The 57671-nt window shown below is 48.4% G+C and carries 51 protein-coding genes and 2 riboswitches (1 of these 53 only partly in view); of the genes, 11 read left to right on the top strand and 40 right to left on the bottom strand.

The window, feature by feature from the left end:
* The 7 genes from FGT79_RS26730 to FGT79_RS26700 form a co-directional block, all read right to left on the bottom strand.
* A protein-coding gene (locus FGT79_RS26730; protein ID WP_138755893.1) for a hypothetical protein crosses the window boundary here: on the bottom strand, positions 1 to 38 show its beginning. It extends 1261 nt beyond the left edge of the window; only the first 38 of its 1299 coding nucleotides appear in the window; the start codon lies at positions 36 to 38; its stop codon lies off the left edge, out of view.
* A gap of 279 nt (positions 39 to 317) precedes the next feature.
* Positions 318 to 986 (bottom strand): diacylglycerol/polyprenol kinase family protein, encoded by a 669-nt coding sequence (locus FGT79_RS26725; RefSeq protein WP_138755892.1) that lies wholly within the window; start codon positions 984 to 986, stop codon positions 318 to 320.
* Positions 983 to 1471 carry an adenylyltransferase/cytidyltransferase family protein gene (locus FGT79_RS26720; RefSeq protein WP_171056465.1) on the bottom strand — a complete coding sequence of 163 codons (489 nt, stop codon included), beginning with the start codon at positions 1469 to 1471 and terminating at the stop codon, positions 983 to 985. Before FGT79_RS26720 ends, FGT79_RS26725 begins: the two co-directional genes overlap by 4 nt.
* Positions 1472 to 2077: 606 nt before the next feature.
* Positions 2078 to 3583 (bottom strand): 23S rRNA (uracil(1939)-C(5))-methyltransferase RlmD, encoded by a 1506-nt coding sequence (gene rlmD, locus FGT79_RS26715; protein ID WP_138755890.1) that lies wholly within the window; start codon positions 3581 to 3583, stop codon positions 2078 to 2080.
* A gap of 83 nt (positions 3584 to 3666) precedes the next feature.
* Complete coding sequence (locus tag FGT79_RS26710; protein ID WP_171056468.1) at positions 3667 to 4575, bottom strand: diacylglycerol kinase; 909 nt, start codon at positions 4573 to 4575, stop codon at positions 3667 to 3669.
* 61 nt (positions 4576 to 4636) lie between these two features.
* Positions 4637 to 5419, bottom strand: a complete 783-nt coding sequence (locus FGT79_RS26705) for a sirohydrochlorin chelatase (protein WP_138755888.1) — start codon at positions 5417 to 5419, stop codon at positions 4637 to 4639.
* A gap of 11 nt (positions 5420 to 5430) precedes the next feature.
* Positions 5431 to 5721 carry a YerC/YecD family TrpR-related protein gene (locus FGT79_RS26700; protein WP_138755887.1) on the bottom strand — a complete coding sequence of 97 codons (291 nt, stop codon included), beginning with the start codon at positions 5719 to 5721 and terminating at the stop codon, positions 5431 to 5433.
* Between the two features lie 235 nt (positions 5722 to 5956).
* Between FGT79_RS26700 and FGT79_RS26695 the strand changes: the two genes are divergently transcribed.
* Positions 5957 to 6484, top strand: coding sequence for a hypothetical protein (locus FGT79_RS26695; protein ID WP_138755886.1), 528 nt, complete (start codon positions 5957 to 5959; stop codon positions 6482 to 6484).
* Between the two features lie 464 nt (positions 6485 to 6948).
* On the opposite strand, the gene FGT79_RS26690 is transcribed toward FGT79_RS26695, so the two are convergent.
* From FGT79_RS26690 to FGT79_RS26680, 3 genes are all read right to left on the bottom strand, one after another.
* Positions 6949 to 7944, bottom strand: coding sequence for an inorganic phosphate transporter (locus FGT79_RS26690; RefSeq protein ID WP_138755885.1), 996 nt, complete (start codon positions 7942 to 7944; stop codon positions 6949 to 6951).
* A 24-nt stretch (positions 7945 to 7968) separates the two neighbouring features.
* Positions 7969 to 8580 (bottom strand): DUF47 domain-containing protein, encoded by a 612-nt coding sequence (locus tag FGT79_RS26685; protein ID WP_138755884.1) that lies wholly within the window; start codon positions 8578 to 8580, stop codon positions 7969 to 7971.
* Positions 8581 to 8804: 224 nt separating this feature from the next.
* Positions 8805 to 9881, bottom strand: a complete 1077-nt coding sequence (locus tag FGT79_RS26680; RefSeq protein ID WP_138755883.1) for a DUF3048 domain-containing protein — start codon at positions 9879 to 9881, stop codon at positions 8805 to 8807.
* A gap of 168 nt (positions 9882 to 10049) precedes the next feature.
* On the opposite strand from FGT79_RS26680, the gene FGT79_RS26675 reads away from it, so the two are divergent.
* The 3 genes from FGT79_RS26675 to FGT79_RS26665 are packed head-to-tail and all read left to right on the top strand — an operon-like array spanning position 10050 to position 13799.
* Positions 10050 to 11159: an endospore germination permease gene (locus tag FGT79_RS26675; RefSeq protein WP_138755882.1), complete on the top strand. Its 1110-nt coding sequence runs from the start codon at positions 10050 to 10052 to the stop codon at positions 11157 to 11159.
* A complete protein-coding gene (locus FGT79_RS26670) occupies positions 11143 to 12642 on the top strand; it encodes a spore germination protein (RefSeq protein WP_246096647.1) in 1500 nt (499 codons plus the stop codon). The genes FGT79_RS26675 and FGT79_RS26670 overlap by 17 nt, the downstream gene beginning before the upstream one ends.
* A complete protein-coding gene (locus FGT79_RS26665; protein ID WP_171056464.1) occupies positions 12639 to 13799 on the top strand; it encodes a Ger(x)C family spore germination protein in 1161 nt (386 codons plus the stop codon). The genes FGT79_RS26670 and FGT79_RS26665 overlap by 4 nt, the downstream gene beginning before the upstream one ends.
* Before the next feature lie 45 nt (positions 13800 to 13844).
* Here the strand turns inward: FGT79_RS26665 and FGT79_RS26660 are convergent, their stop codons facing one another.
* The 13 genes from FGT79_RS26660 to purS all read right to left on the bottom strand — a co-directional run bounded on the left by FGT79_RS26660 (position 13845) and on the right by purS (position 29745).
* Entirely contained in the window at positions 13845 to 14666 is an 822-nt protein-coding gene (locus FGT79_RS26660; protein WP_138755880.1) for an alpha/beta hydrolase, read from the bottom strand.
* A 346-nt stretch (positions 14667 to 15012) separates the two neighbouring features.
* Entirely contained in the window at positions 15013 to 16407 is a 1395-nt protein-coding gene (locus tag FGT79_RS26655; RefSeq protein ID WP_171056463.1) for a sensor histidine kinase, read from the bottom strand.
* Positions 16404 to 17249: a response regulator transcription factor gene (locus tag FGT79_RS26650; RefSeq protein ID WP_138755878.1), complete on the bottom strand. Its 846-nt coding sequence runs from the start codon at positions 17247 to 17249 to the stop codon at positions 16404 to 16406. Before FGT79_RS26650 ends, FGT79_RS26655 begins: the two co-directional genes overlap by 4 nt.
* A 25-nt stretch (positions 17250 to 17274) precedes the next feature.
* Entirely contained in the window at positions 17275 to 18720 is a 1446-nt protein-coding gene (locus FGT79_RS26645; protein WP_138755877.1) for a VCBS repeat-containing protein, read from the bottom strand.
* Positions 18721 to 18749: 29 nt separating this feature from the next.
* Positions 18750 to 19952 (bottom strand): polysaccharide deacetylase family protein, encoded by a 1203-nt coding sequence (locus FGT79_RS26640; protein ID WP_246096646.1) that lies wholly within the window; start codon positions 19950 to 19952, stop codon positions 18750 to 18752.
* Between the two features lie 219 nt (positions 19953 to 20171).
* Entirely contained in the window at positions 20172 to 21437 is a 1266-nt protein-coding gene (gene purD, locus FGT79_RS26635) for a phosphoribosylamine--glycine ligase (RefSeq protein WP_138755876.1), read from the bottom strand.
* A 170-nt stretch (positions 21438 to 21607) separates the two neighbouring features.
* A complete protein-coding gene (purH, locus tag FGT79_RS26630; protein WP_138755875.1) occupies positions 21608 to 23155 on the bottom strand; it encodes a bifunctional phosphoribosylaminoimidazolecarboxamide formyltransferase/IMP cyclohydrolase in 1548 nt (515 codons plus the stop codon).
* 232 nt (positions 23156 to 23387) lie between these two features.
* Complete coding sequence (purN, locus tag FGT79_RS26625; protein ID WP_138755874.1) at positions 23388 to 24002, bottom strand: phosphoribosylglycinamide formyltransferase; 615 nt, start codon at positions 24000 to 24002, stop codon at positions 23388 to 23390.
* A complete protein-coding gene (purM, locus tag FGT79_RS26620; RefSeq protein WP_138755873.1) occupies positions 24002 to 25045 on the bottom strand; it encodes a phosphoribosylformylglycinamidine cyclo-ligase in 1044 nt (347 codons plus the stop codon). Before purM ends, purN begins: the two co-directional genes overlap by 1 nt.
* A 64-nt stretch (positions 25046 to 25109) precedes the next feature.
* Positions 25110 to 26594, bottom strand: coding sequence for an amidophosphoribosyltransferase (purF, locus tag FGT79_RS26615; RefSeq protein ID WP_138755872.1), 1485 nt, complete (start codon positions 26592 to 26594; stop codon positions 25110 to 25112).
* The gene (gene purL, locus FGT79_RS26610) at positions 26576 to 28822 is read right to left on the bottom strand and encodes a phosphoribosylformylglycinamidine synthase subunit PurL (RefSeq protein WP_138755871.1); all 2247 of its coding nucleotides are present in this window, start codon (positions 28820 to 28822) and stop codon (positions 26576 to 26578) included. Before purL ends, purF begins: the two co-directional genes overlap by 19 nt.
* Positions 28800 to 29495, bottom strand: a complete 696-nt coding sequence (gene purQ / locus FGT79_RS26605) for a phosphoribosylformylglycinamidine synthase subunit PurQ (RefSeq protein ID WP_138755870.1) — start codon at positions 29493 to 29495, stop codon at positions 28800 to 28802. Before purQ ends, purL begins: the two co-directional genes overlap by 23 nt.
* Before the next feature lie 4 nt (positions 29496 to 29499).
* Entirely contained in the window at positions 29500 to 29745 is a 246-nt protein-coding gene (gene purS, locus FGT79_RS26600) for a phosphoribosylformylglycinamidine synthase subunit PurS (RefSeq protein ID WP_171056467.1), read from the bottom strand.
* 75 nt (positions 29746 to 29820) lie between these two features.
* Here purS and FGT79_RS26595 point away from each other — a divergent pair, with 75 nt between their 5' ends.
* Complete coding sequence (locus tag FGT79_RS26595; protein WP_138755868.1) at positions 29821 to 30015, top strand: hypothetical protein; 195 nt, start codon at positions 29821 to 29823, stop codon at positions 30013 to 30015.
* A gap of 373 nt (positions 30016 to 30388) precedes the next feature.
* Here FGT79_RS26595 and FGT79_RS26590 read toward each other — a convergent pair whose 3' ends face one another.
* From FGT79_RS26590 to purE, 4 genes are read right to left on the bottom strand one after another with little or no spacing between them, the layout of a single operon-like run.
* Positions 30389 to 31285, bottom strand: coding sequence for a phosphoribosylaminoimidazolesuccinocarboxamide synthase (locus tag FGT79_RS26590; protein WP_138755867.1), 897 nt, complete (start codon positions 31283 to 31285; stop codon positions 30389 to 30391).
* A gap of 15 nt (positions 31286 to 31300) precedes the next feature.
* A complete protein-coding gene (gene purB, locus FGT79_RS26585) occupies positions 31301 to 32596 on the bottom strand; it encodes an adenylosuccinate lyase (protein WP_138755866.1) in 1296 nt (431 codons plus the stop codon).
* 7 nt (positions 32597 to 32603) lie between these two features.
* Complete coding sequence (gene purK, locus FGT79_RS26580; protein ID WP_138755865.1) at positions 32604 to 33779, bottom strand: 5-(carboxyamino)imidazole ribonucleotide synthase; 1176 nt, start codon at positions 33777 to 33779, stop codon at positions 32604 to 32606.
* Positions 33776 to 34261: a 5-(carboxyamino)imidazole ribonucleotide mutase gene (gene purE / locus FGT79_RS26575; protein WP_138755903.1), complete on the bottom strand. Its 486-nt coding sequence runs from the start codon at positions 34259 to 34261 to the stop codon at positions 33776 to 33778. Before purE ends, purK begins: the two co-directional genes overlap by 4 nt.
* Before the next feature lie 402 nt (positions 34262 to 34663).
* Positions 34664 to 34763: riboswitch (purine riboswitch) on the bottom strand.
* Between the two features lie 619 nt (positions 34764 to 35382).
* Between purE and FGT79_RS26570 the strand changes: the two genes are divergently transcribed.
* A complete protein-coding gene (locus tag FGT79_RS26570; protein WP_138755864.1) occupies positions 35383 to 36660 on the top strand; it encodes a glycoside hydrolase family 18 protein in 1278 nt (425 codons plus the stop codon).
* A gap of 90 nt (positions 36661 to 36750) precedes the next feature.
* Here the strand turns inward: FGT79_RS26570 and FGT79_RS26565 are convergent, their stop codons facing one another.
* The 3 genes from FGT79_RS26565 to FGT79_RS26555 all read right to left on the bottom strand — a co-directional run bounded on the left by FGT79_RS26565 (position 36751) and on the right by FGT79_RS26555 (position 40235).
* Positions 36751 to 37320, bottom strand: a complete 570-nt coding sequence (locus FGT79_RS26565; RefSeq protein WP_138755863.1) for a nitroreductase family protein — start codon at positions 37318 to 37320, stop codon at positions 36751 to 36753.
* Between the two features lie 46 nt (positions 37321 to 37366).
* Positions 37367 to 38350, bottom strand: coding sequence for a peptide-methionine (R)-S-oxide reductase MsrB (gene msrB, locus FGT79_RS26560; RefSeq protein WP_138755862.1), 984 nt, complete (start codon positions 38348 to 38350; stop codon positions 37367 to 37369).
* Positions 38351 to 38477: 127 nt separating this feature from the next.
* The gene (locus tag FGT79_RS26555) at positions 38478 to 40235 is read right to left on the bottom strand and encodes a stalk domain-containing protein (RefSeq protein WP_138755861.1); all 1758 of its coding nucleotides are present in this window, start codon (positions 40233 to 40235) and stop codon (positions 38478 to 38480) included.
* Positions 40236 to 40499: 264 nt separating this feature from the next.
* Here FGT79_RS26555 and FGT79_RS26550 point away from each other — a divergent pair, with 264 nt between their 5' ends.
* The 3 genes from FGT79_RS26550 (at position 40500) to FGT79_RS26540 (ending at position 43028) form a co-directional block, all read left to right on the top strand.
* Positions 40500 to 40931: a hypothetical protein gene (locus FGT79_RS26550; protein WP_138755860.1), complete on the top strand. Its 432-nt coding sequence runs from the start codon at positions 40500 to 40502 to the stop codon at positions 40929 to 40931.
* The gene (locus tag FGT79_RS26545) at positions 40928 to 42004 is read left to right on the top strand and encodes a phosphodiester glycosidase family protein (protein WP_138755859.1); all 1077 of its coding nucleotides are present in this window, start codon (positions 40928 to 40930) and stop codon (positions 42002 to 42004) included. Before FGT79_RS26550 ends, FGT79_RS26545 begins: the two co-directional genes overlap by 4 nt.
* Before the next feature lie 100 nt (positions 42005 to 42104).
* Complete coding sequence (locus FGT79_RS26540) at positions 42105 to 43028, top strand: proline dehydrogenase family protein (RefSeq protein WP_138755858.1); 924 nt, start codon at positions 42105 to 42107, stop codon at positions 43026 to 43028.
* 84 nt (positions 43029 to 43112) lie between these two features.
* Here the strand turns inward: FGT79_RS26540 and FGT79_RS26535 are convergent, their stop codons facing one another.
* The 8 genes from FGT79_RS26535 to FGT79_RS26500 form a co-directional block, all read right to left on the bottom strand.
* Entirely contained in the window at positions 43113 to 44075 is a 963-nt protein-coding gene (locus tag FGT79_RS26535; protein ID WP_138755857.1) for a metallophosphoesterase family protein, read from the bottom strand.
* Positions 44076 to 44118: 43 nt separating this feature from the next.
* A complete protein-coding gene (locus tag FGT79_RS26530) occupies positions 44119 to 44970 on the bottom strand; it encodes a DMT family transporter (RefSeq protein ID WP_138755856.1) in 852 nt (283 codons plus the stop codon).
* A gap of 204 nt (positions 44971 to 45174) precedes the next feature.
* Positions 45175 to 46218: a 5-oxoprolinase subunit C family protein gene (locus FGT79_RS26525; RefSeq protein ID WP_138755855.1), complete on the bottom strand. Its 1044-nt coding sequence runs from the start codon at positions 46216 to 46218 to the stop codon at positions 45175 to 45177.
* A complete protein-coding gene (gene pxpB / locus FGT79_RS26520; RefSeq protein ID WP_246096645.1) occupies positions 46215 to 46976 on the bottom strand; it encodes a 5-oxoprolinase subunit PxpB in 762 nt (253 codons plus the stop codon). Before pxpB ends, FGT79_RS26525 begins: the two co-directional genes overlap by 4 nt.
* Positions 46976 to 47734, bottom strand: coding sequence for a LamB/YcsF family protein (locus tag FGT79_RS26515; protein WP_138755854.1), 759 nt, complete (start codon positions 47732 to 47734; stop codon positions 46976 to 46978). Before FGT79_RS26515 ends, pxpB begins: the two co-directional genes overlap by 1 nt.
* Positions 47735 to 47901: 167 nt before the next feature.
* On the bottom strand, positions 47902 to 49287 hold the full coding sequence (locus FGT79_RS26510; protein WP_138755853.1) for an NCS2 family permease: 1386 nt from the start codon (positions 49285 to 49287) through the stop codon (positions 47902 to 47904).
* A gap of 121 nt (positions 49288 to 49408) precedes the next feature.
* Positions 49409 to 49509: riboswitch (purine riboswitch) on the bottom strand.
* A 103-nt stretch (positions 49510 to 49612) separates the two neighbouring features.
* Positions 49613 to 51673, bottom strand: coding sequence for an iron ABC transporter permease (locus tag FGT79_RS26505; protein ID WP_246096644.1), 2061 nt, complete (start codon positions 51671 to 51673; stop codon positions 49613 to 49615).
* 8 nt (positions 51674 to 51681) lie between these two features.
* Positions 51682 to 52716 carry an ABC transporter substrate-binding protein gene (locus FGT79_RS26500; protein ID WP_138755852.1) on the bottom strand — a complete coding sequence of 345 codons (1035 nt, stop codon included), beginning with the start codon at positions 52714 to 52716 and terminating at the stop codon, positions 51682 to 51684.
* A 428-nt stretch (positions 52717 to 53144) separates the two neighbouring features.
* Here FGT79_RS26500 and FGT79_RS26495 point away from each other — a divergent pair, with 428 nt between their 5' ends.
* Positions 53145 to 53804 (top strand): TetR/AcrR family transcriptional regulator, encoded by a 660-nt coding sequence (locus FGT79_RS26495; protein ID WP_138755851.1) that lies wholly within the window; start codon positions 53145 to 53147, stop codon positions 53802 to 53804.
* Positions 53805 to 53831: 27 nt separating this feature from the next.
* Positions 53832 to 54347 carry a DinB family protein gene (locus tag FGT79_RS26490; protein ID WP_138755850.1) on the top strand — a complete coding sequence of 172 codons (516 nt, stop codon included), beginning with the start codon at positions 53832 to 53834 and terminating at the stop codon, positions 54345 to 54347.
* A gap of 72 nt (positions 54348 to 54419) precedes the next feature.
* Here FGT79_RS26490 and FGT79_RS26485 read toward each other — a convergent pair whose 3' ends face one another.
* Entirely contained in the window at positions 54420 to 55127 is a 708-nt protein-coding gene (locus FGT79_RS26485) for a hypothetical protein (RefSeq protein ID WP_138755849.1), read from the bottom strand.
* Between the two features lie 815 nt (positions 55128 to 55942).
* Positions 55943 to 57481 (bottom strand): glutamine-hydrolyzing GMP synthase, encoded by a 1539-nt coding sequence (guaA, locus tag FGT79_RS26480; protein WP_138755848.1) that lies wholly within the window; start codon positions 57479 to 57481, stop codon positions 55943 to 55945.
* Positions 57482 to 57671 lie beyond the last annotated feature (190 nt).

The raw sequence follows: 57671 nt of genomic DNA, 5'->3' as shown, positions 1-57671 counted from the left end.
TCATTGGTTTCCATTATGTTAGATAGTTTAATTTCCATTTCAGTCATAATCCTAGGTAGTCTATATAAGTTTAAACACATAGACATTATCCAACCTATAACAGGTATTTTAATAATCTTGCTGAATATCATAACAATTTCCTCTCTAATTCTATAATTTTATTTAGAGCATATTGGTTTGTATCAGGAGTGTTTAATTCTAGTTCGGTATCAGCAATTTCAGACCACATTTTACAGTTTTATATTAGACACTTTTTTCAGTAAATTCTATCCATAGGTTATATAACCTATCTTCATTCTATAACTCTTGCACGTTTATTAGCACAATATCCAAGTAAATGCACAGCAAACCGTGGGAATTGTAATGTTATCAAGTCCTCTTACAGAAACTGCTTCAGTTACTGTGGCAATAATACTTATAATTATGCAAAAAACCATTATGTCCAAAGAAAACCCAATAATGTACGAATATAAAATACACAATAGAAATGTTGTAATGAACATAGATAAAGAACCAGCAAGAGTTTTTACATGTTTTCCGATACGATATTCGCCAAATTTAAACTTGCTCCCGACTAGTGCGGCAGCTGCATCACCGAAAGACAATGCCAAAACCGCAAATCCAGCTAAATATTCATTCTTGAATATAAAATACTGAAAAAAAATGACAACAACAATACTTAAAGGAGACGCAATGTATGAAAATTTGAACAACCCAACCTCGTTCCCTCTTTCAACATCAGAAAGAAAAGACGGCGGTTCTTTCATTAAGGCAAAAATAGTTCCGACAATTACATAAAATGCAGGAATAGCAACAGCGTACCAAAAATTATCAAATAGGATTAGTGACAGAAACCACCAAGAATGCACGAAAATATGTGTAAGTTTTCTTCCGAATTCACGATTTCTCTTCGTAACAGGGTTCAAAAGTATTGGGATGCCAATCCAGTACAGCATTGAAAATAATTCCTTCAAAATTATCATCATAAAGCCTCACTCATTAATTTTCCCTTTAATATCTCAAAGCCTAAAGGTGATAGGTTATCTCTTGCAAATTGTTCGTTGTTAAAGAAATTGCTAACAATATTTGTGGATGTAACATCTGCAAAGTCGTCTTGAATTTTCAAGAAGTCATTCTTATCGAACAGTTCTTCGCAATCGAACTGTTTATAATATTGACGTAATCTATCTATTTCAGATATTTCGTGATACCCTTGGATTATTATATCAGACTCCTTAATTAAGTTAATCATATCAGATACATCAATCAATACTAGGATTTTGTTTGTCTTAAAAATAGATTGAGCAATCAGGAATCGTTCCTCAACACTGAATCTTGAACTTTTCTTTAATGGACTGCGATTAATGCAAATAGTTATTTCTTGATTATACTTTTCTTTTGCAAGCAAATAAGTGTTTAAGTGACCTTTATGCGCAGGATCAAAGCTTCCGGCAAACACAATTTTTTTCATTAATTTCATCCTTTGTTTAGGTCTGTTCTATCAACAATTGACCTTAAGATTTACTCCCAGATTTGTTTAAGCAGAAGATGACTTTGGACAGCCAGCCTTCTGAGAGAATACTGATGCAAACACTAGAACATTAACATATTCATTACTATATTTCAATGTAATTATTGTAACATTTTAACAAATATAACGAGTTAATTCTCCTAATAAGATCATAGTGGAATTCAGCAGACATTAGCATAGAAAGAATTTTGATGTAAATTTAAGTCTGGTAGATTTTCTTATAAATTCTTATATCGAGAGGATTACATGAGCTGAGCAACCCATGAACTCATTAGTCATGTATCCTCAACCCTAATACGAAAAAATGCGATTGACCTATTTCCAAGAACAGTAAGTCAATCGCATTTTTAACAAGAAAAGTTATCGTTATTAAGTTTTTTAAGTTACTTTTGTTAAAAAAAACGTAAAAATCAAGCCTTTTCGCCCAATTCTAAATTTCTACTGTTTTCAATAAATGAACCTTGTTAATAAACGCCCCATCATGCACTTACCCATTGTATCAAGCTTATTCCGTTTTTTCAGGAGTTTATTAGTTATAGCATGGGATTATTCATTGGTTACATCTACACGTTGCATTAGTACCACCGCCTCCACATGAACCGTCCAAGGGAACATATCCACAGGCACAACCTCAACCGTCCTATACCCGCCGTCCTCCAGCACACGCAAATCCCTTGCCAGTGTAGAAGGGTTGCAGCTCACATAAACAACCCGCTCCGGCTTCATCGCCAGGATCGTCTCAAGCAATGCCGGATCGCAGCCTTTGCGAGGAGGATCGACGACGATAACATCCGCCGTTATCCCTTCCGTGCGCCAGCGCGGAATGACGACCTCTGCTGGACCTGCCTCGAACGAAGCATTTGTAATGCCATTCAATTCAGCATTCCGAGCCGCATCCTGAATCGCTTCCGGCACAATCTCCACGCCATAGACGCGTCCAGCCTGACGAGCGAGGAACAAAGAGATTGTTCCAATCCCGCAATACGCGTCAATAACGGTTTCTGTACCCGTGAGTCCAGCGTACTCCACCGCTTTCCGATAGAGCGCAACGGTCTGCATCGGGTTCACTTGGTAGAACGACCGAGCCGAGATCGCGAAGCGAATGCCATCAAGCTCATCATAGATAACCTCGCTGCCCCAGAGGACACGCGTCTCGTCACCGAATATCACGTTCGTATTCCGCTCATTCACATTCTGTACAATGCTTTTCACATTTGGCAGCTCCGTACGAATTCGTTTGACCCATTCATCCGCCGCAGGCAGCTTCTTGACGTTCGTGACCAGCACGACCATCATCTCACCAGTGATTACACCGGTCCGCGCCATCACATGCCGCAGCACACCCCGTCCCGACTCCTCATCATAAGGCGCTGCGCCAAGCTCACGGCCAATTCGTTTCACGACGCGAATAACCTCATCATTGTCCTCATGCTCAATTAAGCAATCATCCATATCGATGATTCGATGGCTGCCCCTAGCATAGAAGCCTGCGATCAACTGCCCATCTCGATTGCTTGTGCCAATCGGCACAGAAGCTTTGTTCCGATAGTGCCAAGGCTCGTCCATCCCTACTGTTGGATGCACAACAATTCCGCCCGACGTTTGCTCCCCATCCGCAATCACGCCTTCATCAGCAACATTAAGCTTCCCGATACGCACGAGGTTGTCCACCACATGCTGCCGTTTCCAAGCCAGCTGTGCAGGATAATCGAAATGCTGAAGCTGGCAGCCGCCGCACTCTTTATAAATATCGCATGGCGGCTCAATACGCGAAGGGCTTGCTTGCAACAGCTCTTCCAATCGTGCATAGCCATATTGCTTCTTGAGCTTCATCACCTTGGCGCGAACCCGTTCACCGGGAAGCGCTCCCTGAATAAAAAGGGTATAGCCGTCAGCACGGCCTACCCCTTCTCCGTCATGCGTCAGGCCGATAATATCGACGGTGACTTCTTCATTTTTTTGAAAAGGCGCATCTACTGGAACCGTTGCTGCAGCTGTACCTGATCCGCCACGCGTTCTGCCTTTGCCGCCTCTGCTTCTTCCTTTGTTCATAAACTCTCTCCGCTCTATCTTCAATGCTGTTGCATGCTAATTGCTACCCCGTATTCCCTAGCCCTGCCATTGTTCATCCCAGATTACTGGTATGTGGAGACTCCTGTCTCGTCGGCAAAAATCCGCAAATGCGACGGAAGTACCGAGAACGTACATGGCAGCACGCCGCCATACTCACCGTCAAGATTAATCTGCACATAATCTGGCGTCGTCACCTTGAGCTCATCCGTCCGGAAATGAATGACATGTGGATCATTCAGATGCTCCCCGCGCAGCGCAAGTGAAACCAGCTTAATAAACTCAGGCAAATTGCATTTGCGGATAAGAAGTACGTCGAGCAGACCATCATCAAGCTTGGAATCCGGTGCCAACCGCTCGAACCCGCCAACAGAATTGCTGTTGCAGATGAGAAACATCATGAATTCGTCATGGAACTCGCCAACGCCAGCCGCCTGAAACGTTAGCTCCGTTGGGCGCAGGCGTGTCATCTTCTCCATGCCCTTCATATAATAAGCGAGCTGACCGATCATCGTCTTCAGCTTGCTTGGCACATCATAAGTAAGCTCCGTTAAGGAGCCGCCACCAGCTATGTTGATAAAATAGCGCTCGTTCGCCTTCCCTACATCAATCGGTCGGCTGTATTGCTGAATGATCAGGTCGACGGCGTACTCCCAATGCTTTGGAATTCCCATCGCCCTTGCGAAATCATTCGTCGTACCGACTGGCAATATGCCGAGCGGCGGTCTGTTTTCCTTGCCAGTGAGGCCGTTAATCACTTCATACAGCGTGCCATCGCCGCCCGCAGCAATAATCATGTCATAGCCGCGTTCCGTCGCTTCCGCAGCGGCAAGCGTTGCATCTCCTTCACCAATCGTCGCGTGGCAGCTCGTTTCGATGCCGCCCTGCTCAAGCCGCTGAAGAATGTCCGGCAGTCGCTTCTTCATTTCTTCTCTTCCCGATGACGGGTTATAGATTAATCTCGCCCGCTTGATTGTCATCTCGGCCCCACTCCTAACGATCCAGTCATCCTACATGTATGATTAATATAATACTTTAGTGTTTATTCAGAAGCAGTAAAGCTTCCTGCATCTTACGTGTAAGCCAGCTCTCAATCGCGCGGCTCGGCAGCATGGCCTTGCCATTATAGCGATAAGATAATCCCGCAAGCCGTGATGGAATCACCTGCTTGGTGAAATACCCTTGACTTAGAAATAATGGAACGACGATGACCGCTTCCTCAGGATTTGCCGCCTGCATAGCAGCCAGCTTCACCGCCGCTTGATCGGGCAGCAGCATCGCATACTCTGCACGCTTATAGCTTCCAAGCACCCGCAAGCGTTCACTCAGCTTCAGCAGCCCTTCTTGCCAGCGTTCATGAAATACCGGCTCCTTGCTGCCGTGGCCGATAAGCAGCAGCGCTTCCTTCTCTGGTGCCGTCGACAGCTCCGCAATATTCGCCGCAAGCAGCTCCGCAATTTCTGGATCATCATCAATCGGAAATCCGTATGTAACATTCGCTGTGACGCGGAATTGGCCGAGGTCTCCCTCCAGCTCTGTAAGCCATGGGAAACCGAAAGCTTGTCCGATTTCATCTACATGTGTACTGCCCGAAGATAGAAATAGCGGCAAGACGAACAGCTCCGTTACACCCATAGCTTCAAGTGCATCCACGCCATCCTGAATAAGCCGTCCCTCAACAATTTCGAGAAACGACGATACGATAGGTATATGTGACAAGCTAGGCACAACCGCTGCACGCGTAATGGCATCATCGACCAGCTTCACCCATGCTTCTTCCCTAGATCCATGACTAATGACGAGAATGCCTAGCTTCATCGAAGGAATACCTACCTTCCAAGACGCTCTAAAGCCATTTTATACCCATCATTGCCATAGTTCAAACAACGCTTCACACGGGAGATCGTTGCTGTGCTTGCGCCCGTCTCTGCTTCAATTGCATTGTAGGTACTGCCCTTGCCGAGCATGCGCGCTACTTCAAGACGCTGCGACATCGATTGAATTTCATTGACCGTGCACAAATCATCAAAAAACACATAACATTCCTCGACGGACTTCAATGTAAGTACCGCTTCGAATAATTGATCTATTGCTTTATCGTTCAGCTTTTTAAGCTGCATGTGTATTCACTCCTAAGAAAACTAATGTTACTATTGTAACTTTTTTAACCGTTTTTTTCAAACATTACCGTACGCACCTATGAAAGAGGAACTGTTGCCCAAAGCCACTTTTAAGCCGAGTAGCACATACAAGCACAGGGCATTAATCTATAAAAAAATCCGAAAACAGGGCATTCGTCCAATCCGTATGTTCGCCTATCCCATAGACTATTATAAAAGAAGGGTTGTGATCCGTGTGAATTATCGCAATAACCCCGGCACCGACAACCAGCAGTACGACTGGCACAGCGGCCATAGGCAAGCGCAAGCACAGCCGAACAAGTCGTCTGGCGCGAAGTCGAGCGGCTTTAGCTTCGGCGGAGATTTGCCGACTATGCCGCCTGCAGCACCAGAACCGCCAGCGCTGGATATCCTGCCCGCTGTCATGCAGGAAGCCGCAGTCGAAACGACCGCCAGCTCTAAAGCAAGCGGCTTTTCCCTTGCCAGTCTTGGTGAAATTAAAGGCTTCGTCGATCGAATCGGCGGCATAGATGGCATTCTTACGACTGTTACCAAGGTTCAAAAGGTCATGTCGAGCGTATCCCAGATGGCTCCACTGGTGAAAGTACTAATGGGGTCCTTCAGCAAGAAGTCTGACAGCTCCTCTGAAGATGAAGGTGACGGCGAATGGAAACCAAAACGCCGCAAGCGCCGCAAGCCAAGCTCCGGCTCTGGCAGCAGCAATAACGGCATTCGCCGACGCAAGCCGAAACGTCGCAGATAATCGGACTACCGATTATCCTCTACTGATTGATGCTGGCTTTGGATTGCATTTGCATGCAGCATTACACATGAAGCACCTCGGTGACCAGCGACCTTCGCTGCTCACCGAGATGTTTTTCAATTTCGTATTTATTCACATTCTCACACAAACGATTGACAGTTATCCGGCTGTGGATAACAATTTTGGCGTTGTATCCACAGGATAAAAGCCAGACTTCATCATAACTTCTTCTTCTGTCTGTGCACAAATACAACCTTCGACAGCCTTCGTCACATTACTCATTGATTCCATACACAGCTGTTATTAATTATGTGTATACAACCTATCTTCCTGTTATTTCGATGCTAGTTGTCCACAGCCCAAAACTTAGCATGACAACACAAAAATAGTGAGGAAGAGCTCATTCCCCACGAGCTTCAGCTCATGGCGAGTGAGGTTTTCCTCACTATCCCAGTTCTTTCCTTCTATAAGAAGAAGAAATGAATAATCCAATAGAAGAACATAGCCATTAACACCGTAATCGGTATCGTGATGATCCAAGCGACAACGATACGTCCTGCTACTCCCCATTTGACGGCAGAGAAGCGTTTCGCGCTGCCTACGCCCAGAATGGACGAGGTAATAACATGCGTTGTACTAACCGGCAGGTGAATCATCGTTGCTGTCAAAATAACGACAGCGGAACCGATATCGGCTGCAAAGCCGTTAATCGGCTCGATTTTGAATATTTTGGTACCCATTGTCTTGATGATCTTCCATCCGCCTACGGAAGTACCGAGCGCCATAGCGGTCGCCGCGGATATTTTAACCCACAGCGGAACGTCCATCGTCGTCTGTACACCAGATGCCACAAGCGCGAATACGATAATACCCATCGCCTTCTGCGCGTCGTTCGTACCATGTGAGAACGATTGGAATGCTGCGGTAATAATTTGTCCGAAGCGGAAGCCTTTGTTTACCTGATGTGGACTTGACTTGGCAAATATTAATTTCAATATCCACATAATAATAAACCCGGCAGAGAACGCGATTAACGGCGAGAAGATAAGTGCCTGAACGATCTTGATCAATCCGCCGCCATTAATGGCGCTCATACCTGCGCCGCCGATAACCGCACCTGCAAGGGAGCCGATCAAAGCATGTGAGGATGAGGATGGAATGCCAAACCACCAGGTCAACAAGTTCCAGGCAATTGCGGACAAGAGCGCCGCAATTACGATTGGAACGCCCTGCTCAAGCTGAGCCGGATCAGCTACGCCTTTACCGATTGTTGCAGCAACACCTGTAAAGGTGATCGCACCGACGAAGTTCATGACGGCTGCCATCACAATAGCAACCCTTGGCTTGAGGGCCCGAGTCGATACGGCTGTGGCAATCGCGTTGGCCGTATCGTGGAAGCCATTTATAAAATCAAACGAAAGCGCTAGAAAGACGACGATCCATAGAACCATTAAATCCATTGTGAAAGACTCCTACTCTCCAGATTAGCTGTTACGCATAATGATCGATTCCAGCGTATTGGCAACATCTTCGCAGAAGTCGGTCGTTTGCTCCAGCATCTCATAAATCTCTTTGCGCTTCATCAATTCAATTGGATCCTTAATATTCGTGAACAAGCTCTTGATACAAACGCGCAGCAGGTCATCAGCTTGATTCTCCAGCTCATTTAGTGCAATGTTCGGCTCGCGAATCGCAAGCAACTTTCGCTCAGTCAGCAGGTAGATCGCTTTCTTGATTTGGTGAGAGGAACGAACAAGAATATCGCCGAATAGGGTTATGTACTCGTCCTTCTCCCTGAGGTCATACATTTCAAAGCGAGATGCGCATGCTTCAATGCCGTCAAGCACATCGTCAAGCGAAGTCGTAAGGGCCATAATATCTTCGCGCTCGATCGGAGTGATGAACGTTTTGTTCAGCTCTTTCAGAATCGTGTGTACGTGCTTGTCACACTTGCTTTCGTATTCCTTCATGGTTTTGGCGAAAGCCGATACATCCGATAGGTCAGACAAGCCTTTGGCGAAGTACTCCACGGCCTCGACAATTGCGTCAGCCATTTCTTCGAACGTCTTAAAGAAAATATCCTTTTTCTTGAACATCGTAATCCCCTTTACACGACTTGATGTTTAGGCGTACTGCTATGAGCCCACAATATCTTAACATAGTTTACATCTGAATTGTTAAGAGAATGTAAAGGATTTATGAAAAGTTTTAGATTTTCAAAATAAATATAAAAAAAGACGCAATCCCGTTTGCGAGATTGCGTCCCTTCTATACCCTGGAAGCCCACCCGTTAACGCCTGTTAACAGTGTTTCCAATATGCTACGTTTGTACCCACGATACATGGCTCTCGAAGGTCGGTTTGTTCGGCACGATATGAAAAAACGTTTTGCCCGGAACGAATGGCAATTCTGCACCGTTTTTGATGATGCGTATCATGCCGTCCGGCGCTCTCACCCACTCCGCCTCAACCGCTTTCCCTCTCTGGAATAGAATGGCTGAGCCTCCGCTCGTCAAATCTACTGCCAGCCGCCCTTCATTGTCGAGCGTCTTATGATCAGCACCGAGCACAACTAGATTGGTACCGGATAACTGTTCATTGTTATTCATATCAATATGAGGTTTGCCGCTGATCGAACGTTTGTACAATCCCGATGCTGCATCATACAAATAGCCTACATTATAATTTTTGAGCAAAAACGATATGGTGATGTCTGATGCAGCAACACCTGCTTCCGTAGAGCCTGCTTCTGCAAACGTGTACGGAGGAACCTGTTTATCCAAGCTGTACTTTTTCTTCTCCGCCCCTGTACGAAGCTGCTCTAGACTGGAATACAAATTATGCGGAGCTTTCCGATCTTTGCTTCTCCAGAAATAGCTGCCTGCATTCGATATTTCGTCCAAATATGGTTTTCCCTGCCGCTGTAGAATCGCATAGCCGTCATTGCTTGCACCTGCATGAGCAAGCACCGCCCCGTAGCTGTCTCCGATATCAATAAGATAAGGTCTGATGCTGCGAACAGGTCCAATCGTTTCCGTTAATGCAGATGTACTCTGGAATACCGCAATCAGACGCGTAATACCGCCTTCGGCAAGCACCTCCCATATCACATCAGCGTTCGTCAGCCCTGACTGCGGCCTTGCGGCGGCAAAGTTGTTGATCATAACGACGATTGGTCTTGCATCTGCTGTCTTCTCCAGCTTAATGCCGGTGAGGGGAGCCTCATACGGCAGCGCTGCCGGTTGCGCCGTCTCTCCCGTACTGCTTGGCGGTGTACTGCTCTCGGGCTGCTGCGGCGTATCTCCGTTCCCGCCATTTCCGCCGCTGCCTCCATTGCACGCGGATAGCATTAGCGATAATAGCAGCATTGCTGCCGATTTCCGGATCCGTTTGTCCATGCATTAACCTGCCTTTTTCCCGCTATAACTAGCTTATTTCGTTCTCATAATAGATTCATTTAAACATAATTTAGGATAGTTGTCTCGACAAAAATGTTGATTTTCCGATTAGAAAGCATATAAATTGCACATGGTAACCATATCTAATGCCAGAAAGAGGGTGCTGCTATGAACAGGAAAAGCGGACTAATTAGCATCTGGTTATCCTTCTCCATCTTATTGTTAAGCGTAGGCTTAGTCTCGCATGTCATGTCTATTCCGCTCATTCTCGGCGCAGCAAAGCGCGATTCCTGGCTAGCTGTCATTTCGGCTGCTCCGTTTTTTTTGCTATGGATCGTTATTTTATTCGGTATCTTGAAGCAGCTCCATGGTGAACGGCTTCATGATTGGCTCGAGCGGAAGTTCGGCATCTTACCTTCATGGTTATTTCGGATATCGGCAGTGATACTCTTATTTGTCTCCGCTGCCTATACACTGCATGATACGTCAGCATGGACCGTATCGACCTATATGCAGCAAACACCATTTCTCGTCGTTATCCTGACCGCAGCGATTGTATCTATGCTTGCTGCTTATGCAGGACTTCGCACGATCGCAATGACCTCAAGCATTCTGCTTCCGCTTGTCATTCTGCTAGGCTATTTCGTCTCACTCGCCAACACGAAGTACAAAGATTACAGTCTGCTGTTTCCTGTGCTTGAGCATGGGCCTGCACCTATCGTGAGCGGTATGTTTTATACGCTGGCCGGGCTCATGGAGCTATGGGTATTGCTGCTCTTCCAGCACCAGCTTCGGAGCAGGCTTCGCTGGTGGCATCTTATACTGCTTGCCCTGTTCATGCTGGGCATGGTCCTCGGGCCGACAATTGGCGCCATAACCGAGTTTGGTCCGCTCGAAGCAGCTAAGCAAAGACATACTGCTTTTGAGCAGTGGAGGATCGTCAATATCGGCAAGCTGCTGCAGCATGTCGACTTTCTGTCGATCTATCAGTGGCTTTGCGGCTCATTTGCAAGAATCGCCATCTCACTTTATTTGATTATAGACTTGCTTAATATTCGCAAGCCAAGACAACGGATGTTGTCCTTGCTCGCAACGACTCTCCTGATTACCTTGATTGCGTTCTATCCTTGGAGGGATCAAGATACGCTGAACTTTTTATCCCACATTTATTTTCCTATAACTGCGGCTTATGCCGCTGCGTTGACTCTCTTTCTTGCCATTGCCCTTCTATTCCGAAGCAACCGAAAGGAGACTGCTGCCCGTGACTCGCAACAATAATGAACCGATAGATAAACAGCTGTTTCTGGACGAGCACACCCTTCGGAGCTGGTTTGCTGCATCCAACGATGTGATCGTCAACACGCAAATATATGGAGAGCCCCCCGCTTCTGTACAAGGCATATTCATTTATTGCACAGGAATGACAGACACCAAATCCATAAACGACATTATCATGCCTGAGCTTAGCGAGCTCTACGAGCAAACCCGCTTCCTTAGGCGGGAGGAGATGCAGCGCAAGGCCAAGCTGCATTGGCACTCCCATGACTTTAATCACCAGCTGCTAGACCGCAAGACACTTGCCTCCTATGTATTTGAAGGACATCTAATATTCTGCGTCCCCTCCCTGCAATCATTATGGACGATTAATATTGAGAACTTTCCAAGCCGGGAGCCTAGTGAATCTACAGGAGAAATTTCCGTACGCGGCCCCAAGGATGGTTTTGTTGAGCACCTCGCGAGCAACGTAGCCCTTATCCGCAGACGGCTTAGAACGGATATGCTCGCCTGCCAATATTACGTGATTGGATCAAGAACCTTAACCAGAACAGCGCTGCTCTATATAGAAGACATCGCCGACGCCGAGATGATTGCGCATATCAACCACAAGCTCACCTCCATTCGCATGGATAATCTTGTAACTATTGGGCAGCTGGAGGAGATACTCGATCCTGCGCTGTTCACCTTGTTTCCAACCAATGACTACACCAGCCGGCCTGACTTTGCAGCCGAATGCCTATTGAACGGCCGCTTCATTATTCTAGTTGACGGCAATCCAACCTGCATCATCGCACCTGTTAATTTATTTCTGCTTATGAAATCACCAGAGGACGAGTACTTCCCCACTATATCTGCCAACATGGGGCGCATTCTCCGAATCATAGGTCTATTGACGACGATATTTCTTCCCGGGTTTTATATCTCGCTGTCAGCCTTTCATACCGATCAGCTTCCATTCCCGCTGCTCGCTACAATCTCCTCGGGCCGGCATGGCTTGCCCATGGAATCATCATTGGAAATGTTCCTTATTATGTGCCTGATGGAGCTGTTCCGGGAAGCAGGCGTACGTCTGCCAAGCTCCATTGGACAGACGCTTACCGTCGTTGGAGGATTAATTATCGGGGATGCAGCCATTCGTGCAGGGATGATATCCCCGCTTATGATCGTTGTCACCGCGACTACCGTCGTAGCCGGCTCAACGCTCGTTAATCAAGTGCTCTCGAGCACGACGATTCTGCTTCGTTTTGCATCTTTTTTTATGGCATCCATTCTTGGCATGCATGGGTTTATCTTATCCATCATCCTCTTTGTCATTTATTTAACGACGATACAATCCTACGGAGTTCCGTATTTGGCACCTGCTGCACCGCTGAACTTAAAGCAGCTAGCCGTGTCCCTTTTAAAGTTGCCATTAAGGTTTAATAAACGAAGACCGAGCTATTTGCATACACAGAAACCTCGAAAGGATGGCAATGAATCGTGATACGCAAATCCCAAATCCTAACTTTATTTTGCGCGATTGCTATCCTGTTAACTACGTCCGGCTGCTGGAGTGCTACCGAGATTCAAAGCGTAAGCTATGTGAAGGCAATGGGCATCGACTTTGTGGATAATCAATTCAACGTGTATGTTCAATTGCTCGACTTCTCAAATATCGCCAAGTCAGATGCAGGAGGCAAAGCGAATGAGCAAGCCGTCGTATGGATAGGCAAAGGCAAGGGAGAAACACTTGTCACCGCGATTTCGGATCTTTTCAAAACAGCTCAATTCAAGCTCTCTTGGGGGCATGTATCATCCATCATCCTCACGGAAAGAGCTCTTTATGCGAAAGGTGACCTTCTTGCCGAGATGATCAATCGATACCCGGAAATGCGCTATACTGCCTGGATATACGGTACAAAGGAACCGCTCGACAAGCTGCTCGCGGCCACCCCCTTCTTCAAGCTGTCGCCGCTGGCCTCTATTATGCATGATCCACAGAGCAATTATAAGCAAAACTCCACCTATCCGCCCATGCTTTTCTTCCAGTATATCGCTATATTCAACGAGCCTTCGGGAACAGCCTATTTGCCAAGTCTCAGCTTGAATGATACGCAGTGGGAGGAGAGCGACGTCGGCAAGCCGATGCTGATGATTAACGGTGCATACTTCGAATATGGCAACAAGATTAAAGGGTTTATCCCGCGTGCCAAGCTCGAAGGATACCACTGGCTCGTTCCCAGCATGGAGTCCGTACCGCTCACACTCAAAAAGCATGGCAAGATATACGCACAGCTTATCGTCCTAAGACCGAAGATCAAGATCACACCTATCGTTCAAGAAGAGGAGGTTCGGTTCCGGATTAAAGTGAGCTATGTTAGCGGTTTATATGAATATTTGGCGGATATATCCTATGCAGAGATGTCCCGTATTGCCGAGGATACGATACGAGAACAAATCATGAATACGTACAAAGAAGGATTAAAGCTTGGCGTAGATCCGTTTGAGCTTGGCCATCATTTGCGACTGAAGCATCCCAAGCTATGGAAGAAGCTGTCGGATAACGGCAAGGAGCTAGTCATTCATGCCGATTCCATTGAATCGCTTGACGTAAAGGTCAACATTATCAATAACGGCAAGTTCAAGCTTCAGGTCAAATAAAAGAGGCAAGCTCCCGCGATGCAGAGCTTGCCTCCTGTCTATTTCTCAAATACTCCAGTGATGCCATTCCTCTTGCTGCTTGTCAAGACCGCTCAACCAATCCGAGGTAACTCTAATCGCTTCCTCCTGATGGCTGCGTGCAGAGTATGTGTGATTCGCCTGAAAAATAATTTCCTTGTCGCACAAGCCGTCACTGCGGGTCCAGAACACCTTCTGGTAGAGGAAGCTGTAATCAACAGGAATGAGCTCATCGCTTGTTCCGTGTACGAGCAGCACCTCGCCGCCGAATTTAGTTGCCGCTTGGAATGGCTGATGCTGAAGCAGCGATTCGAAGAACACTGGCTGCAGCGTGTAGCCTAGATAATCTGTGCTTCCTTTCGTAACCGCATCGTCATAGCTGCTGCGACCAACAATCCTTACAATATCATTGAATGGATAAGCGACTGGCGACCAAAGCACAAGCCGCTTGGCACGTTTGTCCTTAACGGCTGTCATAATCGCCACTGCACCGCCAAGACTGTGTCCAAGCAATACAATTCTGCGCAGATCGACGCAATCCATGCTCGCCAAATAATCAATAGCCGTTCTGGTCTGATCGACCATAGAGTCGAAGCCAAGCGAACCATAGTCCCCATTGCTTTCTCCACAGCCGCCGTAATCAAAACGCAGGACGTAGGAGCCCTGCGCGGCGAGCGCACGAGCTGTCTTCACGAACAATCGATCTACGCCGATCCGTGAACCAACAAAACCGTGGCATATAAGGATAGCTTGCTTTTTCTCTGAATCTGTCTTCTGTCCGTCATTGGGGTAATGCAGCGTTGCCGCAAGCTCAAGCTCGTTATGTCGCAGCGTCAAGTGCTTTTCCATCCGGTCAACCTCCTGATAGCCTATATATAATAATTCCTACCCGTTTACTATGAATTAATTAAGAACATAATAGCATCCTTACTCTATCCCTGTCAATCACCGTTCGAAAATATAGCAGCACCACTTAAGATGCAGCGAAATGGGACATACTATGCACATGTTTGGCATTATATCACGTTAGGGAGGTGCAAAACTATGCCTTTATGGATTGCATGGTTGAAGGAGCACTGGCTCTCTGTCATGCTCACGATAGGCATTATTATCGCAATTGCTTCGGTGATTGCGAACCGCAAGCTGCTTTTCTACAAAGAATGACGATACGTGCAACGCAGGCAGAGGAATCAAGCTATTCCTCTCGCATAAGCGGCACTCGTATCGTCACGATGGTTCCTGCTCCACGTTCGCTGTCAATTGTAAGCTGACCGCCGTGGAGCTCAATGATTTCTTTGCAGATGGCAAGGCCAAGTCCTGACCCGCCTTGACCAGTGTTTGCCTTGTAGAATTTCTCCGTTACATGCGGCAAATCCTCAGCCTCTATTCCACAACCGGAATCCGATACCGTAAGCATTGCTGCGTCCTGCTCCGCTCGTGTAACTACTCGGATCGTTCCGCCTGCCGGCGTGAATTTAAGCGCATTGTCAATTAAATTAATAACGACCTGCTTTAGGCGATTGGCGTCACCCTTCACAACAATCGGGCCTTTGTCATAGGTCGCCAGAATTCTTACACGGGTGTGCTCTTCCCGAACGCCCAATTGGTTAACGGTTTCCTTGACAGGTCCATTGAAATCAAGCACCTCGCTGTGCAGCTCCATCTTGCGCGCAGACAGCTTCGAGAAATCGAGCAGATCCTCGACAAGCCCCGACAATCGCTCCGTTTCCTTGCTTATAATGGATAAGCCAAGTTTAACCTCTTCATTATCATCCGTCGGCTCGCTCTCCTTCAGCGTCTCACTCCAGCCTTTAATGGAAGTGAGCGGTGTACGAAGCTCATGAGAGATCGATGAGATAAAGTCATCCTTCAGCTTCTCCCGTTTGCTGAGCTCCATAACCATTGCGTTAAATGTTTCGGCGAGCTGTCCGATCTCATCGTCATTGCGTTGAATGGCTCGACGTGTCCAATCGCCTTCGGCCATATAGCGAGCTGCCCTCGTAAGCTCCCGAATCGGCTTAACAATACGCTGGGCAAGAATCAAGCTAAGCCCAAGGAATAACAAAATAACACCAATACCAACTGCCGCTGCCATTCGAATCAGCAAGCTAACCATCGCATCGACCTGACCAAGTGAAGCGGAATACCGCAGCATCGATACAACGCGAGTCTCATTCCAGAGTGGAATAGTCACAGACATGACACGCTCGCCATAATACGGATCAATCCCCCGCCAGCTTCCAGTCTCACCAGCAATTGCCGCTTTCACATCGGCGGTTGTGTAACGAATATCTGGAGCAAAGCCGTCCGAGTCGATGCGTATTTGACCCGTACTGTCGAGCAATTGCAGTCTCGTTCCGCTCTCAGCCATATATTGAAGCATATAATCGCCTTGATCCTGTACGGTTAGCGAGGATAACGAGCGACTATGAAGCACGAGTGCGGACTCGGCTCGCTGCTTGACGGAGCTTTGAGAACTTCCATAATAATAGTTCCACATCAATGCGGCGAACACGCCTCCAAGTACACTGACGACAAGCACGATAAGCAGCAAATAGCTCCAGACCATTCGCGTTTGTACGCTTTTCATTCGAGGGTGCCCCGCTTCCACCTGTAGCCATATCCCCATACCGTTTCAATAAAAGCAGGATCAGAGGGATTCTTTTCGATCTTTTGCCTGATTCTCCGTATATTTACATCAACAACCTTTAGGTCACCGACATAATATCTACCCCATACCTCGGTCAATATATGATCGCGGCTTACACTCTCTCCTACACGTTCCATTAGCAATCTGACAAGCGTCCATTCCGTTGGTGTCAGAATGATTTCCTTGTTCTGCTTCCATAGCTTGCGCTCGGCTACCGAAAGGCGGAAAGGCTGTACTACAAGCTCCTGATGTACGCTTGCATATGTGATTGGCACTTGTACCTGAGGCTGCTCGAATGAGAGGACTGTCACGTCTGGCTGTCTTGCCTCTTCCTGCCGTATAACCGGCTCATGCTCCGCAGCTGCACCTGCTTCATTCTGCTGCGCCTGCTCCTCATTCACTTGACGCGATGGCTCCGGATTCATACGACGGTAGAGGGATTTGATTCTTGCAATAAGCTCACCGGGACTGAACGGCTTCTGCACATAATCGTCCGCGCCAAGCTCCAGCCCGAGTATTTTGTCTTCCTCCTGCGATTTGGCTGTGAGCATAATGATACCCATGCGCGGATAGCGGGCACGCAGCTGCTCACACACCTCAAAGCCGCTGATCGTAGGCAGCATAACATCTAACAGGGCAATGTCAATTAGCCCTTCCGACTCGGCCAGTGCAAGCGCGGCTTCACCCGTCTCAGCTTCGATAACTTCCATATCGTTGCGCTTCAGATTAATGCGGACGAAGCCGCGGATGGACTCCTCGTCCTCCAGTAATAATATTCGCATAGCCTAGAGCACCCGCTTTTCTGTCTTAATCATTACGAATGGACAGGGAAGAAGTAAACTCTGCTTCTACTCCCGCCATTTCTTTGAATGCTTGCCGATCTGTTTCTTCCCATTCCTCCGGGACTTCCTTGACGAACGAAACTGCAAATACGTTGCCGCTGTCCGTCATAAGCTGGCGATAAGGCTTCCCTTCCTGCTTCCATCCCGCCTCCACACTCTCCCATTGCTTCTGAGGCACGGCGTACAGCGTAGCTAATGCGGACGTTAAATCAATCGCTTCATTCCAGTAATCGATTGCAACAAAAGCAAATTCTTCCTCAGGGTTATGAAGCGTATATCGGCCCATCCATGGATCTGGAATACGAAGCTGAATGCCATAACGGTAATCTGTGAATTGCTCCGAGATTTTCACGAAATCCACTTTTCCATCCCACTGCATCCACTCGTTCAGCCATTTGGATTCTGCATAGGAGATATCCGGATATCCGGGTGCCTCTTTCGCCCATGGAATTTCCAATATACCGTCCCCATCCATATCCTTGCTCATCGTAGGCGTTCCGTTCAGCCCTTCAAGCTTACCTGGGCCTGCTGGATAGACGAGCTTCAGCTTGTTCCGATCCCAAGCATACATCGTTGTATAAGTGCTATGGGCTCCTGTTGAAGCTTCCAAAATAATACCGCTGCGTTCCGTTGATATTCGTCCAATTAATAAACGGTCATAATTATTAACATCGTTATAGAGCTCTTCTGTGTAAAGCTTATGAACCCCGCCGTCTCTCCAATTGTAAAGGGTCAAATGAAACTCGGGCATCGCCATCTCCTGATTCGTTCCAATCTCCGATATAATGGCAAGCTCTAGACGGCCATCTCCATTAATATCACCCGTATCGCCATAGGAATAGGGCAAAGTCTCCACCGGCTTCAATATAAGCTTACCTGCGTCGTTACGAACAGGCTTCGTACTAAAGGAATAAATCTCAAGTACATTCGGACTGTCAAACGCTCCGATCCAGCCGATCATAATCTCTACCTGACCATCTTTATCAAGATCCTCAATTTTGAGCCAATCGATTACCCTTGCGAGCGGTTGTTGCACGAGCACCCAAGGCTTCCAAGTCATCGACGTATATTTGAACACCATTAATTCTGGTGAGCTGTATTCGTTGTAATAAGAAACGATTGCTTCATCTATTCCGTCACCATCCACATCAATCAACCGGATCGCTTCCATATGGTCCTCTCTCATCGGAAGCGTAAGCTTGCTATAATCCGGCAGGCTCTTCTCGATCGCCTGTACGATGGCTTGCTTCTCCGGCGCAATTGCCGGCTTCTGCAGTAAATCCGCAGGTGCGGCCGTATAACGACAGCCTGTCGCCAAACCTAGAAGCAGTGCGACAGCACCAATCAACAGGCTTCTTCGCATGAATGACTTGCTTCCAGGCTTGGCATTCGTATCACTTGCGTTATCCAACTTCGCAGCCTCCTCGTACCGTTACCCTACTACACGATTTGGTCGGCAGTCACCAATGTATAGCCCATATCAACTAGATCATCAATAATGCCAGGCAGTGCCTGCACGGTGTTTTTAATATTTTTGCTGCCAAAAGAATGCATTAATATTATACCATTAGGCTTAGCCTCTTTTTTAATCATTTTGCTCATATCAGCTGCCGATGTGCCCGCCCAGTCGCGCGTATCAATATTCCAACTGACTAAATCGCGCTTGCTTGCTTTCAGCAACACCTTTAACGTATCCGACACAGCGCCATAAGGTGCTCGTACCATAACCGGTGTGTAGCCGACCGTTTTTTTGATGATCGCATCCGTTGTTTTAATTTCTTGGATGATCTGCTGCTTGTTCAGCTTAGATAAGTCCTTATGATTGTAAGTATGATTTCCGATGGAATGGCCTTCCTCCACAATACGCTGTAGAACCTCAGGATTTTTTTTCACCTGTTGCCCAACGACGAAGAACGTAGCTTTTACTCCTTTTTCTTTCAGGATATCCAAAATATCATTCGTATAACGCTGATCTGGACCGTCATCAAACGTCAGTGCAATATATTTCTCACCTGCTGCGGGCTTGCTAACAGGAGATGAAGGATCAGGGTCATCCAATTGCTCCTCGGCCAATGGGGATCCATCCGGCTTGCTTGTCGCTGATGGACTCGGCTTATCCGTAGCAGTCCCTTCTGTCCCCTCCGAATGGTCAACTATCGGTACCTCCGGTTTTTCCGTAGGTAATGCTTCTGGTTGATCTGTTGCAGGTACTGTTGACGGCTTCACTTCATCCGTTGCCGAAGGGCTCGGCGTTTGTGCTTCTGGAGCTTGCGTCTCCGGTGTCTGCGGCTTATCCGTCGCTGTACCGCTAGGCTGCTCCGCTGGCTGTTCCGCTGGCTGTTCAACCGTACCACCTTTGCTTGGTGTTTCAGCCTGCTTGCTTGGCAGATTGCCATGCGTAATCTGTCCATCCGAATCGTCGGTATGACCAACGATAACCTCATCCGGCTCATTCTCAGCTCCGCCTCCAGCTGCTTGCGGGCCTTTCTGTTCGTTCGACATGTTCACATCGGTCTGTTTATCTCCGACCAAAGCAGACAAACTAAAGGATGAACCAGCTGAACAGCCGCTTAACCATACCAACACGAAGACCATCATCAACATCATTACCATGCTTCGTCCTTGCTTTCTAGCTTGATTCATTTCTCTCACCTTCTATTCCTCGCTGATAGACTCATTGTAACTCTGCCCCATAGTGATAGAGTTACAAATTAGTAACACCAATCGAGCCGATCTGACACACCCTGCTTCAATCCGCATACAAAAAAAAGGCCTACACGTTATTGCCCCCTTCTCAGAGCAGCACAACGCATAGACCTTTTATCAGTATTTCATATATGAGATTTGACTATATTAGCTAATCTAAACCAGTGCTTTCGCCGCAATATCCGTCCGGTTCTGCTTGCCTTCAAAGTCGATCACGCTAACCGCTTCGTATGCACGGGCACGAGCCTCGGCAATGTCGCTGCCGCGGCCGACGATGCCAAGCACGCGGCCGCCGTTCGTCACAAATTGGCCATCCTTCTCAGCTGTACCTGCATGGAACACAAGCGCACCTTGCGCTTCCGCCTCGGCAAGACCTGTAATGACACGGCCTTTCGGATAGGAAGCCGGATAACCTTCCGACGCGACCACCACACAAACCGCCGCTTCGTCGCTCCACTGAATGTCGAGCTGATCCAAGTTACCGTTGATCGATGCCAGAACGATGTCGATTAGATCCGTTTGCAGACGAGGCAATACGACCTGCGTCTCTGGATCGCCCATACGTGCATTGAACTCGATCGTCTTAGGACCGTCCGGCGTAATCATAAGTCCTGCGAACAAGACGCCGCGGAACGGTCTGCCTTCGCTGACCATCGCCTTAGCCGTTGGAATAATAATATTTTGGATCGACTCTTCAATAATGGCTGGGTCGATATGAGGCAGCGGCGTATATGTTCCCATTCCGCCTGTATTCGGTCCTTTGTCACCGTCGAAAATCGGCTTGTGATCCTGAGCAGGCACCATAGCGCGAACCGTCTCGCCGTCTACGAAAGCAAGAATCGACATTTCCTGTCCAACAAGGCATTCCTCGATTACGATTTGTGTACCAGCCTCACCGAACACCTTGTCTACCATCATCTCGCGAAGCGCATTCTCTGCTTCTTCAAGGGTTGCTGCTACCGTCACACCTTTGCCGGCAGCAAGGCCGTCAGCCTTAATTACAATCGGCGCCGATTGCTCGCGAAGATATGCAGAAGCAGTCTCATAATCTGTGAACGTTTCGTACTTCGCAGTCGGAATGTTGTACTTTTTGAGCAAGTTTTTCATGAAGATTTTACTGCCTTCAATTTCAGCTGCATTTTTTCGCGGACCGTAAGCTACGATACCCGCTGCCTCGAAAGCATCTACGATACCGTCAGCGAGCGGATCATCTGGACCTACAAATACCAAATCGATTGCCGCATCCTTTGCGAAACGAATCAACTCATCAAATTCACTAACAGCAATGGGAACGATCTCAGCAAGCTGAGCAATTCCGGCGTTGCCAGGTGCACAGAAGATCTCCTTGACCTTCTCGCTTTTCTTAAGCGCCCAGACGATCGCATGCTCGCGTCCACCGCCGCCAACTACCAAAATACGCATTCACGTAACCTCCTAATTAACTATGTAACAAGAACCGCCTGACGGCGTCCTTTCAGTAGACGCCATCGTTTCAATGAAACGTATCAATCATATCGCTTAAACAAGCAGCAGCCGCTCGCTTCGCCAGCTCTCTGTCGTTAACGCGCGGCTGCCTATGATAAAAGTATGCTTTAGTGCTTGAAGTGACGTACGCTTGTGAATACCATAGCGATATTATTCGCATTAGCTGCAGCGATGGACTCTTCATCCTTGATCGAGCCGCCTGGCTGAATGATTGCCGTTATGCCTGCTTTTGCAGCAAGCTCTACCGTATCACCCATTGGGAAAAACGCATCTGAAGCAAGAGCGGAGCCTTTAGCCGCTTCGCCAGCTTGTTCAATCGCAATGCGAGCAGCGCCTACGCGGTTCATCTGGCCAGCGCCTACGCCGATCGTCATATCATCCTTCGCTAGCAGAATCGCGTTGGATTTCACATGCTTAACAACCTTCCATCCGAACAAGAGCTGCTTGAGCTCTTCAGCTGTCGGCTTGCGGTCGGTTACGAACTGCAGATCTGCTTCCGTTACGCTATGAACGTCACTCTCTTGCACGAGCATGCCGCCGTCAACCGATGTAACGACCCATTCTGGTTTGCGCTCGCCTGCTGCTGATAACTCACCAAGCTTCATTAGACGGATATTTTTCTTCTTCGTTAAAATTTCAAGTGCCTCTGGCGTAAAGTCAGGAGCAATAATGATTTCAAGGAAAATGCCGCCCAGCAGCTCAGCTGTGTCAGCACCGATCGTCCGGTTAGCTGCTACGATACCACCGAAGATCGAGGTCGGATCTGCCGCGTAAGCTTTTTGATAAGCCTCATGAATCGTTGCGCCGATACCTACTCCGCATGGGTTCATATGTTTAACTGCAACGACTGCCGGCTCGTCGAATTCTTTCAGAATCGCGAGCGATGCGTTCGCGTCACTGATGTTGTTGTACGAAAGCTCTTTGCCATGCAGCTGCTCAGCCGTTGTGATGCTGCCTGCTGCTGCAAGCGGCTTGCTGTAGAAGGCTGCCTTCTGGTGCGGGTTCTCTCCGTAACGAAGATTCTGAACCTTCTCATAAGTAACCGTGTACGTTTCCGGCAATGACTCGCCCACTTGCTTAGTCAAGTAATCCGAAATAAGGGAATCATAAGCCGCTGTGTGACGGAACACTTTGGCGGTTAGACGTTTGCGTGTCTCAAGCGTCGTATCGCCTTGTGCCTTCAATTCTTCTAGAACTGTGTCATAATCAGCAGTATCCACGACTACGGTTACGAATGCGTGGTTTTTGGCAGCTGAGCGAAGCATAGTTGGTCCGCCAATGTCGATATTCTCGATTGCATCTTCATAGGACACGTCAGGTTTCGCAATCGTTTCCTTGAATGGATACAAATTAACGACAACCAGGTCGATATAATCCAGACCAAGCTCTTTCATCGTATTCTGATGCTCTTCATTGTCACGCACCGCGAGCAATCCGCTATGAACGGCCGGGTGAAGTGTCTTAACACGCCCATCCAAAACCTCAGGGAAGCCCGTTACATCGGAAATACCGATAACTGGAATGCCTTCCTTCTGCAGCAGACTGAATGTACCGCCCGTCGAAATGATTTGCACGCCTTGGCTTGCCAACTCTCTAGAAAACTCCACGATTCCCGTTTTATCGGAAACACTGATTAACGCTCTACGAATAGCCACGCAAATACCTCCTCATCTATTTGGCCAACCTATTGCTTCTCTCAAGCATAAACGCCTTCAGCGTCCTTTAAGACGCTGAAGTAGCTTTGACGGTGAAATATAAGCCCTTTATAAGCGAACAACCTTATAAATTCTTATATTTTAAGAAGAAACGCCTAACGGCGTCCTTACTGTAGACGCCATCGTTTCTGCGCAACGTATAGAGAAAGGATGAGGACAATCATATCCTTTCCTATATGCCGCTCACTCGCACATGCCGTCCATCCAACGTCACGCGCCCCTGCGCGATCTGCTGGATAACACCTGGCAGCAGGTCTTGCTCTGCTGCATGAATGCGTTCGGCGAGCGAGTCTTCCGTATCCTCGTCCGCCACCTCAACTACACGCTGCGCGATAATCGGCCCGCTGTCCATGCCACCGTCCACATAGTGGACGGTGACGCCTGTCACCTTAACGCCGTACGCGAGCGCCTGTCCGATGCCGTTCACGCCGGGGAATGCCGGCAGCAGCGCCGGATGAATGTTAATCATCCGCCCGTAGAACGGCTCAACAAGTACTGACGTGATAATGCGCATGTAACCCGCAAGCACGATCAGCTCAACGCCGCGATGCTCTAGCTCGGCGATAATTTCCGTCTCGTACGCTTCGCGAGACGGGTACTCCTTAGGCGTGAACAGGAACGTGTCCACGCCAGCTTTCCGTGCGCGCTCCACTACGGGAGCGGCAGGCTTGTCACAAACAAGAAGCTCGATGGTTACATCGAGCTTCCCATTCTGCACCGCATCTATAATCGCTTGGAAGTTGGTGCCTTGTCCCGAAGCGAATACAGCGATGCGAAGTGCTCCCATTATACGTCCGCTCCTGTGAATGTCACGATGCGGCTGCCTTCCGTAACCGTTCCGATACGGTAAGCCTGCTCACCAAGCTCAGTCGCAATGCGAAGAGCATCGCTCGCTTGATCAGCTGGTACAACGATAACCAAACCGATTCCCATATTAAAAGTCGTGAACATGTCACGATTCGTAATGCTGCCTTTGGATTGCATCAGGTCGAAGATAGGCAGAATCGGCCATGAGCCGTATTCGACATCCACGTTCACGCCATCTGGCAATACCCGCGGAATGTTCTCGATAAAGCCGCCGCCTGTAATATGCGCCATGCCTTTCACTTCAACCTGCTCCACCAGCTTAAGCGCCGACTTCACATAGATGCGAGTTGGTTCGATCAATACGTCGCCAAGCTTAGCACCGCCAAGCTCTGCCAGCTCTTGATCCAGCTTGTAGCCGGCATCCTCAAGAAGCAAACGGCGAACGAGTGAGAAGCCGTTACTGTGAATACCGCTTGAAGCGAATCCAATGACAGCGTCACCTGCAGCAATTGTCGAGCCGTCGATCATTTTTTTCTTATCTACGATACCTACAGTAAAGCCTGCGATATCGTATTCTCCGCCTTGATACATACCTGGCATTTCAGCCGTCTCGCCGCCGATCAGGGAACAGCCCGCTTGCACGCAGCCTTCCGCGATTCCTTTGACGATCGCTTCGATCTTCTCAGGTACGACTTTGTCACATGCTAGATAGTCCAGGAAGAACAAAGGCTCCGCGCCTTGTACGATAATATCGTTCACGCACATCGCTACGGCATCAATGCCGATCGTGTCATGCTTGTCCATGGCAAAAGCAAGCTTCAGCTTCGTTCCGACGCCATCCGTTCCAGACACAAGCACAGGCTCATCATACTTGTCCTTGTTCAGGCTGAACAGACCGCCGAAGCCGCCTAGCTCTGCCAGCACCTCAGGACGGTACGTCCGCTTTACATGCTTTTTCATCCGTTCTACCGCTTCGTTGCCTGCCGCGATATCGACGCCGGCTTTTTTATACGCTTCTGACACTCTCGGTCAACTCCTTAACTAATTTAGGAGCACAAACACTCCATGGGGTTAAACATTTATGCGATTAACAGCTGCAGCTTTTGTCCGATTCTACGTCAACCACTGTAGGGTAGTCATTATCGAAGCATGCAAGACACATGCCGCGATTATACGCTCCATCGTTGCCGCCAACAGAATCTACAAAGCCCTGATCAGTCAAAAAGGATAATGAATCCGCATTGATTTGCTTGCGAATCTCCTCTACCGTGCGGTAAGAAGCGATCAACTCCTTGCGATCCGGCGTATCGATGCCGTAGTAGCAAGGGTTTTTGAATGGAGGCGACGTAATCCGTACATGCACCTCTGTCGCACCTGCTTCACGAAGCAGGTTCACGATGCGAAGTGATGTCGTACCGCGTACAATCGAGTCATCGATCATAACGACGCGTTTGCCTTCCACTACTTTGCGAACGGCGGACAGCTTCATTTTGACACCCTTCTCGCGAAGCTCTTGGGAAGGCTGGATGAACGTCCGGCCAGTATATTTGTTTTTGATAAGGCCAAGCTCGTAAGGAATTCCTGTCTGCTCTGCATAACCGATTGCCGCCGAAATACTGGAATCGGGCACACCCGTAACGATATCCGCATCGACAAACGATTCAGAAGCAAGCTGGCGTCCCATCCGCTTGCGCGCCATATGAATGTTAATGCCATTAATATCACTGTCCGGGCGGGCAAAATAAATATACTCCATCGCACAGGTAGCTCGGCGTTCAACGTCAGCGTAACGCGTCTCGCGCATGCCGTCCGCATCCAGAATGAGAAGCTCGCCTGGCTGAACGTCACGCTCGTATACGGCACCGATCGTCTCGAATGCACAAGACTCCGACGAGAACACGTAGCCATCACCGATACGACCCATAACAAGCGGACGCAGTCCATGCGGATCAGAAGCGACGAGCAGCTTCTCATTCGTCATAATTAGAAATGCAAAGCCTCCGACAATACGCTGCAAAGCTTCCTTCGCCGCCGTCTCGAAATCCTTCGAAGAACGAGCGATGAGATGGGCAATAACTTCCGTGTCGCTGGACGTTTGGAAGATCGAACCAGACATCTCCAACTCTTTGCGAATTTCTGGCGCATTCACGATATTGCCGTTTGTTGCAACCGCCAGGTCGCCGTCGCGATAGCGGAATATGAGCGGCTGCGCATTCGCAAGCTTGCTCTCTCCCGCTGTCGAGTAACGAACGTGTCCGATGGAGCGGTCGCCCGCAAGAAGATCCAGATTGTCCTTGTTGAATACTTCTTTCACAAGACCCATGCCGCGGTGATACGCGAACTTGTTGCCGTTCTTCGTATCTACCGTACAGATTCCAGCGCTTTCCTCACCACGGTGCTGAAGCGCATGAAGTCCATAATAGGATAGGTTGGACGCTTCAGGGAGATTAAATACCCCGAAGACGCCACATTCCTCACGCAATTTATCAAAAATATCGTCACGGCCAATGCCTTCGTTATAGTGGTCTCCCGTCCATAACACAGGCTCCTGTCTTATTTGCTCATCAGACATGGAATCGCATCCTTCCAGACCTTCTCCAGTTGTGTTACCGGCGCCTGAATGCCGGCTTTTCCGTTTACGTTTATGGTCAGGCTGCTGCCTTTAACAGTACCGATTTGAGTGTGAACAACGCCTTGCTCTGACAATTTCGCTTGCAATGCCGCAGCATTCTCCGGCTTAGCCGAAAGAAGAATACGAGATTGTGATTCACTGAACAATAGGTGGTCTGCACGCAGGTCAGAAGTCAAAGCAACTTCTGCGCCTAGGCGACCGCTGATACACGATTCAGCTACAGCTACAGCAATTCCGCCTTCGGACAAGTCATGCGCCGAAGCAACAAGTCCACCTTGGATTGCGCCAAGAACCGCATCAAGAACCTTTTTCTCTGTTGCAAGATCAATTTCAGGAGGACGGCCAGCAGCCCCGCCTTGCAATACGTATTGCAGCTCGCTTCCGCCAAGCTCCGCTTTCGTCTCGCCTACGAGAATAATAACATCGCCTTCTGCTTTGAAGCCTTGAGTAGTAATGTGGTCAATGTCATGCACAAGACCAACCATACCAATGACTGGTGTTGGGTAGATCGCACCCTTCGCATTCTCATTGTACAAGCTCACGTTACCGCCGATGACCGGCGTATTCAAGATAACGCAAGCCTCGGACATACCATCAGCCGACTTCTCAAGCTGCCAGAACACTTCCGGCTTCTCCGGGTTACCGAAGTTCAGGTTATCTGTAACAGCAAGCGGCTCAGCGCCCGAGCATACAATGTTACGTGCTGCTTCTGCAACGGCAATACGTCCGCCTACTTCTGGATCTAGATATACGTAACGTCCGTTACAGTCTGTCGTCATCGCTAGTGCTTTGCGCGTACCGCGAATCGTCACAACTGCCGCATCGGAGCCTGGTTGAACTGCTGTCGATGTACGAACCATGTAGTCATATTGATTGTAAACCCACTCTTTGCTCGCAACCGTTGGGGAAGCAAGTACCTTCTCCAGCGCGCCAGTAAGGTCGGTTACTTCGTCGTAAGCCAAAGTGTCTACTGCAGCATTTTCGCTGAAGTAAGCAGGCTCTTTCGACGGTTTGTCGTATACAGGGCACTCGTCAACGAGCGCTTTAACCGGCATATCGGCAACCTCTTGGCCTTGGTGGAACAGACGAAGACGTCCGTCATCCGTTACTTTACCTACTTTGGCACAAATAATGCCCCAGCGTTCAAAAATTTCTTTCGCCTGCGCTTCATGCTGCGGCTCAACAACGAAGAGCATACGCTCTTGCGACTCGGAGAGCATCATTTCATAAGGCGTCATGCCCGTTTCACGCTGCGGCACCTCATCAAGGTAAAGCTCAAGACCGTTGCCTGCTTTGGAAGCCATCTCTGCGCTGGAGCAAGTCAGACCCGCTGCGCCCATATCTTGAATACCAAGCACGATACCGGAATCGATCAGCTCAAGCGTTGCTTCCATAACCAGCTTCTCCATGAATGGATCGCCGACTTGTACAGCCGTACGCTTCTCCTCGGACTCTTCGGACAGCTCAACGGATGCGAATGTAGCACCGTGGATACCATCGCGGCCAGTAGCAGGACCTACGTAGAATACCGGGTTGCCTACCCCTTTAGCTACACCGCGCTGAATTTTATCATGATCGATTAGACCAACGCACATGGCATTAACGAGCGGATTGCCTTCATAGCTCTCATCGAACATCACTTCGCCTGCAACCGTCGGAATTCCGATACAGTTACCATAGCCGGCAATACCGCTAACAACATGCTCGAACAAATATTTAACGCGTTCATTCTCCAGGCGGCCGAAGCGCAAGCTGTTCAGCAATGCAATCGGACGAGCGCCCATGGAGAAAATGTCGCGGATAATGCCGCCAACGCCTGTTGCTGCGCCTTGGAAAGGCTCAACCGCAGATGGATGGTTATGTGATTCGATTTTGAATACGACCGCTTGGTTGTCGCCGATATCGACGATTCCCGCGCCTTCGCCCGGTCCCATCAGAACGCGAGGTCCTGTAATCGGGAATTTCTTAAGGATCGGCTTGGAGTTTTTGTAAGAGCAGTGCTCTGACCACATGACGCTGAATACGCCGATTTCTGTATAGTTAGGCTTACGGCCAAGAAAACCGCAAATCAGCTCAAACTCATAATCGGATACGCCAAACTGGCTGTAAATCTTTTGCTCGGCAATTTGCTCCGCTGTCGGTTCCTTAGCTGTTAACTGCTGCGCCATGTTGTTCCCTCCATGCATTCAAAATCGATGTAAACATCCGTTTACCGTCTTCCGAGCCTAGCAATTGATCAATCGCACGCTCTGGGTGAGGCATCATTCCTACTACGTTGCCTGCTTTGTTGCTAATTCCTGCGATGTTCTCAACCGAACCGTTCGGGTTCGTGTCGCCAGCATAACGGAATACGATCTGGTTGTTTGCTTTGAGCTCGGCAAGCGTTGCATCGTCGCAATAGTAGTTGCCTTCGCCGTGGGCAATTGGAATATTAATAATCTCGCCTTGCGAGTACTGGTTCGTGAATGCTGTGCTGCTGTTTACCACTTCAAGAGGTGCTTGATGGCAGCGGAATTTCAGTCCATTGTTGCGGATCAAAGCGCCTGGCAGAAGGCCAGCTTCCGTCAAAATTTGGAACCCGTTGCAAATGCCCAAAATAAACTTGCCTGCTTCAGCCGCTTTTTGCACTTCGCTCATAACAGCTGCGAATTGTGCGATCGCGCCGCAGCGCAGGTAGTCGCCGTAGGAGAAGCCTCCTGGCACTAGAATTGCATCATACGCGGACAAGTCCGTAGCTGTATGCCATACATAGTCAACCGACTGGCCGATGGTGTCTTCGACGGCTTTGTAGCAATCGATATCACAGTTGGAGCCAGGAAATACGAGTACCGCAAACTTCATCGTCTTAACCCTCCAGTTCAAAACGGAAATCTTCTACAACCGTGTTCGCGAACAGCTTCTCGCACATCGCTTTGATGCGTACTTCCGCTTCAGCGCGGTCAGTCGTGTCAAGCTCAAGCTCCAAATATTTGCCGATGCGTACTTTTTCGACTTCGGCGAAGCCCAGTGTGTGAAGCGCCCCTTGTACAGCGGTTCCTTGTGGATCCAAAACGTTTTGCTTGATGGTGACGTAGACGGTTGCCTTCATAATAGCCTCCTGAAAATGGGTTTTTTTCGCAGCAAGTTTGTTAGTCGAAATGTGATGGCCGCTCGGGCGCGGGAGTTATTGCCTACGCCGCTGTTGAAGCCGGGAAACTTGATTACACCGCTTAGCGGGTGTTTCCCGGTCTTCAAAAAGCGATCGCTGTCGCTCTCCGGCAACAACTTCCCGCTCTCCGAGCTCCCACATTTCAAAGTAAAAACCTCTGCGACTGTGGTCGGTGAAGTAATGGTGGTGATCGCGCTGTCGCTGACCACTTAAAGCTAAGTGATAAGTAGTGACCTGCGCTGTCGCTGGCCACCGAGGGCCTCATTGCTGGCCTGCGCTATCGCTCTAGCCACCAAGAGCCTGAGTACTCTGGCCTGCGCTATCGCTAGCCACAGGAACTTGTCTGACTGGCCTTTCGCATAAATGCTGCCAGTCCAAGATTACTGCAGCCCTGCGCTTGCGCTCAGGCTGCGGGTTATGGGGTGCAGCAGCGCTCTCGCTGACTGCCTGCCTTAGAAGGCATGCGCTTCCGCGCCCCTATGTCAGCGTCGTCGCTCTTGCTCGACGTTGTTAAAAAAGTGACTACCTGCTGCAAGCAGGCTGTTGCATAACGGTAAGTGTCACCGTTATTTTAACCCAAAACTTCCTAAAGCTCCACGCCCGTCAATCGGCGGTAAATATCGCGGTAGCGAGCTGTTGTCTCAGCCACTACTGATTCAGGAAGCGGAGCCGGCTTGCTGTCGCGATCCCAGTCGGAGCCGAGCAAGTACGTACGCACTGGCTCTTTGTCCATACTGTCGATCTCAATATCAAACGCATAGTTGCCTTCTGCCCAGAAACGCGAAGAATCCGGTGTGAAGATTTCGTCGATCAACACGACCTTGCCGTCGATCAGTCCGAATTCGAACTTGCAATCTGCGAGAATAATGCCATGCTCCGCGCAGTAGCCGTGAGCGAACTCGTACAGCTTGATGCTGCGGTCGCGAAGCTCTTCAGCAAGCTCGGCGCCGATCATATCGGCCATCTTCTCGAACGGGATGTCCTCATCGTGACCTACATCGTTTTTCGCTGCCGGTGTGAAGATCGGTGCCGGGAAACGTTCATTTTTGCGCAGGCCCTCAGGAAGTGAAATGCCGTTAATCGCGGACGTTTGCTGATACTGTCTCCAGCCCCCGCCCGTGATGTAGCCGCGCACAACGCACTCGATATCAATGCGTTCCGCTTTGCGGGTTACCATAATACGGTTCTTGAGCAGCTCAGGTTCCGTAATGAGTGTCCCAAGCTTCTCAACGTCCGTATGAACAACATGATTCACTTGGATATCTGCTGTTTGCTCGAACCAATAAGCAGACAATCGGTTCAGTACATTGCCTTTGTCTGGAACGGCCGGGTCAAGCACGTAATCGAAAGCCGAGATGCGATCCGTTACGACAATCAGGAAATGCTCCCCAAGATCGTAAAGCTCGCGAACCTTGCCTTTGTAAATAAGCGGAGCTTTTATATAATCGACAGCTGTCGATAATGCTTTTGTTGTTGCGCTCATCAGGCCAGCCTCCCTTTAGATCAATCCCAAACGCGTAAAAATCGTATCCACATGCTTCAAATGCCAAGCAGGGTTGAAGCAATCGTCGATTTCTTCCGATGACAACACGCTTGTAATTTCTTCGGTTTCGCCGATAATATCGCGGAACTGGCGCTGTGTTTCCCATGCTTGCATTGCGCGCGGCTGTACGGTGTCGTAAGCTTTCTCGCGGCTGAAGCCTTTGTCGATCAGCTTCGTCAATACACGGCCAGAGAATGGCACCCCGTATGTTGCTTGCATATTGCGCTTCATGTTCTCAGGGAACACTTGCAGGTTGTTGATGATATTGCCCAGGCGGTTCAGCATGTAGTTCAACAGCATCGTTGCATCCGGCAAAATAATCCGTTCAACCGAAGAATGGCTGATGTCGCGTTCATGCCAAAGCGCAATGTTCTCGTAAGCTGTAACCATATGTCCGCGAATAACGCGCGACAAGCCGGAGATGTTCTCGCAGCCGATCGGGTTGCGTTTGTGCGGCATTGCTGATGAACCCTTTTGACCTTTCGCGAACGGCTCTTCCACTTCACGGAATTCACTCTTCTGCAAAGCGCGAATTTCCGTTGCAAACTTATCCAGTGAAGACGCGACAAGCGCAAGAGTTGCCATATATTCAGCGTGACGGTCACGCTGCAGCGTTTGAGTCGAGATCGGAGCAGCTGTGATGCCCAGCTTGTTACATACGAATTCTTCAACAAAAGGATCGATATCTGCGAATGTACCTACAGCACCGGACATTTTGCCGAACTGTACATTGTTAGCCGCATGATGGAAACGCTCAAGGTTACGCTTCATTTCCTCGTACCATAGTGCCATTTTGAGACCGAAGGTTGTCGGCTGTGCATGAACGCCGTGCGTACGGCCCATCATTGGCGTGTCTTTATATTGAAGTGCTTTATTTTTGAGAATTTCGATGAAACGTTCGATATCCTTTACCAGAATCGCGTTGGCTTGCAGCAATAGGTAACCGATTGCCGTATCCACAACGTCTGTTGAAGTTAGGCCGTAATGTACCCATTTGCCCTCAGGGCCGGCTTTCTCGGATACGGCACGCGTGAACGCGATAACGTCATGACGAGTGTCCTGCTCGATTTCGTAAATACGGTCAATATCGAAATCAGCCGATGCGCGAAGCGCAACTACGTCTTCCTTAGGAATTACGCCGAGCTCAGACCAAGCCTCGCAAGCGCAAAGCTCCACTTCCAGCCATGCTCTGAATTTATTCTCTTCTGTCCAAATCGCTCTCATTTCCGGTCTGCTGTAACGCTCTAACATGAATGATTCACACCTTCCAAATAGTTGTTTCTTCAATCCAGCTAAGTGCAGCCTGAGTGTTATCGGCGAGCACGTTGACATGTCCCATTTTACGTTTCACAACCGCGTCTTTCTTTCCGTACAAATGCACCTTAGGCGCAACCTTCAGTCGTTCAGCCGACTCACCCTGGCGAGCCATTAACGATAGCAGCGGCTCGACATGCTGTCCGAGCACATTGACCATCACCACTGGGCTCATAAGCGTTGTATCTCCAAGCGGTAGGTTGCATACTGCACGTACATGCTGCTCGAACTGTGACGTCCGGCAAGCTTCCATCGTGTAATGACCACTGTTATGAGGGCGCGGCGCGAGCTCGTTAACGAATAGCTCCCCATCCGCCGTCACGAACAGCTCTACCGCGATCAGACCAACAGCGCCAAGCCCTTCTGCGATTCGCGTAGCAAGCTGCTCCGCTTCACGCTGAAGCTCCTCGCTGATTCTCGCGGGTACGATAGACAAATGCAATATATTATCGACGTGAATGTTCTCCGCTGCGGGAAACGTCTTAATCTCACCCTGCGGGCTTCTCGCCGCGATTACTGATATTTCCTTCTCAAAGCGAATGAACTGCTCGAGCACAAGCTGCACCTTCGCACGGGAGAGCGTCTCATATGCCTCTTCAATCTCATCCGTGCTGCGAATGACCCATTGGCCTTTGCCGTCATAGCCGCCCATTGCTGTCTTCAGCACGCAAGGCGTTCCGAAAGCTACTACCGCCTCACGGAGCTCGTCCACGCTTCTAATCTCGCGGTATGGAGCCACCTTGACGCCTGCTGCTTCAATCGCACGTTTCTCCCGAAGACGATGCTGCGTTGTATAGAGCAGCTCGCTTCCTTGCGGCACATACGATTCATCCATCAGCATCTTCGCTACTTCGGCATCGACATTCTCGAACTCGTACGTAATGACGTCTGAGCGCTTCGCGAGCTCTCTCGCTGCTTCGCGGTCATCGTATGCCGCCACGATCTGCTCAGCAACCTGACCTGCCGGACTGTCCATTACCGGATCGAGCGCGATGAACCTATAGCCCATCGCACTTCCTGCATTCGCCATCATGCGGCCAAGCTGACCGCCTCCTAGAATGCCGATCGTGCTGCCTGGAAGCAGCGTCTTCATTAATCGCTTATTTGTATCGCTGCTCATAGCGTTTCACTGCTTTCCAGCACTTCCTGCTTCACGCGCTCGCGACGTGCTTCTACACGCGCTTGCACCTCAGGATCGAACGCTCCTAGCATCTGTGCGGCCAGCAGGCCGGCATTCGTACCGCCAGCGTTGCCTATTGCAACAGTTGCAACGGGAATGCCGCCCGGCATTTGAACAATGGAGAGCAGTGAATCCAATCCGCTCAGATTGGATGATTTCACGGGAACGCCAATAACCGGCAGAATCGTCTTTGCAGCGACCATGCCGGGCAAATGTGCGGCTCCTCCGGCTCCGGCGATAATGACCTTAAGCCCGCGTGCTACCGCAGTTTCCGCGTATTCAAACATCAAATCCGGTGTACGATGCGCCGAGACGACTTTTTTCTCATAAGGAATTTGCAATTCCTCCAGCACATCACAGGCTAATTTCATTGTGTCCCAATCCGATTTGCTGCCCATGATAACGCCTACCTTCGCAGACATGCGATCAAACCCACTTTCGTTAATAGGATTATATTTCATTTATCAAGCAAAAACGCCTTCAGCGTCCTTAGACGCTGATGGAGCTTTGACGGTGAAATATAAGCAGAGTATAAGATTGAATCTTATACTTCCTTATATTTTTAAAAAAACAGAAATAGCCCGTCAGCCACCATAGAGATAGGAGTGCCGCAGGACTTGAGCAGAAGCGTAAGGAACGATTGGCATTGCTAACAATACCCAATCAGTCATGCTTCACTTTAATGATGACGATACAAGCTGCGATACGTTGCCATAGAGACAGCAGTAGGCTGCCCCGTTAGAGAGGCAACCTATGTCCAATTAAACGGGCATCTGCTTGCTGCGAGCTTGCTGTATGGCGGTTCAATATTGCTTCAGAACCGCTTGTCGTCTCATCTTGCTCGTAGTCCGAAAATTAAGGTTTCCGGGTAGAAACATTCAGGCCTTATCCCAAATATATACGAGATGAATGTAAATGAATAATCGTCTAATTTAAAGTGTGGCGGAGTGCTCCGCCTCAAACCTATTCTAGTTTATCTAATCCCCAAAGCACTGTCAATGAAATACGAACATTAAAAGACAATGTTTTATAAAGGTTCGTTTTTTTGAATAAAACTAATCATAATCCAGAGCGGAATACCCAATTTTAAGAGCATAGTCGTCTACACAAGCAACTAGCGCATTCAAGCAAAAACACCTTCGGCGTTCTTTAAGACGCTGAAGTAGCTTTGACGGTGAAATATAAGCCCTTTTTAAGCGAACAACCTTATAAATGCTTATATTCCAAGGTGAAACGGCTATCGCTGCCCTCTGATGGCGCAGCGCTTGAGAACACCTATGCTGACCTAAGCAACGTCATAAGTATCGAAAGCGCCTGCACTCGATAATCCCTTAACCGAAATAAAATGATCACACATGTATAATCAACTTTCTGCACAGCCTCCCTAGTCTCCCACTCAATCAACCTGCTGCCGCGTCTATCCTGCGTGTGTGCAGGAAAGCTATGGAATGGTTTTGAAATGTCTTTTGCTGACTAATAATAGGATTCGCTGAATACAGTTATAACATATGAATATCAAAATAATAGAGGAGGCTCTGCCACGGTGCAAATTCATGTCGTGCAGAAAGGCGATACGCTCTATAAGCTTGCACAGAAATTCGATGTTACGGTTAATGACCTTGTGAATGCCAACGGGTTGAGCGATGCGAATACGCTAGTCATCGGTCAGTCACTCATTATTCCCGCAGGTGCAACTACGCATAAGGTGCTTGTAGGTGATACCCTATGGCTGCTGGCTCGGCGTTACGGCGTAACCCTTCAAGAGCTGGCAGCCATGAACAACATTAGCAATCCCGCTCTCATTTATCCCGGCCAGCAGCTCGTCATTCCGCAGGCAGCAAAGCCTAGCATTGAGGTCAATGCTTATACGGAGAAATTCGGGGCAGCCGGTATCGCCATTGTAGAAGAGATCGGTCCTTACTTGACGTATTTAAGCCCATTTAGCTATCGGCTCCAAGCAGACGGCTCCATTACTCCGCTAGACGACTCAGCCATTATCAATGCTGCGTACCAGACGCGTACCGCTCCGATGATGGTTATTACTAATTTCGAGAACGGCACCTTCAGCCCTGATATCGCCCATGCCATTCTAAGCAATCCTACGCTGCAGCAATCCGTTATTGCGAGCATCCTTGCCACGATGAAGCAGAAGGGCTATACCGCGTTAAACGTTGATTTCGAATACGTACCGCCTGCTGATCGCGAGCTTTACAACGCCTTTTTGCAAAAGCTTGTCGACAATCTGCATCCGCAAAACTACCTTGTCTCCGCCTGCCTTGCTCCTAAGACGAGCGCCAATCAGACTGGAACGCTGTACGAGGCTCATGATTATGCTGCGATGGGGCGCATCCTAGATTTTGTTGTGCTAATGACCTACGAATGGGGCTGGTCTGGCGGCCCGCCGCGTGCCGTTGCACCGCTGAATGAGGTTAATAAGGTACTGATTTATGCCCTAAGCGTCATACCATCGCAAAAAATCGTGATGGGCATGCCGTTATACGGTTATGATTGGACACTGCCTTACGTGCAAGGAGCCAAATGGGCACCTACCGTCAGTCCGCAAGCAGCCGTGAACCGCGCACATCAGTTCGGAGCCACCATTCAATACGATGAAGAAGGGCAATCCCCATTCTTTCAATATTATGACAAGGAAGGGCGCGAGCATGTTGTCTGGTATGAGGATGCACGCAGTGTACAGGCCAAATTCAATCTCGTCAAAGCATACAACTTGCGCGGCGTCAGCTACTGGGTGCTTGGTGTTCCGTTTCCGCAGAACTGGTACGTGCTGCAAGCGAACTTCACGATCAAAAAGCTTGTTTAGCCTGACGTTCGTTCAGAAACAGCAGGCCATGCCGTTTCCCGATAAGGGAAAGCAGCATGGCCTATTGTCACTACTATTGCATAGATAAACTTACACCAACCAAACCGTTTTAGCGGTTGCGGGTATGCGCTGCGGCTCCGGCGGAGTCATATCTGGATAACCTAGATAGATGAGTGCGACGATTTGATCTTTCTCCGCTAGACCGAGCGTGTCTCTCATCAGCGGATGGTACATCGGATCGCCAGAGCGCCAAATGGCACCGAGGCCGTTCGCGTGAGCTGCTAGAAGCAGGTTCTGCACAGCTGCTTGAGCAGCCGCAAGCTCTTCCTCAAGTACGGCACGCGGATCATCGGAAGGCGAGCAAACCGCTGCGATAATTACAGGAGCGCGATAGGCTTTGGTACGCTCCTTGACCAGTCTGTCCTCTAGCTCCTGTCCGCTAAGCTCAGGAACGGCTGCCGCAGACACTCGTGCGTAACCTTCGGCTAGCCTCGCCCGCCCTTCACCTGTCATGACGATAAAGGACCATGGCTGTGTATTATGATGGCTCGGAGCCCATACTGCTGCATCCAGCAGCTTCTCAATTAGTGCGCGTTCGACCGGATCCTTCTTCACTCTTCCAATTGTTCTACGCGAGCGAATCGCTTCTTCTATGTTCATATCTCGTAACGCCTCCGTTCATAGTGGTATGGATGGCTAAGAAATGTTATTCGAACAAATGACGGTACTCTCCGTATCCTTCTTGCTCCAGCTTATCTTTGCCAACAAATTTCAGCGATGCTGAATTGATGCAGTAGCGAAGTCCAGTTGGCTTAGGACCATCATCGAACACATGGCCAAGATGGGAATCGCCCTCTTTGCTGCGAACCTCAACCCTTACCATATAATGCGAAGAATCGGTATGCTCGGCTATTGCAGAAGCTTGCAGCGGCTTCGTGAAGCTTGGCCAGCCGCAGCCTGCATCGTATTTATCACGCGAGCTGAAGAGCGGCTCGCCTGATACAATGTCCACGTAGATGCCATCCTCGGTGTGATCCCAGTATTCGCCTGTGAACGGTCGTTCTGTCCCGCTGTTTTGCGTCACTTCGTACTGAATGGGAGTCAGGCGCTGTTTAAGCTCTTCTTTATTTTTCTTTATGGTCCAGTTTTGTGCGATAAACGCATCACGCCCGGAGCCTTTGCGGTACATTTTGTATCGGTACGGATTCGATTTATGATAGCCCTGATGATAATCCTCTGCAGGGTAAAAGGTTTGTGCAGGCTCGATTTCGGTAATGATCGGACGATCGAAACGGCCGCTTGCCGCAAGCTCCTGCTTGGAAGCCTCAGCCAGCTCATGCTGCTTCTCATCGTAATAATAAATGCCCGTCCGGTAAGAATCGCCGCGATCATGGAACTGGCCGCCTGCATCCGTCGGATCAATCTGCATCCAGAAAATGCTAAGCAGCTTCTCATACGGGAATACTTGGGGGTTGTACGTAATTTGCACAGCCTCCGTATGTCCCGTCGTCTCCGAACAAACCTCCTGGTATGTCGGGTTGACGGTATGCCCGCCCGTATAGCCGGATACGACCGAGATAATGCCCGGCATTTCCTCGAATGGAGAAACCATGCACCAGAAGCAGCCTCCAGCAAACATCGCTTTCGCTTCGGCTCCGGTTTCGCCGTTATTTGTAATTGGTTGATCCATGCTGATCATCCTCCCAAATGGTTCAAATCATAATAACCTCATTCTATTATACATGACAGGAAGGTCGAACCACAAAAAAAGGGCTGCTCCGCGAGGCAACAGCCATGGGAGTCAGCCCTCTATTCGGTTAAGATGGGAAATCTGACGCTGGAAGAAATACGAATAATATCGGCAATGAGCTTGCTCCAGGTGATGTATACTGAATCGTTACCTCAGGCGCCTTCTGTTGTCCAGCAGCCCCCTCAGGTTGAAGCTGTGTATAAAGGAGAGCACCCTCGCCAACCTTCACGTGCCCACCTGACGGTACTGATACCACTTTACCATTCACTGTAACTGCCCCCTGGAAAACACCAGCGCGGGGATTCAAAATAATTCTAGTTCCATAAGCGACATTTTTCAGCTTGATCGTTGTCACAGCGCCATACTCGCCGCCATTGATCGTCATGCCCCCAGTCAGCGCATCTACGCCCGCCATCGCGGGGCCACGTTGACCAAGTCTAAGCTTGCTCTCCGTAACGCCGACTTTTTCATTTACCTCAATATATTGATCCGTATCGAAGAACTTCCCGCGATTTCCGACCTTTTCAAGCTGCGGGAGCAAGAATACAGCACTCACTGGATCTGTGTACTCTTGTAATGCCATGGTCGAGAACGTCAATTCGCCATCCATGTCTACGTCAATCAGACCGGAAAAGCCTTCATCCGGGTTCATGATTATTTTCTCCATTTCAGGCATGAGGTTGATGGACATACCTGGCTCAATCACTAGCTCACGCGGCTGCGATACCGCAAAATATCTAGCTACAGCAGCTGATCCGAATTGCAAGGCGCTCACGCTAGGCCCCGCCAATCCACGGTTGCCAACGGTCAGCGTAACGCTCTCCGTCCCCTTATTCGTCACGACAACGGCAAGCTTCAGCCGATTCTCAGAACCGTTGCGATGGTGTAAGAACAAACGGCTTGGATCGTTCAACGTATCCTCATAAAGCAAGCCTTCTCCGAAAAACCGTTCAGGAGCATTGGACATATAAAGCGTCCGGCCAGATTTCGATTCAATCGTATCGACCTCTTTGAACGTATTCATCAGCTTCCCGTCAAGCTCAAATTTATCCCCGGGATTACCGTAACGCAAATAATATTCATACGGTGTGTACATAATCTCATCCGTAACGATAATGTCCTGTGCAACGGTCTCGCTGCTTAGGCCCTCATTGTCATAAACACTTAGAGTTACGCTATATACACCAGGCTCGAAATACGTGCTTTTACGGCCTGTCCAATTCGTTTTTATGATTTTGCCATCGGGATCGTAGCTAAGATCCTCATAAATGATATTCTCGCCCTGCTTGACTACAAGAGGAGCTGTGAATTTCGCGATTGGAGCCACATTCGGTTCCGGCTGAATCGTAATGCTAATCTGCTTCAACTCTGCATTGTACACATAGTTAGCATTCCATAGCAGCTTTACTGCGGATAATGGAACATGCATCGTACCGTTAATTCGTGTAGCTGCGTTCGGCAATAACAGGTAGCTGCCGTTTCGATTAGCACCGCGCATATTGAGATTCAAGGTTACTTTGTTGAAATACGTATCGATATGAGTGCCTTTACTATCATTATATACGCTTGCTCCTACTGAATTCGCAATCGTACGGATTGGAATCATCGTGACTCCCTTTACTACAGGCAGTGGCGTGGTCATTTGTATCGCCTTGCCGTTCAAAGTCATCTGCTTCGAGCCGTGCACAAACACCAAATTAATGGGTTGACGCTCTGCCGCATTTGCTTCTTCCTTCGTTCCAATACCTGTCAGCACAAGCGAGAGCAGCAAGCTCGCTACTACAATTCGCTTTGTCATTTTCTTGATCCATTCCAAGTTGCTCATCCTGTTCTCCTTCCAATTTACAGCATCAACTGCTGTATCCCTAATGGTTAGACGCACAACGGAGTAAGAATGTTCCGGTCGAATTGGAAATTTACAATTTATTTCCACTCCGAGTGGAGGACATCACCTCTTCTCTTTGTTACAATAAGATGACATACGCAACTATTTGCCAGCGATTGCTGTCTAAGTTTATGATCCCGATGCTTGCAGTTCGTTCATCCGATCTTTCGTGCAAGTGACTATCTAGAGAGGTGAATGAATACAATGAGTGATTTGATATTGGAACAACGCACTGCCAGCCAGTACGATAAAAAAACGAGGCGCAAGAAGGGCAACCGAACTTTCCTCCTCTTCGCCGCCGTATGGGTCATTATTATATGCTCCGGCATACTAGGCGCGAAATGGTATACCGATCGCATACAGCAGAACTTATCTGCCGATCTGGAGAAGCAAACTGCAGCTCAAATCTCCTCGATGCAGCAAGCGTACGAGGCTCGAATGCTCCAGCTCGAAACCGACTATACAGCAGATCTCGGCGAGCTGAAAGCGAAGGTAGACGCGCTAAACGAGCTGCTCACCTTCACGAAGGATAATGCAGATTCGAAGACGGATAACAGCAACAAGCTGTATACGCAGCTTAATGAGGTTAAGAAACAGTTGGACGAGCTGAAGAAAAGCTTGGACGTGCTCAAATGAACATGACCGTCAAAGCGTTAAATCGCACAGCTCTACTTACATGTGCGCCTTTCCTCGGCATTATGATTTGGCTGCTATTATCCGATATTGTCATTCAATTACCTGAAGCTGCATACCCGGAGCCCATTACCGAGCAAGCAAGACTGGCTGAAGCCGATATTACCCATGCGGCAGCTGGCCTCGAGCTCGCTCAAGAGACTGCATCGCAGACGCGTGAATCGATTCAGAAGCAACTGAAGCTGTACAAAGAAACGAATGCTGATATGGCTCAAATCGCCTCCATTGCATCATCACAGGCAATGCGGCCGCTGGAGATATACGACCGCAATATTACAAGAAAGCTTGGCAATGCAGCCGCAACGGTTGAATCGGACAAGCTGAGAGCACAGCTCTTCTACATAAAGGCAGAGAATTTCACGGCATATGCGTTGAAAGTTAAGCTCAAGAGCAAGGATGCCATGACGATGACGCTAGGAGGGGACGAGCTCGGCAAGGCGGAGTCGACACTTGCGGCCGTTAACCGGCACGGTGCTGTTGCAGGCGTTAATGCCGGCGGGTTTGCCGATGGCAGGGGCAAGCGATACCCACTCAGTACGACCATTGTGGATGGAAGCTATGCGACTGGATTTGAACCTCCGCATGCGGATCTATTTTTTGTCGGATTGAATGACCAGAATGAGCTGATTGGCGGGAAGTTCGCAACCAAAGAACAGCTGGATGCCAAAAACCCTAAATTCGGTGCCTCTTTTGTACCCGTGCTTATGAGAAGCAGCGCACCACAGCCGATTCCGGCAAAATGGCAGACGAGCCCTAAGCGTGCACCGCGGACGATTGTAGCCAATTATAAGGACGGCCAATTGCTGTTCCTCGTAGCTGACGGCTACAACGAAGCTGGAAGCTCGGGCGCTACACTGGAAGAAATACAGCTTCTGCTGCAGCGCTACGGTACTGTAGATGGCTATAACTTGGATGGCGGTGGATCATCCTCGCTTATTTTCAACGGGCGCGTTATTAATAAGCCATCAGATGGACAGCTAAGGAAGCTGCCGACACATTTTCTATTTTTCAAATAATGAGTTTGTTATAGCGCGTCAATACGGATTAGTGAATATACTATTATCGAGCTTCAAGGTTCAGACTCCTACTAACGTTTTTCGGAAAGGAGCAGCACGGATGAGCATTGGATCGACATGGTATCGCCAATCATTATTGACGTTTACAGGTATTCCGCTGGTAGAGAAGCTCTCTACCAGCTACGGAAAGAAGCTTGCAAGCCGATTTGTCGCAGGAGAAACACTGGGCGAGGCTTTGAATGAGGTTGAAAAACTTGGCAAGCTTGGCATTATGGCTACACTGGATCATCTAGGCGAAGGCGTCCATGATATAGGTGAGGCCGGGTCGTACAAGGAGCAGTATGTGAAGCTGATCGACGGCATAACTGAACGAGGCGTAAGCTCCAACGTTTCATTGAAGCCTACCCAAATGGGGCTCGCGCTCGATCAAGCCGCTTGCTACGCCAACATTCGGGAAGTGGTGAAGCATGCACGGCGCCATCGCAACTTTGTGCGGATCGATATGGAGAACACGCCCTATACAAAAAGCACCCTAGACATGGTCAAGCGACTCCATGCCGAAGGATTAACGAATGTCGGTACCGTGCTGCAGGCCTACTTGTTCCGAACCGAGCAGGACGTCAAAGATATGCTGCAAGCGCGAATAAGCCTTCGCCTCGTCAAAGGCGCCTACAAGGAGTCCGCAGAGGTTGCTTTCCAGTCGAAAGCCGAGGTTTTAGTTAGCTTTAAAAGCATGATTAAGCAGCATTTGGACAGACGCGTCTATACTGCGATCGCATCGCATGATGATCAAATCATTAGCTGGGTGAAAACCTATGCGCGTGCGCATCGGATTCCCAAAAACGTTTTTGAATTCCAAATGCTGTATGGTCTCCGTATGAAAGAGCAGGCTCAGCTCGCGAGTGAAGGCTACCGCGTCCGCTGCTACGTACCCTACGGGAGCATGTGGTATCCCTACTTCACAAGGCGGCTGGCTGAGAAGCCTGCCAACCTGCTGCTGGTGCTGAAACATATGTTCAAATAGAAAAGCTGAATCCCGCGTGGGCTTCAGCTTTTTTTGATCGTTCTTGTATTTTTGCAAGGGGGGATGAGAGACAGTTCTTGCTTCTCAGCCTATTATTGGATGATGCACCTTCTGATCACGCACAATAGATCCGTCACCCAAGCGCAGCCACGACTCCACATTCCTCTCGTTCTCAGTCAAGCGGATCACACGGGCGCCTCGCGGAAAGCCTTCCTTGCCATACGTATTAAAACCTGTTGAGCGTCCGTAATAAAGACGAATCCCGTAAAGTTCTCCCCAATAATCATTCACATGATCATGTCCGCAGAAGGTTGCCATCACGTCACCCTGCGCAAGCATAGCTGCGAAGAAGCCTGCTTGCGTATTTGCAGCGCAAACCGCTTCATTTTTATTACCATAACATAGTTTCGTATCCCATACTTCTTGATATTCCGGAAGCGGGATATGAAAGAAGGCTAGGGCTGGAAGCACGCCTTCCTGCAATCGATTATTCCATATACGGGAGGTCTCCAAGTACCACTGCACTTGATCATGCTGAATCCAGTCGTATCCGGGAACGCGGGGCAAACTGGAATAAGCGCCGGAGTCGAGGCAATAGAGCAAGGCAGCAGCCTGATCATCCTTAGCTCCAAGGACAGGAAGCACATAGTTTCCTACACCGTGGATATGTGTCGGTCCAGGCTCGGCTAACGTATGCGCATGCTTCAGCACCTCGTCCATCAGTTCCTGGCGGGTAATACCATTCTCCGTATCGTGATTACCGAATACGATCCCCCAAGTTATGCTGCGCTGATTTACAGAGGCAACCGCATCCCGAAGCGCTTGTTTCGGATCATTGCAGCAGTATGAACCGTCCGAATGCTCGCCCGTAGATATGACATCCCCCGTAAACATAACAAAATCCGGTTGTTCGGCAGCAAGCACTAGCTCCATCGCCGCCTTCGACATCAAATCCAGCTCTCTCCCGTCCTGCCAATGAATATCTGTAAATTGAACAATGGTAAAGGTGCCGTCTTCGCGAAAACGAAGCTCTTTAGCGTTCCCCATCTTTATCCTGCTCCCTCTCCAATAAGTAGCAAAACACAATGATTTAGTGTCCCGAGGACGCGATCATGATGATACCCGTTACAACAACGACTGAAGCCGTAATTCTTCGGGTTCCTTGCGACTCCTTCAACACGATAAGGCCAAGCAGCGTGCCGAATACAATGCCGACCTCCCTCATCGGAGCGATCGTTGAAATATTGGCATTTCTTGCTGCAAGCAAAAACAGCAAATACGAACCCGGCGACAATATAGCCCCTATCCATATCCGATTCGAATGAGTGCGGATAACCTGTCTGAGACGCCCAGAACGAACAACCGCCGGCGTAAGCCCAAGCATGAACCCGATGTTCGTCACTTCGAGCAGCGCCAGTGGTGAAAGATGCTGCAAATTCGCCTTGTCACTGAGCGTATAAGCTGTAATGCATAGTCCCACGCTTATGGCCAGCAGCATCGGCTTCAGGGCAGCTCGCTGTCCCTTGTCTTTGGAGCTTCCTAGCATGACTACGAATCCGGTCAGCATAAGGCTTAATCCGATCCAGCCCCATATAGCTAAGGCTTCATCAAATAAAATGACTCCTAAAGCTGGAATAAGCAGCGTTGGCGTTCCTCGCATGACAGGATAAACTAGCGATAAATCTCCGGCGTTGTACGTATAGGTTAGCAGCAGCGAATAGACGCTTTGCATAACAAGGGACAACCCGATTAACAGCCATATCACACGTGTAAAGGATGTTCCAGCTAACTCGTTCATAAGTGTAGGCAGCAAGAGAATGGTCGAGGGCAAATAGATTACCCATAAGAAGACCGCTTTGTCCGTGCTTTGCTTCGCCAGCATGTTCCAAATGGCGTGAGCCAAGCCGGAACACAATACGAGACTAAGAGAGATACCGAACATTGAAGCAACAACTCCTCCAAATCTTCTCATCACACACATTACCACATGAATACACATAATAACAACAAATAAAATCAAATAAACAACTAAAACAACAAAAAGATTCTTAGCCAATTGCTAAGAATCTTACGGACATCAAAAACTGTTATCCTTATTCGCGTCTACATGATAATTTGTTGTCGATGCTGTACAAACAAACTCCCTTTACTCCTTTTTGCCAAATCTTCCGAGCTTCCCTGCTTCTTCGTTCACTCTCAATGCGATAGCTGTTTTCAGCATTTGTATGTCCTGCTCGCTGTTCATATATAACTGCTCCGCATCCTTGTGCGTAATGGCTTCGAAGCGGAACCGATCACCAGGCTTCAACTGTGCAAATATCGGAATATCAACTGCAGCGACCTGTGCGATGCGCGGATATCCTCCGGTTGTCTGCCGGTCAGCGAGCAGTACAATCGGATTGCCATTGGCTGGAAGCTGGACGGTACCATGGGCAACAGGCTCCGAAAGCAGCTCGTTATGGGGGATGAGAATAAGCTTCTCTGTACCTTCAAGCCGGCAGCCCATCCGGTCCGACTGCATACTGATTGAATACGTTTGATGAAAAAACGCCTTCCGGCTCTCAATTTCAAGCAGTCCGAAATGTGAACCCGGCATTACCCTTACAATCGAATCAACCATGTTGCTCGCGATTGCGAAATGGCCAGCATGCCAGAGCGGCGCACTAAACCGCTTGTCCCGCTGCCCTTGCAGCAGTGATAAGATTCGCTTCGACAGCAATTGGGGAGGCCGCGCAGACAACACATCGCCCGATTTCAAAGCCCTTCCCTCATAGCCTCCGACAGCGCCCCGCAGATAGGTGCTTCTGCTCCCCATTACAATCGGAACGTCAAGCCCGCCAGCCACAGCAACATAAGCTCGGCAGCCTGACAGGCACGCTTCGAATTTAAACGCAGCTCCGGCGCGAACGAGCACAGGCCGCCAAAGAGGAAGCGGCTCACCGTCAACCGTTATCGTCATTGCTGCTCCACAAACAGACAGCAGCATATCCTCACCGATAAGCCATTCCGCTCCGTCGAACGTCACCTCCAGCAAAGCCTCATGCTCTTCGTTGCCGACCAACAGATTGGCCGCACGCGCTGCCCCCGTATCCATGCTACCGCTCTGCAGTACACCGTACTTCTGGTAACCCAGCCTGCCATGATCCTGAATGGTGGTCAGCAAACCTGGACGAACAACCGTTATACTCATCGTTCACCTACTATATAATCATCGTATTCTTCAATCGTTATGGGCTTGAACCTTACCGTATCGCCTGGACGAAGCAGACTCGGAATCATTTCCTGCGGCCGAAAAAGCACAATCGGCGTTCTGCCAATCAACTGCCAGCCTCCTGGTGTCGATACGGAATACACGCCTGTTTGTTTGCCTGCTATGCCAACGCTTCCCTGCGGGATGCTTGCTCTTGGCGATTGCCGCCTTGGAGCAGCTATTCGCTCCGACATGCCGCCTAGATACGGAAAACCTGGAGCAAAACCAAGCATATATACCAAATAAGGTGCATCCGCATGAATCGCTGTGACCTCATCTTCTGCAAGTCCGTTATACTCAGCTACAAAAGCAAGATCTGGTCCGAAATCACCGCCGTAGCAGACTGGAATTTCAACCGTTCTAGAACGCAGCTTAGCACTACCCTTCTGCCCTTTTTCTACATGCAGATGCAGCCGTACGCATACTGTCTCATAGATGGTTTCATGTCCAAGCTCTTCTCTCGATCGGCTCCTCATTACGAGCATAGGGTCATAATGGACAGCTACCGCAGCATATGAAGGCACACATTCCACAAAGCCAATAAACGGGTCCAGCTCAACAGCAGCAATGAGTGCCTGAACACTCTCATGTGTCGCCAAGTTAATACCACTGCCTAAGCGCACAATAACAGCCGAATTGCCCAGCGGCAGCAGCTCAAATTCATATGCTTCCACTTTCATCCGATTCCCCACACTCATCAGCCAGCCCTCTTCACTTTAATACCCGCTGCTTCTATTGCATCACGAAGCGCAATAGCATGCTCTAGAGCACCCGGTGTATCCCCATGAATGCAAACCGTTTCCGCCTGCAAAATAAGGCAGCCGTTCTGGCGCGTCCGTACCTTGCCATCCCTGACCAAACCAATCGTCTGCTCTGCAGCAAGCGCCGGGTCGAGAATAACGGCGCCGCTCTGCCCCCTTGGCGTAAGCGTGCCATCCAGCTCATAAGTGCGATCTGCAAAAACCTCATTAATTGTGTGCAGCCCGATCGCATTTCCTGCGTGAATAAGCTCACTGCCTGCCAGACCGAACAAAAGGAGTGCGGGCTCGACCCGATATACAGCTTCAGCGATTGCATCCGCGAGCTTCCGATTTTTCGCTGCCATATTGTAGAGCGCGCCGTGCGGCTTCACATGGGTAACGCTGCCTCCTTCTGATTTGGCAAAGGCTTGGATTGCACCTAGCTGATAGACCGTCATCTCATACGCTTCCTCGGGAGTTATCAGCATCTCGCGTCTGCCGAATCCACCCAAATCAGGCAGTCCCGGATGTGCGCCGACTGCAACGCCACTAGCAAGCGCCAGCTTAACTGTGCGACGTATTGACGATGCGTCACCAGCATGGAAGCCGCATGCAATGTTCGCTGATGTAATATATTTCATAAGCTCGCTGTCCACGCTCGCCTTGTACACACCAAAGTCTTCTCCCATATCGCAATTCAGGTCAACCTGAAGCATTGTCCTGCCCCTTTCAGCTGTTCCATTATTTCTCGTTTATTTACATCGCATTATATCAAATAATCGCCCTGCTCGGGCGGATCACCATATATTTCAGTTCTGGCATAGTTAGCTTTAAACGCAAAAAAGCAGCAGCGCCGGTCCAGCGCTGCTGCTACTAATGAAGATTATTCCCCGCCCATGAACACATAACGACCGATAATAAGCACCGCTAGAATCCACATGAGCCAATGAACCTTGTATTTGCCTTTACCTGTTGCATTAGCTACTGATGCTAGCAATACGTACGATACGATACCGAACGAGATTCCGTTCGCAATGTTGTACGTAAGCGGCATTAATGCAAGTGTAAGGAACGATGGAATGGCATACACCATGTCCGAGAAATCAATTTCTTTAACGGATTGCATCATCAGTACACCTACAATAATAAGCGCCGCAGCCGTTGCCGCGCCTGGAACGAGCGCTACAATTGGCGACAAGAAAATCGCAAGCAAGAAGCAAATACCGGTCGTAACAGCCGTTAAGCCTGTACGTCCGCCCTGCGCAATACCTGCAGAGCTCTCTACGAATGCCGTAACCGTGCTCGTGCCAAGCACCGCGCCGCCGCTGACGCCGATTGCATCAACAAACATCGCTTTGCCGACGCGTTTTTTGCCTTTTTCCGCATCCTTCATATAACCCGCACGGTTGGCTGTACCAACCAGCGTACCGAACGTATCGAACATCTCAACGAACGTAAAGGTGAGGATAACGGTTACGAGTCCAACTTCGAGCACGCCTGCGAAATCGAAATGCCAGAAGTTCATTTTGGAGAAGTCAGGCACCCAAGTCTGATCAGTGAATGCTGCCTTCACGTCTACATGACCGATTAGAATCGCAATCACGGTTGTGCCCAGAATACCGAACAGGAGCGCGCCAGGTACGCGAAGCACCATTAGCACACCAATGAGAAGCAGAGCAATAACGGTAAGCACAACCGTTTCATTATGGAAGCTGCCCAGCTGAATAACGGTCTCGGAGCCGCTAACTGGAGTGAACTTTCCTGCTTCAATGTCCGTAAAGCTGGATACGGCAATCGTCATAATACCGCTGTTCTTGAGTCCAATAATCGTAATAAACAGACCAATACCGACCGTAATCGCATGCTTTAGGCTGTCTGGAACAGCGGTAATCAGCATTTGACGGATTTGCGTCAGCGTCAGAATGATAAAGATAATACCTGAGATAAAGACGGCTGTCAGACCCATTGCAGGTGAGATCGGCGTATCCGTAGCACGCGAAGCAATGACGACGGAAGCGAAATACGCGTTCAGCCCCATACCCGGTGCGAGAGCTACAGGGAAGTTAACGAACAAACCCATAGCAATGGTGAAAATCCCTGCCGCAAGCGCTGTAGCTAGGAATACTGCTGTCCAATCGAGACCTGCCGGTGTAAGTATGATTGGATTGACGGCCAATATGTATGCCATCGTCATGAAAGTCGTCAGTCCCGCCATAATCTCTGTTCTGACATTTGTTCCGTGTTCCTTTAAGCGAAAGAAACGTTCCATTTTGATTACAAACCTCCCAAAATTGTGGTGGAACAAACAAAGAAGCCTAGAAAAAATGCAAGTAATCGCATTTCTCCTAGGCTCTGCAAAAAGGGGAAAAGTATACCTGCTGGACCGCCGCAAGCTTCTCCGCCATTTTCGTAGCCTGATCATTTACGGTGACCGAGTAGAGACTCTCAAGCCGATTCTTGAGATTATACGAAAAGATATGCTGTTGTTGTTTTCCGTTTACAATTCTAAATAGAATATATCCACTTTGTCAACAACTTTCACGAACATTATTCACTTCAAATACTGTCATCATTCGTTTTTAGCAGCCTTTTCCTCATTCTATCCTTTTCTTAACGAGCGATCGATACATCAAGAATAAGAAGTATGGAGCACCGATCAGCATAATGATAAGTCCGGATGGAATTTCCTTAGGTGCCATTACAGTCCTGCCCAGCGTATCTGCCAGAACGAGCAGCAGGCCGCCAAGCAATCCCGACAATATAATAGAGCGCCGCGTATGGTGACCGACCATCATCCGAACCGCATGCGGTGCCATCAAGCCCAGGAAGCCGATCGTACCTACGCTTGCCACTGCCCCTGCAGCAAGAAGTACACCAACAATCATCGCCCATAGGCGCGTTCCTTTTACTGGCAAGCCTAAGCCTGTCGAGCTGTCATCGCCGAACGCGAGCAAATCGAATCTCCGGCTTAAATAATAGGCAATAGGCACAAGGATAAGCAGGAACATATAAATGCTATTAAATTGATTCCAGCCACGGCCGTAGGTCGTTCCTGTTAACCAAACAAACGCCGTGCTGCTCCATAAGCTTGCTTTTACGATCATCGCCTGTATGCCCGCAGAACCGATAGCAGACACTGCGATGCCTAGCAGAATGAGTACGGATGGATTAAGCGACTTGCGCCATGCCAAGAAGAACACAAACGCCGCAGCAATAACCCCGCCTCCTATAGCTGCAATCGGCAGTGCAAAGATCGGCAGTGTCGGCCATACCACAAGCACGAGCAAAGCGCCAAAGCCTGCCCCAGAGGTTACACCTATAATAGAGGCGTCTGCAAGCGGATTGCGAACCGCGCTTTGAATAAGCACCCCGCTGATTGCAAGTGCGATACCGCCTCCGGCCGCAACTAGCGTACGCGGAAGCCGCAAATTCAGCAGCACGGAATAAGAGTCGTCTCCTGCTCCTACGATACTTCTAAGCAAGTCGATAATCGGAATTTTCGTCCCGCCAAGCGATAAGCTTACGAGTATGAGTGCCACCAGCAAGATAGACATCGTGATAACAGTCGGCGCAAAGCGCAGCCGGAGCGGAGCTCCGCCGATACTCATTGAAGCTTGCCCTGAGCCCGTGCCAGAGATGTTCTTCATCTTCGTTAGAACAAGCCAAATGAGCCAAGGCGCTCCGATAATGGCCATTACTGCGCCGACCGGCATTTCGCCGAGATTGCTTCGGACCATTCGAGCAAGCAAATCCGCTGCTGTAATGAGCAATGCACCCCAAAGCGCGCTTGCTGGAATGAGCAAGCGATGCTTGCGAATACCTGATAGCCGAACCAAATGTGGAGCTACTAGCCCAACGAAGCCGATTGGTCCAACGACGCTGACTACAATAGCAGCAAGAAACACGGAAAGTACAAGCCCGCTTCCACGGGTTAAGCCAACACGCTGACCAAGTGAGCGTGCGGTCGATTCATCCAGCTCCAGTGCATCGAACTTCCGTCCACCAAAGATCGCCAGCAAGAGCAATACCGCCACAAACGGCCAAGCATACCTGACACCGCTCCAATCGAGCTGGATGAGCGTGCCTCCGCCCCATAGAAACAACGACTGCGTTTCAGTCGATTTGAAAATATGAATAGCCGAAGTAAAAGCACCAAGCACCATGGATACGATCATACCCGAAAGTGCTAGTCTTACCGGCGTTGCCGTCCTTCCTCCTCCGAGAAAATAAGCCGCTAACGCCGCAAAAAAACCTCCTGCTGCTGCCAATACGAAAGGCGCCTCCTGCTGCAGAGTTGGAAAATAGACCATGCCGCAAACAACCATGAAATAAGCTCCGGCATTAATACCAAGCGTATCGGATGCCGCAAGCGGATTTTTCGTTATCGTTTGCAGCAAGGCACCTGCCGCCGCAAGCGCACCGCCGGCTATGATCCCGATTACCGTTCGCGGCATCCGGATATCCCAAAGCAAGTTATGCTCCAGCAGATCCTTCCGATGCAGCAATCCGTCGAATACAACAGAAGCTGGAATCTTCGCTTCGCCGAAGCATAGACTCAGTACGGACAGAACGAAAAGGGCGGCAAGGCCGCCCCCGAATATAACTGTTATTCGCCAAATCATACCCAATGAGGCTTCGTTTTTATGATTCTTCATGAGTTCGCTCATTTCGTCAATGCGTTTACGACTTGGTCAACGATTACTTTGGAAGAAATCGGACCGCCGAATACCCATGTGTTGCTATCAAGCGCGAATGTACGATTTTCTTTCACAAAGTTTAGCCCATTCCATACCGAATTGTCTTTCAATGTGCCTGAGAAAATATTATCGTCCTTCTGAACGATATATAAGAGATTCGTATCTTGAACCGCTGGCAATGCTTCTACAGTGGAAGTGCTGAAGCCATATAATTCGAATGCTTCGGATTTCCAATCGTTTTTAAGACCGATGCGATCTAGCGTTTGTACCGCCAGGGAGTTATCCGTGAACAAACGCATGGTTGCCGCGTTCTGGTAGCTGTATGCTTGCGTCAGTACGTAGTTAAAGCCTTCTTTGCCAGCTGCAGCCAGCTTTGTCTTTGCTTCTTCGTAATGCTGATCAAGATCAGCAAGCACTTTTTCGCCTTCTGGCGTTTTGCCAACTGCTGCAGCAATGGTTTTGAACATATTAACCATCTCGGTGTATTGATCGCCTTGACCATCTGGCGGGTACAGGCTGAAAATAATAGTTGGCGCAATGCCTTTCAACTGCTCATAGATAGCCTCGTGGCTGTCTGTATTAGCAATAATCAGATCTGGTTTGAGCGAAGCGATTGTCTCCAGGTTCGGCTCATGACGGAAACCAACATCAGTCACACCAGCGTCAAGTGGAGCTTCTCCTGTTACCCATAGCTTGTAGTTCTCATTGTCCGCGTTGCCCACTGGCTGCAAGCCAAGTGCGATTACATCTTCTGTGAAAGTCCATTCAAGCACAACAACCTTTTGTGCTGGTTTATCAAGTGTTACTTCGCCTTTCGCATCCTTGAGAACAATTGGGCCTGTTGCTTCTGAACTCGGTGCTTCTGTTGCAGCCGCATTGCTGTTTGCTTCGCTTCCTGCCGTATTGTTTGCTTTGTTGTTAGCCGCATTATTCGTTCCGCAGCCTGCTGCTACGAGCATCACAACGATTACCATAATTAAGCTCATCAAACGTTTGTTCATTTTCTGTTACCCCCTATTTTTTGAAAACCATTACATACATTCAGAATAAATCAATCATCGCCATTAGTTGATAATGATTATCATGTTCAAGAACCTTAGTCATCATATAATTGATAGTGATACAAGTCAATGTCAATAATTTCTTGTTCTCATATGCGGTGTGATGAGCATCGCTCTTTACAACGCACAGCAAAAAGAACGAGGTTCAAGCTCCCGTTCTTTTTTGTTCCAACGATAAAACATACCGTCTATATCGTTTCCTTTTTGAAAAAATTCGGCAAATATGCTGCACAGTGGCTTAATAGGTATCAACAACAACAAATAAAAATGTATGCGCCTCACTAATATCTAAATCACTTAATTGACAACATCATTTCGTCTGGCATAGTCTATAACCATTGGTTACCAGCCCTTGATTATGAAATGGAGTGCTTACGATTACGATCAAAAAAGATCAGCGTGCCGAAGAAACAAAACAATCGATTATTGCAGCTGCCGAGAAGCTGTTTAGAGACAAGAGCTTCGAAGACATAACGATTAGACAAATTGCAAAGGAAGCAGGCTGCTCGCATACGACGATTTATATTTACTTTCAGGATAAGGAGTCTCTGCTCCACACGCTTTCCTTACAGCCTATGCAGTTGCTTCAAGCAAGTTTGGATAAGCTGTCAGGCGATGTCTTTCTAGCCGCAGATGAGAAGCTTCGCCGATTTAATGAGCAATATATTCGTTTTTGCTTGGACAATCGAAGCATGTACAGCATCTTTTTTCAAGCGAGATCAACACTTGTCAATGAGGTGGAGGTGGAGCCTGAGCTTGAGGTCAATAAACTGCGGCAGCAAATGTTTCAGATGATTAGTCAACTTCTCCGAACCAATCTAAATTTGTCCGACAGCGAAGATCTGCTGAGCTGTTCCCAGATTTATTTCTACATGCTGCACGGGATTGTTGGCACGTATACCCAATCAGAAGATAACGTCGATTCAATTATGAAGAGGCTATCGCCTACCTTTAATGCTGCATTCGAAGCACTTCTACTTGGATTCGGTAAAAAAATGGACGATAAGAATAGAAGTCATAAACTGTAGGGTCAACACAAAGGAGGATGAATGAGGATGCTATATGATTTGCAAAAGGAAGCAGCTATGTCACCGATTGTCGGTATGTTATACTCCGCTGTCAAACAGAATAACCAACGGCTACAATTCATAACGAATGGAATGTCGCAGGATGAAGTGGATTACAGAGGGCCTACTCACAAATACAACAGTACTGCTCAATTAATAAAGCATATCATGTATGTGGATCTGAATTGGGTTTATCGAATCATGGGACAACCACTTCTACAGTCATTAAAAGAACAGCACGGCCCTATGATCGATGAGAACAATCGGCTTCCTATGGTCACTGGAAAATCTTTGAGCACACTGGTCTCTGATTATGACGCTGTATTAATCATGCTGAAAGATACATGTACACACTTAACAGATGCTGATCTTAATAGCATTGTCACCTTTGGACATGAAAATGAAAAGCAAGCAACGATACGCTGGGGCCTGTGGCATATGGCTGATCACAGCCGTTATCATCAAGCTCATATTAATCTGCTTAGAGCGTGGTATCATGAATAATAAAGCAGCGGTAGCCATAGACGAGAAAAGTGCTAGGCTGCCACTGCTCTGCATTAATTTTTTAACTTGAAATTACCGATTTATTGTAGTTCCATCTTCAAAAATAATCGTCGCCATTACATATTCAAGCTGAAGGTTTTTAAACTCCGTATTTTTAAGTTCATTATGCTCGTCCATAAACTGGTTTAGTTCCATCTGCCCCTCCCACTTGATTGAGCTTTTAGCTTTTATTGGTTCGTCACGCTTCATATTGATCTTGATGATCTCATTGCCGAATAAATCCTTAAATACAGACGTTCCTTGAAAACCTCTAACATCTTTGTCAGACGTATTTTCAATTGTAAAATCGAAACTTACGATATCACTAAACTGATATTTATCAAGATTCTCAGGAATAACTTTCTTGCTATCCAACGTCACCTTGATCGTATTGTTTAATTGAGCTTCTTTTTCTTTTTCAATTCGTTCTAGTTCCTCTTTACGTTTACGCTCTTCTTCCGCTTTACGCAGCCTTTCCTCTTCCTCTTTCTTCTTCACTTCCTCTTGCCTTACTTTTTCGTCGGCTATAATCTGTGACACTGTTTTCCCCTCAATATCCACCTTATTTGTTTCAGCGTACTCTACTGCTTGGCTAAAAATCGCCTTATCTTCCGCAGACACATCCTCACTGGCACTAACACTTGCCGATGTTGTAGCATCGTATTTCTCATTCATCACGTTGCAGCCGCTAAGTAGAAAAACCGCTAGAATAATTACCATTGCTTTGGTTTTAATCATCATTTCTCTTTTTCCCCCTGATACTTACGTTTAATTATTTCAGAACGAAGCATGATAAGACTTCCTTCATTTCCAATAATTATATATTGAAATAGGTAATTTGTCTCACCTTATTAATATAAATATATAAATTTCGTCATTTTTTGTGTAAAACAGCAGACAAATTGATATGAAAAAGGCTAACCTTTCGCACCCGATTTACAATAAATCCTTTTCGGTATTTCATTGATATATCAAGGGTAGACATTCACAATCGAGAGATAGATCATTTCTAGCGATCCTCACCCCAAATGCACCATCAACCATAATGATCATACGATTTATTAACCACTATCTTCGATTTCTATAGTGCTGGGGTCAGCTCACTTTCCGAAAAACTTCTTTAAGTGAACTAATTATTTTTATTGTTATTTTAAAAGAACTTTGAAAAAAGTTACTTAGATATTTTTGGAACAAGAACTGTACCAAATTAAAGAATAGTGAAATAAATAGTATAATCACAAATAGTTTTATTCCTGTATCTATGAATCCCATTAGGACACAGCACATCCTACTCCATTAAATTGATAACACCTTCAAAAACGATCAACTATACAATTGTTCATCACTCCCTTTCCTTCCAATAATTACACAGTTAAACAGGTAATATGATAGGTAGTTCAAATAGTCAGCTACCACACGCACATCTACAACTAGTCTTTTCCTTAATTGTGATTTTAATAGGGGTTAGTGTAGCGTTGCCTATAAAAAATACTCCCTTCTGTTTGCTAAAACAACGCAAACAGAAGGGAGTATTTTTTTCACTCTATCGTTGCTATTTATTCCCACTCAATCGTAGCAGGCGGTTTCGAAGTCACGTCATAAACGATACGGTTAACGTTGTCGACCTCATTAACGATACGTACGGAGATTTTCTCGAGAACATCCCAAGGGATACGTGCCCAGTCCGCTGTCATGCCGTCGATGGAAGTAACCGCGCGAATACCTACTGTGTAGGAATACGTACGAGCATCACCCATTACGCCAACGCTCTTCATGTTCGGCAATGCCGTAAAGTACTGCCAAATTTCACGATCAAGACCTGCTTTGGCAATCTCGTCGCGCAGAATCGCATCGGATTCACGTACGATAAGCAGCTTATCCTCTGTTACTTCGCCAAGCACACGGATCGCAAGACCCGGACCTGGGAAAGGCTGACGCCATACGATGGCTTCTGGAAGACCGCATTCTTCACCGACTTTACGCACTTCGTCCTTGAACAAAGCTTTAAGCGGCTCAATGAGTTTAAACTTAATGTCTTCAGGCAAGCCGCCGACATTGTGATGCGACTTGATCGTTTGAGCAGTAGCCGTACCACTCTCTACGATATCCGTGTACAACGTGCCTTGTGCCAAAAATTCAAAGTCGTCCAGCTTGTCCGACTCTTCTTGGAACACATAAATAAATTCGTTGCCGATAATTTTACGTTTTTGCTCAGGATCCTCTACACCTTTAAGCTTGCCAAGGAAACGCTCCTGTGCATCAATCTTCAGAACCTTCATATCGAATTTACCGACGAAAGTTTCCATAACGCCTTCTGCTTCGCCTTTGCGCAGCATACCGTGGTCGATAAACATACAAGTCAGTTGATCACCGATTGCTTTGTGAAGAAGAATAGCTACAACAGATGAGTCTACGCCGCCGGAAAGCGCGCATAGCACCTTTTTGTCGCCAACTTCATTTCTGATATCGCGAATGGCATCCTCAATAAACGATTCCATCGTCCAATTGCCATCACAATCACAAATATTATATAAGAAGTTGCGGATCATCTCATTACCGAACTCAGAGTGACGAACCTCTGGGTGGAATTGAACCGCGTAGAATTGACGCTCCTTGTTGCTCATTGCAGCAACTGGCGCATGCTCCGTGCTTGCATCCACTTCAAAGCCTGCAGGCAAATCAACAACATGGTCGCCATGGCTCATCCATACGGTTTGAACCTTATCTAGACCAAAACCGATTTGAGATCCTTCAATAAATTCAACCTCAGCTTTACCGTACTCACGCTTGCCTGCACGCTCAACCTTGCCTTCAAGCTGATGCGACATAAGCTGCATGCCGTAACAAATTCCGAATATAGGAATGTTCAAATCATAAATCGCAGGGTCCACCATTGGTGAATTTTCTTCATAAACGCTAGCCGGTCCTCCCGAGAATACAATACCCTTAGGCTGCAATTCACGGATCCGTTCTACTGATGTATTGTATGGCAGCAGTTCGCTGTATACGCCCAAATCACGAATACGGCGTGCAATCAGTTGATTGTATTGGCCCCCAAAATCGAGAACAACGATGATTTCATTTTGCTTAGTCATTACCGAGCCTCCCTCAAATTATGTAGTAATTATATATAAGGCAGTTTAAGCGAGTCAAGGCGAAACACCATGACATTTCCGAAGATAAGATTATTGTGCGCCATTGCAGCAAAAATACAGCTAGAAATATCGGATTATTTTGATGATGATACATCTATCGGCGTTAACAAATTGGAAATTATCTCTAATT

Source organism: Paenibacillus sinopodophylli (assembly GCF_005930355.1).
Lineage (GTDB): Bacteria > Bacillota > Bacilli > Paenibacillales > Paenibacillaceae > Pristimantibacillus > Pristimantibacillus sinopodophylli.
The sequence above is the reverse complement of the archived record's forward strand: the minus strand, read 5'-3'. Positions and strand labels throughout refer to the sequence as shown.

Excerpts from the sequence above, each read along its gene's own strand:
- FGT79_RS26725 (WP_138755892.1), bottom strand. The coding sequence starts at position 986 with ATGATGATAATTTTGAAGGAATTATTTTCAATGCTGTACTGGATTGGC.
- FGT79_RS26720 (WP_171056465.1), bottom strand. The coding sequence starts at position 1,471 with ATGAAAAAAATTGTGTTTGCCGGAAGCTTTGATCCTGCGCATAAAGGT.
- rlmD (WP_138755890.1), bottom strand. The coding sequence starts at position 3,583 with ATGAACAAAGGAAGAAGCAGAGGCGGCAAAGGCAGAACGCGTGGCGGA.
- FGT79_RS26705 (WP_138755888.1), bottom strand. The coding sequence starts at position 5,419 with ATGAAGCTAGGCATTCTCGTCATTAGTCATGGATCTAGGGAAGAAGCA.
- FGT79_RS26700 (WP_138755887.1), bottom strand. The coding sequence starts at position 5,721 with ATGCAGCTTAAAAAGCTGAACGATAAAGCAATAGATCAATTATTCGAA.
- FGT79_RS26690 (WP_138755885.1), bottom strand. The coding sequence starts at position 7,944 with ATGGATTTAATGGTTCTATGGATCGTCGTCTTTCTAGCGCTTTCGTTT.
- FGT79_RS26685 (WP_138755884.1), bottom strand. The coding sequence starts at position 8,580 with ATGTTCAAGAAAAAGGATATTTTCTTTAAGACGTTCGAAGAAATGGCT.
- FGT79_RS26680 (WP_138755883.1), bottom strand. The coding sequence starts at position 9,881 with ATGGACAAACGGATCCGGAAATCGGCAGCAATGCTGCTATTATCGCTA.
- FGT79_RS26675 (WP_138755882.1), top strand. The coding sequence starts at position 10,050 with ATGAACAGGAAAAGCGGACTAATTAGCATCTGGTTATCCTTCTCCATC.
- FGT79_RS26660 (WP_138755880.1), bottom strand. The coding sequence starts at position 14,666 with ATGGAAAAGCACTTGACGCTGCGACATAACGAGCTTGAGCTTGCGGCA.
- FGT79_RS26655 (WP_171056463.1), bottom strand. The coding sequence starts at position 16,407 with ATGAAAAGCGTACAAACGCGAATGGTCTGGAGCTATTTGCTGCTTATC.
- FGT79_RS26650 (WP_138755878.1), bottom strand. The coding sequence starts at position 17,249 with ATGCGAATATTATTACTGGAGGACGAGGAGTCCATCCGCGGCTTCGTC.
- FGT79_RS26640 (WP_246096646.1), bottom strand. The coding sequence starts at position 19,952 with ATGAATCAAGCTAGAAAGCAAGGACGAAGCATGGTAATGATGTTGATG.
- purD (WP_138755876.1), bottom strand. The coding sequence starts at position 21,437 with ATGCGTATTTTGGTAGTTGGCGGCGGTGGACGCGAGCATGCGATCGTC.
- purN (WP_138755874.1), bottom strand. The coding sequence starts at position 24,002 with ATGGGAGCACTTCGCATCGCTGTATTCGCTTCGGGACAAGGCACCAAC.
- purF (WP_138755872.1), bottom strand. The coding sequence starts at position 26,594 with ATGTCTGATGAGCAAATAAGACAGGAGCCTGTGTTATGGACGGGAGAC.
- purL (WP_138755871.1), bottom strand. The coding sequence starts at position 28,822 with ATGGCGCAGCAGTTAACAGCTAAGGAACCGACAGCGGAGCAAATTGCC.
- purQ (WP_138755870.1), bottom strand. The coding sequence starts at position 29,495 with ATGAAGTTTGCGGTACTCGTATTTCCTGGCTCCAACTGTGATATCGAT.
- FGT79_RS26590 (WP_138755867.1), bottom strand. The coding sequence starts at position 31,285 with ATGAGCGCAACAACAAAAGCATTATCGACAGCTGTCGATTATATAAAA.
- purB (WP_138755866.1), bottom strand. The coding sequence starts at position 32,596 with ATGTTAGAGCGTTACAGCAGACCGGAAATGAGAGCGATTTGGACAGAA.
- purK (WP_138755865.1), bottom strand. The coding sequence starts at position 33,779 with ATGAGCAGCGATACAAATAAGCGATTAATGAAGACGCTGCTTCCAGGC.
- purE (WP_138755903.1), bottom strand. The coding sequence starts at position 34,261 with ATGTCTGCGAAGGTAGGCGTTATCATGGGCAGCAAATCGGATTGGGAC.
- FGT79_RS26565 (WP_138755863.1), bottom strand. The coding sequence starts at position 37,320 with ATGAACATAGAAGAAGCGATTCGCTCGCGTAGAACAATTGGAAGAGTG.
- msrB (WP_138755862.1), bottom strand. The coding sequence starts at position 38,350 with ATGGATCAACCAATTACAAATAACGGCGAAACCGGAGCCGAAGCGAAA.
- FGT79_RS26555 (WP_138755861.1), bottom strand. The coding sequence starts at position 40,235 with ATGAGCAACTTGGAATGGATCAAGAAAATGACAAAGCGAATTGTAGTA.
- FGT79_RS26550 (WP_138755860.1), top strand. The coding sequence starts at position 40,500 with ATGAGTGATTTGATATTGGAACAACGCACTGCCAGCCAGTACGATAAA.
- FGT79_RS26545 (WP_138755859.1), top strand. The coding sequence starts at position 40,928 with ATGAACATGACCGTCAAAGCGTTAAATCGCACAGCTCTACTTACATGT.
- FGT79_RS26540 (WP_138755858.1), top strand. The coding sequence starts at position 42,105 with ATGAGCATTGGATCGACATGGTATCGCCAATCATTATTGACGTTTACA.
- FGT79_RS26535 (WP_138755857.1), bottom strand. The coding sequence starts at position 44,075 with ATGGGGAACGCTAAAGAGCTTCGTTTTCGCGAAGACGGCACCTTTACC.
- FGT79_RS26530 (WP_138755856.1), bottom strand. The coding sequence starts at position 44,970 with ATGTTCGGTATCTCTCTTAGTCTCGTATTGTGTTCCGGCTTGGCTCAC.
- FGT79_RS26525 (WP_138755855.1), bottom strand. The coding sequence starts at position 46,218 with ATGAGTATAACGGTTGTTCGTCCAGGTTTGCTGACCACCATTCAGGAT.
- pxpB (WP_246096645.1), bottom strand. The coding sequence starts at position 46,976 with ATGAGTGTGGGGAATCGGATGAAAGTGGAAGCATATGAATTTGAGCTG.
- FGT79_RS26515 (WP_138755854.1), bottom strand. The coding sequence starts at position 47,734 with ATGCTTCAGGTTGACCTGAATTGCGATATGGGAGAAGACTTTGGTGTG.
- FGT79_RS26510 (WP_138755853.1), bottom strand. The coding sequence starts at position 49,287 with ATGGAACGTTTCTTTCGCTTAAAGGAACACGGAACAAATGTCAGAACA.
- FGT79_RS26505 (WP_246096644.1), bottom strand. The coding sequence starts at position 51,673 with ATGAAGAATCATAAAAACGAAGCCTCATTGGGTATGATTTGGCGAATA.
- FGT79_RS26500 (WP_138755852.1), bottom strand. The coding sequence starts at position 52,716 with ATGAACAAACGTTTGATGAGCTTAATTATGGTAATCGTTGTGATGCTC.
- FGT79_RS26490 (WP_138755850.1), top strand. The coding sequence starts at position 53,832 with ATGCTATATGATTTGCAAAAGGAAGCAGCTATGTCACCGATTGTCGGT.
- FGT79_RS26485 (WP_138755849.1), bottom strand. The coding sequence starts at position 55,127 with ATGATGATTAAAACCAAAGCAATGGTAATTATTCTAGCGGTTTTTCTA.
- guaA (WP_138755848.1), bottom strand. The coding sequence starts at position 57,481 with ATGACTAAGCAAAATGAAATCATCGTTGTTCTCGATTTTGGGGGCCAA.